Here is a 56019-nt window from a genome sequence, read left to right as displayed (position 1 = left end):
ACCCATCATAAACGCTTCGGCGGCATCACCCCAGCGCCATTGCGCTGTTCCGGCTCGAGCGGCTGCGGCCGATATTCGGGAGCGCTGCGGCGCGCTTGGCGCAGGATTGTGCATCGGCGGCAAATTCAGGATAAAATCATATGTTTACCGGATTTTGCGGCGCTGCTGGTTCTGGCATCGCCCTGGGCATATCAGATCGGAGATCATCATGGCAGAAATCAAACGCACGCGTCGCAATACTCTTGAGCGCCGCTGCCTGGGCAAGGCATTCAAGCGCCTTTTTGTGCGCCAACCCAAGGGCGTGTTCAAGATGCTCGAAAAGGTCAAGCGCGCCTGAGCGGCGACTGATGGCCGGCATTCATGTCAGTTTTGCAAAGATCATGCCGGGTTAACCCGGTAGCGTCTGTATCCTGATGTAATGTTGGCAAAAAACCGCAGCCTTCAAGGGTTGCGGTTTTTTTTTGGCCTATCATCAAGGCGTGAATTATAAGAACTGCGGGTATGGCATAACCAAGGCGAAGTTGTCTATGGCTGGCTGGCGTCATTTATTTTGCATTGTTACGCCCACTTATAATCGGGCGCATACGCTGGAGCGCGTCTATCATTCGCTGCGCGAGCAATCCTTCCAGGATTTCGAATGGGTCATCGTGGATGACGGCTCTACGGACAACACGCGCGCCATGGTCATGGGCTGGCAGCAGGAAGCCAGTTTTCCCATCCACTACATGTGGCAAAACAATCAGCACAAGAAAACGGCGTTCAACCGCGGCGTGAGAAAGGCAAGCGGCGAGCTTGTGGTGGCGCTGGACAGCGACGACAGCCTGGATGCCAATGCATTGTACAGCATGGCCACGGCCTGGGGAGAAATTCCGCCGAATGAGCGCGACCGCTATGTGGCTATTACGGGCCTGTGCGCGCGTCCCGACGGAAGCATTGTGGGCGATATGTTTCCCGCCGATGTATTCGATGCCACGTCGCTGGACATGACATTCAAATACCATGTGCGGGGCGAGAAATTCGGATGCCTGCGCACGGACGTGTTGCGCCGCTTTCCCTTTCCGGAGGAGATCGCGGGATTTGTGCCCGAGAGCCTTGTCTGGCGCGCCATTGCGCGTGCCGGCTATCTGACTCGCTTTGTCAATCAGGTGTTCAGGGTGTATTACGACAGTGCCGATTCCATTTCGCGTCAAGGCCGGGACGGGCAGCAGCATGCGCTCGGGCTTTGGTTGCTGGCGCAGGATACGGTGATGGAGTGCTTGCCGTGGTTTCGGTATCGTCCGCAAGCGTTTCTGATGGCCGGTGCGCGCTACACCCGCTTTTCGCTGCTTATGCGGCACGGGCGGCAGGCCCGGCCGCGTGGACGGCGGCTCAGGGGCATCGGGCCGCGCCTGCTGGTCGGCCTGATGTGGCCGCTGGGCGCTCTGCTGTATATTCGTGATCGCATCCGCACATCGGACTGACCTCAAGCCTCCGGCCAGCGCTACGGTTCAGGCTGCCGGACCATGGCTCCCGGGCACGTCGCGCGCAGGCGCTCCATCGCTGCCTTCGCCCTCATCGCCATCCTCGTCCTCATCTTCGTCGTCTTCCGCCGAGATGATTTCATCGTCTTCCATGGCAAAGGGCAGGACCTCCTGCAGTGTTTCGGCCCAGGCAATTTCATCGCCGGTCTGATCCAGCTTGATGAATCGAAGCCCGTCCAGGTCGGTCAGCTGTATGGCCCACAGATATTCGCAGGCGTAGACATCGCCGTCCAGGATTTCCATGCCGCCCTTGCTGCCCAGCAGCCGCGCGCCTTGGCCCCCGATTTGCACTGTGACCAGGTCGTTTGCGTCCTCGCCCACGTCTAGCGGCACCGCGAATATCACCCATTCGAAGCCTGTTTCCCGCGCGTCCATGACTTCGGCAAGCACGGGCTTGCCCATGTAGGCGCTAAGCGCATCCGCCGTCTGTCCGAGCAGATCGAGCTCATCGGCTGTGAAAACAAGCGGAGCGATAGGTGTATTGGTCATGAGGCCCGTCCGGTGAATCTGGACAAACAGGTATTTTAAGTCACCCATCCCGGCGCCGGAACCCTTTGTTTCAATGCTTTCACCGCCCTTTATTTTTCTGCCCGGCCTACAATCGGGGCTTTGTTTCAACGATTTCTCATTTGTTTTGCCATGGCCCAATACGTATACACCATGAATCGCGTCGGCAAAATCGTGCCGCCCAAGCGGCAGATCCTGCGCGATATATCCCTGTCATTCTTCCCAGGCGCCAAGATCGGTGTGCTGGGCCTGAACGGATCGGGCAAGTCCACACTGCTCAGAATCATGGCGGGTGTCGATAGCGAGATTGAAGGCGAGGCCATCCCGATGGCCGACATCAAGATCGGCTATTTGCCCCAGGAACCCGTGCTCGATCCCGCCCATACCGTGCGTCAGGCGGTGGAGGAGGGCTTGGGCGATGTATTCTCTGCGCGCAAGCGGCTCGATGAGGTCTACGCTGCCTACGCCGAGCCGGACGCCGATTTCGACAAGCTGGCGGCCGAGCAGGCCGAACTCGAGGCTGTCATTGCGGCCGCGGCTTCGAGTGGCGCCGACGATATCGACCATCAAATGGAAATCGCCGCCGACGCGCTGCGCCTGCCTTCTTGGGATGCCATCATCGGCAATCTGTCCGGCGGCGAGAAGCGCCGTGTTGCGTTGTGCCGCCTGCTGCTGTCCAAGCCCGACATGCTGCTGCTGGACGAACCCACCAACCACTTGGACGCGGAAAGTGTCGAATGGCTGGAGCAGTTTCTGCGTAAATTCCCGGGCACGGTGGTGGGCGTCACGCACGATCGGTATTTCCTGGACAATGCCGCCGAATGGATACTGGAGCTGGATCGCGGACACGGCATACCCTGGAAGGGGAACTACAGCTCCTGGCTTGAGCAGAAGGACAATCGCCTGAAGCAAGAGGAGGCGGCCGAATCGGCCCGCCAGCGCACGATCAGAAAGGAGCTGGAATGGGTAAGGCAGAATCCCAAGGGGCGCCAGGCCAAGGCCAAGGCGCGTTTGTCCCGTTTCGAGGAATTGTCGTCGCACGAATACCAGAAGCGCAACGAAACCCAGGAAATCTTTATTCCCGTTGCGGACAGGCTGGGCAACGAGGTGGTGGAGTTCGATGGGGTCAGCAAGGCATACGGCGACAGACTGCTTATCGACAACCTAAGCTTCAAGGTGCCGCCGGGCGCCATTGTGGGCATCATCGGGCCTAATGGAGCGGGCAAATCGACACTCTTTCGCATGATTGCGGGCAAGGAACAACCCGATTCGGGCGCATTGAAGCTGGGCCAGACTGTGAAGCTGGCCTATGTGGATCAGTCGCGCGAGTCGCTGCCCGACGACAAGAGCGTATTCGACGCCATTGCGGACGGCGCGGATCTGATTACCGTCGGCCGCTTCGAGATGTCGTCCCGTGCTTATCTGGGGCGCTTCAATTTCAGGGGCGCGGACCAGAACAAATTGGTCGGTAAGCTTTCCGGCGGCGAGCGCGGCCGTCTGCATCTGGCCAAGACCCTGATCGCGGGTGGCAACCTGCTTCTGCTGGATGAGCCGTCTAACGATCTGGACGTCGAAACCCTGCGTGCGCTGGAGGATGCTTTGCTCGAGTTTGCCGGCAGCGTCATGGTCATCAGCCATGACCGCTGGTTTCTCGACCGCATTGCCACGCATATCCTGGCGTTCGAGGGCGATTCCCAGGTCGTGTTCTTCGACGGCAACTATCAGGAGTACGAGGCCGACAAGAAGCGCCGATTGGGTGAGGAGGGCGCCCAACCACGCCGCATTCGCTACAAGGCGCTGAAATAGTTCCGATTCGGTTATCGTAGGCGCCTGCACGGCCATTGTCGCAAGGAGGCCCCATGCCCACGCTGAGCACTCACGATTCCATGTTGTTGCTGGTGGATATGCAGGCGGCATTGCTGCCGGCTGTCCACGATCACGAGGGCCTGCTGTCCCGTACCGAGAGGCTGTTGCGTGCCGCCCAACTGCTGGGCGTGCCCGTGTTCGCCACTGAGCATTGTGCGGACAAGATAGGCGTCACCTGCCCGCAGCTCGGGAAGCTGGTGGATCATGTCATTCACAAGACACATTTCGATGCCACCCGCGAAGCCCATTTCCTGGCCGAGCTGCCAAGGGGTCGCAGCCGTATATTGCTGTTGGGCGCCGAAGCGCACATATGCGTATTGCAGACGGGCCTGGGCCTGGCGCAGCAGGGCCTTGCGCCAGTGCTGGTCACCGATTGCATCGGCTCGCGGAGGATGGCCGACCATGCCGCGGCTTGCGCCCGCTGGGCGCATCACCGGCTGGAAAGCATCAGTGCGGAAATGGCCATGTATGAGTGGCTGGGTACGCCGGCCCATCCGCAGTTTCGGGATGTGTTGGCGCTGGTCAAGGCGGCGGTCGACGCGGATCCGCCTGCGGCGATCCCCCAGCGGCCAGGGGAACCCGATTGAAACAACTGTTTCCCATGCTCACAAGGTGATGCTGGAAGTATTGGCGTCTGCTGGCCAAATCGGGTAACTTATACATGTAACAGCATTGCATTTGGAGAAAACACATGAAACTGGTCACTCTCGGCAAATTTGGCGCGGCAGGTCTTCTGGCGTTTGCAATGGCCGGCTGCTCTTCCTGGGACAACATGAGCCATCGCCAGAAGAGCACTGTAACGGGCGCCGGTCTCGGCGGCCTGGCTGGCGCCGTGGTAACGGGCGGCGGTGTGCTCGGCACGGTCGGGGGTGCCGCCATCGGTGGCGTCATTGGTGATCAGGTAGGCAAGCACTAGGCCAGGCCAGTGGGCTGGGCGGCGATCCGCGCAAAGACGGGACACGTCCTCTGATAAAAAAAGCTTCCTCGGCGGGGAAGCTTTTTTATTGCCTTCAAGGCCAAATCACGTCCGGGCCGATGTCGTCGAGGCAGCGGCAGCCGGTCAGCGCCATGGCGACTTCGAGTTCGCCGCGCAGCATCTGGATGAGATGGGCGACGGCGGGCGCGCCCGCCGTCGCCAGCGCGTGCAGCACAGGACGGCCTATCAGCACTGCCCGTGCGCCCAGCGCAATGGCTTTCAGGATATCGGTGCCGCGTCTTATGCCGCCGTCCATCAGGATGGGCAGGCTGTTTCCGACGGCCGAGGCGATGGCGGGGAGGGCTTCTATGGTGGCGGGCAAGGTATCCAGGCATCTCCCGCCATGATTGGACACAATGAGGCCATCCAGGCCCAGTCCGGCTGCACGCTTGGCATCGTCAGGGTCCATGATGCCTTTTAGCCACAAGGGGGCGTTGATCTGTTCACGCAGCCAGGCGATGTCATCCCAGGTCGGTGCGGCGTCGAGCATGCCTGTATCGAACAAAGGCTGCCCGCCCAGCGGGGCAGGCTTGGCGTGTGCGGGCGCAAGCCCATCCAGATGGACCGGCCGGATATCGGCGGGCATGCGAAAACCGGCGCGCACTTCCGCGTTGCGCACGCCGTTGACAGGCGCATCCACTGTCAATACCAATGCGCGCGCTCCGGCGTTGAGCGCCCGATGCGCCAGGGCCAGCGTGTCCCGGCGCTGGGCTTGCGCGTACAGCTGAAACCATAGCAGTGGCGGCGTGGCGGTGCGCTGCAGGGCCTCGATGGCCGTGCCTGACTGCATGCTGAGCACCATGGCGGTGCCGGTGGCTGCGGCAGCCATAGCGGTGGCGTGCTCTGCGTCCGGGTGCGCCAGGGCCTGGAAGGCGGTCGGCGCAATGAAGATGGGGTGCGCATGCATATGCCCGTGCAGCGAAAGGCGCGTATGGGCGCCGCCCAATGGACGCAACACCCTGCTGCGCAGGCGGATGGATGCGAAGGCGGCCTGGTTGGCGCGGGCTGTGATGCCATCCGCGCCGGCGCCGTCGAGATAGCTCCATGCGCCGGCGTCCATGTGATCGCGCGCCCAGATTTCATAGTCGGCGGCGCTGGCGATACCCGGCGGGACGGCTGGGGAAGGCGAAGTGGCGGACTTCATGGTGTGCTCACAATTCGGACCACATGCGCAGGAGATTGTGGTACACGCCAGTAAGCTGCGAAAGGATTTGTGCCGACGCTCCGGCACGCGTAAGCCGTTGTATGGCGACATCCTGTTCGAAGAGCAGGGCACGCTGCGTGTCGCTTCTGACCAGGCTCTGTGTCCAGCAAAAGGCGGCGTAGCGCGTCCCGCGGGTGACAGGCGCCACACGATGCAGGCTGGTACCCGGGTATAGCACGGCATGGCCAGCGGGCAGCTTGACCTGTCTTTCGCCGAAAGTATCGTGAATGACCAGTTCTCCGCCTTCGTATTCCGCTGGATCGCTCAGAAACACGGTCGTGGAGATATCCGAACGCACGCGCTGGGGCGAACCCGGTACTTGGAAAATGGCATTGTCGATATGGTCGCCATACTGCCCGCCGCCGCGATACCGGTTGAACCGCGGCGGCAATATGCGCAGTGGAAGCGCGGCGGACATGAACAAGGGGTCTGCGGTCAGCGCGGTGACAATCTGCCGTCCCAGTTCATCAGCCAAAGGATGATCCAGTGGCAGTTGTTCATTGTCCTTTGCCTCCATGGCAAGATGGCCAGCGGTGCTGCGGCCGTCCGTCCATTGGGCCTGTTCCAGGGCGGCCCGGCACGTTCGCACCTGCGACGCGTCGAGCAGCCCGGGTAGTGCAAGCATCATGCCGGATATTCCCCCTGTATGCCATGCAGGGCGGACGCCGTCAGTAGCTCAAGCTGGCGCTGAGGATGAACTGCCGGCCCGGGCCGAAATCCGCATGGTGATTGCCGTTATTATGCGCATAGTAAACCCTGTCGGTCAGGTTAAGCGCATTGAGCTGCAGGCTCAGGGCCTTGCTGACCCTGTAGGCCGCCATGGCGTCGAAGCGCCAGTGCGAGGGTATATAGGTGCCATTCGCGCCGCCGCCTGCCGATCCCGTTGTGCCGGAGCCGCCGTACATCTTGCCCACATAGTAGGCGCCTGCGCCCACGGTGAACTGAGGGAGGACACGATAAGTGCTCCACAGGCTGAAACTGTGCTTGGGCGTGTTGGCCAACGGATCGCCCTCATTGACGCTGTCATAGGCGCCATGCACGAGTTCGCTGTCCATGTAGGCATAGCCGCCGTATACACCCCACTTGGGGGTGATCTGGCCTGCGACACCCAGCTCAAAGCCCCGCACCCGCGTCTCGCCTGCCTGGGCGAACACATCAGGCTCAACCTCGATCTGGGCGTCGCGCCGCTCGTTCTGGAACAGGGCTGCCGTCAGGCTAAGGCGTTCATTCAGTACATTCCATTTTGTGCCCAGTTCCAGTGTCCGGCTCTTTTCAGGCCGCAGCACGCTGGTATCTGCGGACAGGCTGTCCTGGTCGCCGCCGCTCATGCTGGGGGGCGTGGAAGCCGTGGCGTAGCTCAGATAGACGCTGCCATTGGGCGCCGGCTTGTAGACCAGTCCCAACTGGTAGTTGTACATGGTCCATGATCTGTCGGTGGATTGCGGTCCCGAGGCGCCTCGTGAGACGTAGTCCCCCGAAATGGTGTAGTGATCCACCCGCACGCCTGCGTTGAGCTGGAATTGCGGCGACAGGGTGATGCTGTCAAACAGATAGGCTGCCTTGGTGGTGGATGTCGTATCCTGGCTCAGTGGCCCCTTTTCCAGTGATCCGGTCCAGGGATCGCTGGGATTGGGGTTGTACAGCGGCGTGCAGTCGAGCTTGCCGGCAAAGACCGAGGGGCATGCCGACCCGGTTATGGTATTGACTTTATAGCTGGCGTTCTTGTTGGTTTCGCGCGACAGCTCGATGCCTGCCGTGAAGCTGTGCTTCAGGCTGCCGGTCTCCAGCTTCCCGGACAACTCGGTTACGTTGGCAAGCATGGTGCTGCGTTGCCAGCGCGATTTCGTGCCGCGCAGCAGCCAATATTGGTTGGTGGGTGCGTCAAAGGCCACGGAGCCGTCGCCGGGGTTGGTCACCACATAGTCGTTCAATGTCTCGCCGTAGCGTGTTGCATTACGCAGCATGAGATTGTCGGCAAGGTCGTGTTCCAGTTCGATGGTGCCGATGTCGGCCTGGGTCTTGCGATAATCCCGATCCAGAACGCCGTAGAAGGTGTCGCGGTCCACATCCAGTATGCCGGTGTCAGTCTGGTAAGGGAAGTCGCGGTTCGCGTTTTCCCTGATGACAGGCACGCCATAGTCCGACATGCCATCCGTCTGATAGTGATAGTAGCTGACGAACACGCGGGTGTCCGTGCCCTGGCCGAAGGAGAGCGTGGGGGCAATGCCGAAGTTCTTGTAGTCGACTTCGTCGCGCCCAGGGAAGTCGCCGCGCGCGCCCATCACATTCAGGCGAAAGGCCGAGGTATCGCTCATTTTCCAGTTGCCGTCGGCGGTGGCGCGCAAGTAGCGGTCGGTGCCGATGCCCAGGGTCGCGCTGGCGGCATCGCGAAGGTGCGCATGCTTGGTGCTCAGGTTGATGCTGCCTCCGCCTGTGCCCCGTCCGCCCAGCGCCGAGTCGGCGCCGCGCACGATCTCGACGTTTTCCACATCGAACATGTCGCGTGTCTGGCCGCCCGAATCACGAATACCGTCGACGAAAATATTGCTGGCCGATGAGGCGCCGCGTATGAATGGCCGATCGGCCAGCGGCTGGCCACCTTCACCCGCGCCGAATGTGATGCCCGGCGCATTGCGCAGCACGTCCTCCAGGGAGGTTGCGGCGGTATCCTGCATAACGGCCTGTGGGATGATCTGAACGGACTTGGGCGTATCAACGAGCGGTGCCGTGAATTTGGCTTGAGACGCCTCCTGCACCTGATAATCGTGCTCCGCATTGCCTTGAACTCGAACTGGGCTCAGTGTGGCGGGAGAGGGCGGGTTAGCGGCTGTTTGAGCTTGAACGGCGGCAGGCAGAAAGGCGGCAGGCGTTGCCAGCGCCAGCGCCAGGGAAGACCCCAGCAGTGTGCGCGACGGCAGAGAAGAGGAGGACAAGACGAAATTCCCTAAAACATGTTATTAAAATAAGAATTATTCGCATTCTATTTGTAAATACTTACAATAAGCTGAATATAAGGTTTGTAATGGTCATAAATGACGGTGTCCTGGTCGCGATCAAAAAAAACGCCTGGCTGAGCCAGGCGTTTTGACGCAAAGGAAGCGGAGCGGATCAGGCCTTGGCCGTGTCTACCTGCGGCATTTCGATTTTCACCTCAAGGATTTCCAGGGAATCCTGGCGATCAAGGTTGACCTTGATGTCGTCGGGATTGATCTTGACGTAGCGCGAAATCACTTCCACCAGCTCTTTTTGCAGGCGCGGCAGGTAGTCGGGCGTGGTTCCGTCGCCGCGCTCGTTGATGAGAATGAGCTGCAGACGGTCGCGCGCCACCGAGGCGGAGGTTTTCTTCTGGCTGCGGAAAAAAGACAGCAAGGACATACTTATTTCCCCCCGAACAGGCGCTTGAAGAGGCCGGGTTTTTCATAATCGACAAAGCGCAGGGGCTTTTCTTCACCAAGATAGCGTGCCACCACATCCTGATAGGCCATGGCCACCTCGCTGTCGCGCAAGTGGATGGCTGGAATGCCCTGGTTGGACGCCTGGAGGACCGATTCCGACTCTGGAATAACGCCGATGAGCTTGATGCGCAGGATGTCTTCGATATCCTTGAGGGACAGCATTTCGCCCTCGGCTACGCGCTTTGCGTTATAGCGCGTGAGCAGCAGGTGCTCCTTGATGGGTTCGTCACTGTTCTCGGCGCGCCGGGACTTGGCCGACAAAATGCCCAGGATGCGGTCGGAATCGCGTACGGAGGATACCTCGGGGTTGGTAACCACGAGTGCGTCATCGGCGAAGTAGGCCGCCATCAGGGCACCGGTTTCAATCCCCGCGGGCGAATCGCACACGATGTATTCGAAATCCATGCCCGCAAGATCCTCGAGCACCTTGCCCACGCCCTCGCGCGTCAGCGCGTCTTTGTCGCGTGTTTGTGAAGCCGGCAAGATGTAGAGGTTCTCGAGCTGCTTGTCGCGGATGAGCGCCTGGTTGAGGCTGGCCTCGCCCTGAATGACGTTGACGAAATCATAGACCACGCGGCGTTCACAACCCATGATGAGGTCCAGGTTGCGCAGGCCGACGTCAAAGTCGATGACAACAGTTTTGTGGCCCTTCATGGCCAGCCCCGCGGAAAAACTTGCGCTGGTGGTTGTTTTGCCCACCCCGCCTTTGCCGGAAGTCACCACAACAATTCGCGCCATGACGATAAATATCCTTGTTGGTTTTCAAATCACGTAATCGTAATGCAAATCCGCGCCCCTGTATGCGCGGCTTGCACTAATTTAAATTTTGCTGTCAAGAATACAGGATCTGTTACTTGACCAATGCGTCTATCTTGAGTGTATCGTTTTGCAGGCTGACGATGGCAGGCTGGTTTTGCTGGCCCTTTTCAAGCCGTGTTTCAATGACGCGATACACGCCCGCAATCGCCAGGAGCTCGGGATCGAGCTGCGTGGTGAAGATGCGGGCGGCGGTGTCGCCGCGCGCTCCCGCCATGGCCTTGCCCCGCAACGGTCCATAGACATGGATATTGCCGTCGGCGATAACTTCAGCACCCTGGCTGACCACGCCGATGACAATCAGATCCGTATTGCGCGCATAAATACGTTGGCCCGAGCGCAGCGGCCGGTTGATGACCATGGCGGCGGGCGCCATCTCGGGCATGGCCGGCGGTGTGTCGGGTTCCGGGCTCTTGGCCGTCTTGGCTGCCCGCGACCCGCGCGAGCTGGCCGGGGATACTTCGGGCTCTTGCGGCGGTGCGACCACAGGCACTTCCGCCTCTGGGGCCGGGGCAGGCGTGGGACGCTGCACCGGATTGGCCAGGTCCACAGCGGCCAGGCCCGCTTGACGGGCGTGCTCAAGGTTATCGCCCTCAGCCACGACGCCTACCGGATGCAGGCTGTGATTCCGCAGCGATTCGATGAGTGCGGGCCAATCTATGGGGCCGTCCAGCCGGCTGGCATCTATGACAACAGGCTCGTTCTCGAAAAAAGAGCCGGCATCGTGCATGCGCTGGTCCAGCGCGGCCAGCAAGGCACTGTTGTCATTGCTGTTGAGCACCACCCGCACCGCGTACAGGGTGGCACTCTTGAAATCCAGCGCGGGCTGGGTTTTGGATGAGGTGGATGTATCGCTCACTGAAGGTCTGTCCTTATTTGACGTGCGCCCAGGAGTCTTTGAGCGTGATGGCGCGATTGATGATCGGCTTCTCCGGCGTAGAGAGTTCGCGGTCGGCCACGAAATAGCCCAGGCGCTCGAATTGCCAGACGGTTTCCGGCTCGGCGCGGGTGCCCGGCTCCAGCCAGCCTTGTCGTACATGGCAGGAATCGGGATTGAGCGCGTCGAGGAAATCCTTGCCCGCGCCATCGGGATGGGCATCGTTGAACAGGCGGTCGTACAAGCGGACTTCCGCAGGCACCGCATGCGCCGCGCTGACCCAGGTAATATTGCCCTTGACTTTGACCGAATCGGCGCCCGGTGTCCCGCTCTTGGTGTCCGGCAGGTATTCGGCATGAACCTCCGTGACCTGGCCGCTGTCATCCTTGACGAAGCCGGTGCAGCGCACGATGTAGCCGTATTTGAGCCGGACGGTGTTGCCCGGGAACAGGCGGAAATATTTTTTGGGCGGGTCCTCGCGGAAGTCGTCGCGTTCTATCCAGAGCTCGCGCGAAAGCGGAAACTCGCGCGAACCGGCTTCCGGTGCATGTGGGTTACGGGGCGCATGGCACAGCTCGGTTTGCCCCTCGGGGTAGTTCGTGAGTACCAGCTTGAGCGGATCCAGCACCGCAACAGCGCGGGGCGCCACGGGATCCAGATCGTCGCGCAGTGCCTGTTCGAGGATGCTGTAGTCGATGCGGGAGTCGGCCTTGGAAACGCCCAGCCTCTCGCAAAACAGCCGGATGGCGGAGGGCGTATATCCGCGCCGCCGCAGGCCGGCGAGCGTGGGCATGCGCGGATCATCCCAGCCGCTGACGCGGCCTTCGCGCACCAGTTGCAGCAGTTTTCGCTTGCTGGTGACAACATAGCTGAGATTCAGGCGGGCGAACTCATGCTGGTGTGGCAGGGGACGGGCCAGTTGTCCAAGCTCGGCGAGCCGTTCCAGTATCCAGTCGTAGAAGGGCCGCTGATCCTCGAATTCGAGGGTGCAGATGCTGTGGGTGATGCCCTCCAGGGCATCCTCCACTGGATGCGCCCACGCGTACATGGGATAAATGCACCAGGTGGATCCTGTGCGATGGTGCGGTGTATGGCGGATGCGGTACAGCACGGGATCGCGCAGGTTGATATTGGGCGAGCCCATGTCGATGCGTGCGCGCAGGGCCATGCTGCCATCCGGATGCTTGCCATCACGCATCTCGCGCAGCCGCAGCAGGGATTCTTCCGCTGGGCGGCTGCGCCAGGAGGAATTGACACCCTTCTCCGTGAGCGTGCCACGGCTGGCGCGCATTTCCTCGGGACTTTGCTCGTCGACGTAGGCATGGCCGGCCTGGACCAGCGCCTCGGCAAAGCCATACATGAAATCGAAATAGTCGCTGGCGAAGTAGCAATTGTCTTCGCCATTGAAGCGCCAGTCGAAGCCCAACCAGCGAACCATCTCTATGATGGCGCGGACGTATTCGTCCTCTTCTTTCTCCGGGTTGGTGTCGTCAAAGCGCAGATGGCATGCGCCGCCGTAGTCCTGAGCCAGGCCGAAATTCAGGCAAATACTCTTTGCGTGGCCGATGTGCAGATAGCCGTTGGGTTCGGGCGGAAACCGGGTGCGGATGCGGGCCGTATCGGCCGGCGCATCGGCATGGACGTCCGCCGGACCGGGTTTGCCGGCCCAGCGCTTGCCGGCGTAGCGGCCCTGCGCCAGGTCGCTGTCGATAATGGTGCGCAGGAAATTCGAGGCGGGGGGTGGGGTGGGCGCAGATGTCATTCTGGGTGGAAACGCGAAAACAAGCAAAGTAAACATTTTGCCACGTTCGCGAACTTTTGCCCGTCGTATGACTTTACAAACCCGCTTCTGGCTCTAAACTAGCGGCCATGACGCAATCGTCGACCTTGTGGTTATCGCAGATCCAGTTCTTCGCCAGCCTCGCTTTCATGCTGCTGTTCCTTGCTCTCGAGCTGGGTCTGGCTTGGATGCTGGCCTACATGCGCGTCCGTTCGCTGGCCTCGCCGGTTTCGCCCTGGATGGGCGCCTACCGGTTTTGGGTGCGGGTGTTCGCCTTGGCTTCATTCGTTGCGTTCGCCGCGAGCATACCGGTCATGGTGCAACTGGGCAGCCTGTGGCCCGGCCTGCTGGGCAAGATCGGCGATGTGGCCGGCCCGCTCCTGGCCGCTGGCCTGGCCACGGTATATGTGTTCAAGACCTGTTTTCTGGGCGCAATGCTCTTCGGTGAAAGACGGCTGTCGTCCCGTGCACACGCGGCTGTCGTGGTCCTGGTGGCCGTGGGTTCCACCCTGATGGTGCTGTGGCTGGTCGTGCTGGTTTCCTGGATGCACATCCCGGCAGGGGCGCAGTTCACCGAAGGCCGGTATCAGGTCGAAAACTGGCTGCAGGTGGTTTTCAACCCCGCTTTTCCGTGGTACGCGGGGCTCTATCTCCTGGGCAGCCTGCTGTGCGCCGCCTTCCTGGTCATTGCCGTCGTGGCCGTGCAGTCCCTGCGCAGGCCCTCCGAGCCCAGCGAGCGGCTCGCGTTCCGTATGGCCTTGCGTGTCGCCTGTGCCTGCATTGTGCTGCAAGGCCTCTGCGCCGCCGGCGATGGTCTGGTGGCTGCCCGCTATTTGCCTGCCAAGGCCGCGGCGGTGTCCGGGTACTGGCACAGCGGTCACGCCCCCGATATGGTGCTCTTCGGCTGGCCCGACGCCGGCTCGGCCCGGAATCGCGCAGCCTGGTCGCTGCCCGAGGCCGGCAAGCCCTGGCTGGCACGTGACGATGACGGCAGGCCTCGGGGGCTGGACCAATTTTCAGGCATGGCCCCTCCGGTCGCCGCCACATTCTGGTTCTTTCGCGCCGCCGTCCTGACGGGACTGGCGCTGGCGCTGGTCGCGGGCGTCACGCTGGTGCGCATCCATCGGTCGGCCTACGATCCGGGTGTCCTGTCCCGCGCATGGCGGCATGTGCTTGGCGCCACGTCATTTATGAGCTGGATATTGATATTGGCCGGCCTTGCCTACATTCTCCTGGCGGCCTACCCGTATGCGGTCACCGGCACCATCACCGTGGCTGAAATCGCAGGATCCGCCGATTTCTCTCTACTGGCCTCCGTACTGGTTGCCAGCCTGCTTCTGTATGGCCTGTTCATTGCGGGGTTCTTGCGCATGGTGCGCCATATTGCCCGCTATGGGGTCGTACCTGTGGCACGTCATAGGGGGCGGGCATGATCGACGCGTTGGCTCAGGCCCTGGGCTATGGGGCCACCGATCCGGCATTCTGGATGCCGCTGGTGCTCATGGGGCTGCTTTATCTGGTGATTATCGCGGCAGCGGTGCTCGACGGCTTTGATATCGGAGTGGGCTGTCTCGTGCTGTTTGCGCCCCTGCAGCTCAGGGGGCGCATGCTCGAACTGCTAAGCCCTTGGCGCGATGCCAATGAGTTCTGGCTTTTCCTTGGACTGGGCCTTTTTGTGGCCGCTTTTCCGGGGGCGGTGGGTGCCATCATGGGGCAGCTGTATCTGCCTTTGGCGCTGCTGTCCTTGGGCGTGCTGCTGCGCTCGATATCTTTCGAGATGCGTCTGCGCGCCCCCCGGCCCCGGCAAAGCCGCTGGATGGGCGGATTTGCCGCGGGTTCTCTATGCACGGCGCTCGCTCACGGGATGCTGCTGGGGCAAATCGTTATGCCGCTGGAGGATGCGCCAGATTTCATCTGGTTCATGGTTTTCATGGGGATTTGCGTATTTGCCGCATACTGCATGCTGGGTGCAGGCTGGCTTATCATGCGCGAGGGTGGGGCGCTGCGCGCGCGCGCTGTATTCTGGGGCCGCCGCGCCATCCGCTGGATGGCTGCGGGCGCCGTGGGCCTGACCATCATGCTGGCGTTCGCCAACACAGGTGTTTTCCTGAAATGGAGCGATGGCCAGCATCCGCTTGCCGTGCCCATATTATGGGCGAGTCTGCTGATCTGTTTCGTTTCCACCGAAATGTGTCTGCAGCGAATGATCAACAGCAGCTTCCGCAATACGGCGCTTCCTTTTTCGATGACCCTGGCCATCTTCCTGATTGTGCTGGGCGGACTGGGCTACAGTTTCTTTCCCTTTTTGGTGCTCGACAACATTACCATATGGGACGCAGCGGCCTCGGTGCCGTCGCTGACGCTGGTGTTGTACTGTGCCGTCATCGCGCTGCTGGCCGCCCTGGTATTTAATATCCGCGTGTACTGGCGCATGTTCGGCCTATCGAAGCGTCCCGAGCCGCCCGCCTATCCTGGCCACGCGGTCAAGCAGGGAGCCGGGGAACCGAAATCCTGACCATGAGGCCGCCGCTGGCGGCTTCGTCGAGCGCCATCTCGCCATGGTGCGCGCGCACGATGGCGTCCGCCAGCGCAAGGCCCAGGCCCACGGAGCCGGTGCGTGTGCGCGCATCGTCCAGGCGGGAAAAAGGCCGCAAGGCTTCCGCCCGACGTTGGGCGCTGATGCCCTCTCCGTGGTCGGACACTTCGATGACGGCCATGTCTCCATTTGTTCGCAGGCCCACTTCCACAGGCGGGGCTCCGTGGTTGTGGGCATTGGTGATCAGATTGTCGAGCAGGCGCCCCAGCGCGGAACGATCCCCTTGTATCCACACGGGTTGCACGGCGCACGGCAGCATGGAAACCGGACTGCCGACGCTTTCCCAGGCATCGACCTGTTCCTTCAGCCAGGCCCTGAGATCCATGCGGGCAAAATTGTAGGAACCGGGATCAGACCCGCGCACAAAACCGATGAACTGGTCCACCATGCGCTGCATGTCCTGCAGGTCTTTGCGCATGCCTTCTCGGAACGGCGCATCCTCCACCATTTCTATGCGCAGCCACATTCTGGATAGCGGGCCCTTGAGATCGTGGGGAAGCCCGGCCAGCAGGGTGCGCTGCACGGCGCTGGTTTCAGCCAGCGTGTCCTGCATGGCGTTGAAGCGTTCGGCCAGGGCCCGCGTTTCACGCGGCCCCGACGGTGTGACCCGCTCTGGCTGCCCAGCGGCCAGTCGGTCCGCGGCCTGGGCCAGCCGGGTTAGCGGCCGTGTGATATGCCAGGAGAAGGCGGCCGAAAGCAGGAGCAGCAGGCCCATGCCGGTAAGCCAGACCACGATGACCGGCGTGGCCACGGGTGGTGCAATCCGGTCTAGCGGGATGACAAGCCACTCGCGGTTATAGTTGCCTTCGTCCTCATCGATGTCAGGCAGCAGTGAAATATACAGTCGGGGTTCGGGGCCGCGAGAGAGCGCCACGCGGGTGCCGTCGTTCAGCCTGGCATTCAGCGCCTTGACGAAGGCGCGCAGATTGTCGCGTATGTCGTTGGCCTGCGGAGGCGGGCGTTGGGGGCGGTGCCTGGGTCGGTGCTCTTCGACACTGGCATTGGAGGGCAGATTGCGCGACCAGAGCCGCCATTCGTTCTGCGATGCGCGCTGCACGAAATCGGCGCGCTCACGGGACGGAATTTCGGCCAGCGATGCGCGCAGGGTGCGGATCGTGGTCGCCGTGAGTTCCACGGCGACTTCTTCGGTGAACTTCTTGCGGAAGTACGCCACCGACGCAAAAGTGGCCGCCTGCACCAGCAGAATGGTGCCCAGCGTGAGCAGCACCATGCGGGAATGCAGAGACAGGGGCAGCAGGGAACGCCACATGTGGAATCAGGGCGAGAAGCGGTAGCCGACTCCCCACACCGTCTGGATCCAGCGCGGCTGTTTGGGATCGTCCTCGATGGCGCGACGCAGGCGCAGGATGGCGATATCGATGGCGCGGTCGTTGCGCTCTCCTTCATCGTCGTCTCGCGCAAGCGCCAGAAGGCGGTCGCGTGACAGCGGTTTGCCCGGATTGCTGACCAGCGCTTCGAGCAGATTGACCTCGCCGCCCGTGAGCTTGATGATTTCCTCTCCCCGGTAGAGCTGGCGCGTGGCCGGATCGAACACGAATGGTCCAAAAGCCACGGGCTTGTCCTTATTGAGCGCGGAGGCGCCGCGCTTGCGCCGCAATACAGCCTCGATGCGGGCGAGCAGTTCGCGCGGATCGAAGGGCTTGCCCAGGTAGTCGTCGGCGCCTGCTTCAAGGCCGATGACCCTGTCCACGGTTTCGTCGCGCGCGGTCAGTAAAATAACAGGGATGTCTTCCCCTTGCTGGCGCAGTTTGCGGCAGGCCTCAGCACCGTCCCCGTCGGGCATCATGCGGTCGAGTACGATGAGGTCGGGCGAGTAGCGCTGTATGCGCCCAGCCAGGTCGCTGGCGTCGGGCGCCAGCAAGGTGTCGTAGTTGTGACGATTGAGGTAGTCGGCCAATAGTTGCCGCAGGGCCGGATCGTCGTCAACGACCAATACTTTCACTAGCGGATTTTCCATAGGCTTCAAGTGTGCCCTGCGGTTGAAACGCTTGCAAGCGCGTGGAAATGGATTGAAATGGATGCTCGCAGTGCGGTATGGTGGCGGGTCTTCCGGATGGAACATACATGATACGCAAGCGCGTGCAGTCCATGGGCCAGCAATTGGCGGCCTACTCGTGGCTTTCCGATCTGCCGGCCATGCTGTGCTGGGCGGTCGTCGTGGGCGTGCTGGGTGCCCTGGCCACCATCGGCTTCCATGTCGGCATCCACGTGCTGCAGCATCTGGCCACGGGCCGCAGCGGCTCCATCGTGCAGACCATTTCCAGTCTTCCCTGGTATGGGCGCGTGCTGTTTCCCATGGCGGGAGGCATGGCGGCGGGCCTGCTGCTTTGGGCGGCGGCGCGCATACACGCCGGCGCCAACTCCGACTACATGGAGGCGGTTGCCATTGGAGACGGCAGATTGTCGATCAGGCAGGGGCTGCTGCGATCACTGTCCTCCCTGTGCACGGTGGCCTCGGGTGGCTCCATAGGGCGGGAGGGCGCCATGGTGCACCTGGGAGCATTGGCTGCCTCCACCATAGGCCGGCTTACGTATTTCAGTACGTCGCGTCTGCGCTTGCTGGTTGCCTGTGGCGCCTCGGCCGGGGTCGCCGCAGCCTACGGCACGCCGATTGCAGGCGCCTTGTTCGTGGCCGAAATCGTTATCGGCACCATGCGCATGCAGTCTTTCGGCCCGCTCATGGTGTCGGCTGCCACGGCCAATATCGTCATGCGCATGACAGGCAACTATCACACGATCTATGCCATGCCTGAAATGCCCCAGCTGCTGGGCCCGGAGGTGCTCCCGTTTGTGTTTCTGGGGCTGGTGTCCGGCGTGGCCGCCCCTGTGTTCCTGAAGGTGCTCGATTTCACCCGCCGGCAATTCCGGCGCACCGGGCTGGCGCTGCCGCTGCGCCTGGGTGCGGGAGGCGTCCTGGTGGGCGGCCTGCTGGTTGTGCTGCCGCAGGTTGCAGGCAACGGCTATAGCGTGGTCTATGCCTTTCTGCACAGCAACTGGGCTTGGCATGCCGTTCTGGTAATGCTCGTCTGCAAGATACTGGCCACCGCGCTGACTGTGGGATCGGGGGCGGTGGGGGGGGTATTCACACCTTCGCTCTTTGTGGGCGGCGCGTTGGGCACGCTGTTCGGCATAGGCATGGAGGCGCTCCTGCCGGGCTTGCATGCGCCGGTGTACATGTACACGCTGGTTGGCATGGGCAGTTTCCTCGGCGCCGCGACCAGCGCGCCGCTGATGGCCATCATCATGATCTTCGAAATGACGCTCAGTTACCAGATTGTCCTGCCGCTCATGGTGGCTGGCGTCATCGCTTATTTTGTTTCGCGCGCATTGGCTGAGATCGCCATGTACGAGGTCACCGTCGTGCGTGAACGCGACACGGTGCTGCGCCAGCGCCTGCGTAATACGCTCATCGGCGACCTGGTGCGGCCCGCCGACACCGTTGTGGCCGCAAATGCGCCGCTCAGCAGCGCGGTGCAGCTTTTTGTCGAGTACCCGGTCCGCTATCTTTATGTGGTGGACGAAAACAATAATTACCTCGGCGTGATTGCACAGCAAGACCTCACCAGTTTATTGTTGAGCCAGGGCGGCCTGGATGAAAAGCATGCGGGCGATGTGTTGCGTACGGATTTCGTCAAGACCCTGCGGCCCGATATGTCGCTGGACCAGGCCCAGGACTATTTCGTTCAGTTTCGCGGCGAGCGCCTGCCCGTCGTCAGCAGCAAGGAAGATCCGCGCCTGCTGGGCGTTGTGTACAAATCTGCAGTGCTGGAGCGCTATAGCGCGCTCAAGCGGTCCATGGACGCCAGCGCGGAAGCGATGTTCGAGTTCGACCTGCAGCGGCGCAAGCCCTGACCCGGGCGGGCTCTCCCGCCTGGTGGCTGGTTGCGATGTGTCGCCCGCACCGTTCAATTTGTATGCCTCTTGTGTTCATGTCTCCTGCCAACTTCCCGCTGCGATCTTCCTTGTTGCTTGCTGGCATGCTATGTCTGTTTCCGGGGTCTGCGCAGGCCGAGAGCAGGGCGTGGTTCGGCTGGAGCACGGTACAGGTCTATCCGGTTGATCCGCCTCCCGTCATCCGGCAGATTCCCGACCCCAACGCGCAGCCAGCGGGCAGCCCGCCGCCGGCACGCTACATTCCTCAGCGCTATACCTGGCAGCGCCGCGATGCATGGCGGCCTGCGCCAGACCGCGTATCGCCTGCCTCACCGGGCCTGCGCGGCGCGCTCAGCCTCAGGCCGGTCGTGCGCATGCCCGGCCCAATCGACGATGCGACGGGCCTGCCCTGGAGTGTGGGGGCAAGCAGCTGGCTGTTCACAGGGGAGCAGGATTTCGACGTCTCCGTTGGCAGCCAGCAGATTGCCGTGCCTGACTGGGGCCGTGAAGCACGCCTGGGTGGGATCAATATCGCTGGCGCACCGGGACAGGATGCCGACAGCGTGTGGCGGTATTCCGTGGCCTTGGGGGCGCTGGACGAAGCAGTGGATCAGTCGCAGGGCGACCTCTCCTACGGCAAGGGGGCTGGACATGCATTCGTGAGCTATGGCCTGGAGCCCGGATTGACATTGCAGTCGCAAATGGGCGTGGCGCCTGGACTGGTCAATACCGGGGTAGGCGGGGAATATCAGACGGACTGGGGCGCATGGACCGCTGGGGTTGCGCGCGCCAGCGCGGGTCTGTACAAGGGCTGGCGCTTTCAGACCGAGTATCGGGTCAGCGTCCTTGACGATATCGAATTAAGCTGGCTGAACGAGCGCCTTACACCGGGCTATGCCGACCTCAGCACCTACGGCGGCACCCCAGGCGGCGGCGCAACGCGCCAGCAATGGTCGGCCACTGTGCCGACGGGGCGTTGGGGCGATATCAGCGGCACATTCGAGAGCCTGGACCGTTCCGCGGCATCGCCGGTGCGCAGCTTCGGGTTCACGCAGCAATTCTGGTACAGTCCCAACCTGCGTGTTGGCCTGCGCGCCCAGCGCGAGTTCGAAAGCGGGGATTATGATGTAGGCATACGCTTTTCCATACCCGTTTTCTGATTTCCGGCATGACCACACCTTCCCTGGACACGCTCCAGACTGTTTTTGGCTATGAATCCTTCCGCGGCGACCAGCAAGCCATCATCGACCACGTCATAGGCGGCGGCGACGCGCTGGTGCTCATGCCCACCGGAGGTGGCAAGTCGCTCTGCTATCAGATTCCGGCCCTGGTCCGGGCGGGCACAGGCGTGGTCATTTCGCCGCTCATCGCCCTGATGCAGGATCAGGTCGATGCATTGCTGGAGCTCGGCGTGCGGGCCGCATATCTCAACTCCTCGCAGGATTGGCGCGAAGCGCGCGAGGTGGAGCAGGCCTTTCTCAACGGCCAGCTTGACCTGCTGTACGTCGCGCCCGAGCGCCTGTTGACCGATCGCTGCATGGATCTGCTCGAGCGCGGGCGTATCGCCCTGTTCGCCATCGATGAAGCGCACTGTGTATCTCAATGGGGCCACGATTTCCGGCCGGAATACCTGGGCCTGTCGGTGCTGCATGAGCGCTGGCCAGGGGTGCCGCGCCTGGCGCTGACCGCAACGGCCACCACCGTCACCAGGCGTGAAATTGCGCAACGGCTCATGCTGGACGATGCACCGCATTTCGTGGCCAGCTTCGACCGTCCGAACATCCGCTACCGTATTGTCGAGAAGAGCGAGGTGCGCAAGCAACTGCTGGCCTTCATCAAGGCGGAGCACGATGGCGATTGCGGCATCGTGTATTGTCTGTCGCGTGCTCGCGTGGAGGATACCGCGACATTTCTTTGCGAGCATGGCATACCGGCGCTGCCGTATCATGCCGGTCTCAGCGGGCCTGTCAGGGCGGCCAATCAGTCCCGTTTCCTGCGCGAAGACGGCTTGGTCATGGTGGCCACCATTGCTTTTGGCATGGGCGTGAACAAGCCCGATGTGCGGTTTGTCGCCCATATCGATCTGCCCAAGTCGGTCGAGGGCTACTATCAGGAGTCGGGCAGGGCCGGCCGAGACGGCCTGCCCGCCACGGCTTGGCTGGCCTATGGGCTTCAGGATGTCGTACAGCAGCGGCGCATGATCGATCAATCGGAAGGCGATGACAGTTTTCGTCGGCGCTTGGGAGCGCAGCTGGATGCCATGCTGGGGCTGTGCGAAACCGTACACTGCCGGCGCCAGCGGCTACTGGATTATTTCGATCAGCATATCGAGCCTTGTGGCAATTGCGACACCTGTCTTGAGCCTCCCCAGGCATGGGATGGTACGGTGGCGGCCCAGAAAATCCTGTCTGCGGTTTATCGGCTGTGGCGCGAGCGCGGGCAGCGTTTTGGCGCGGGACACCTTATCGACATCCTGCGCGGCAAGCTCACTGAGCGCGTCAAGGAATACGGGCATGACAGCCTGTCGGTGTTCGGCGTTGGCGCGGATCTTTCAGAGTCCGCCTGGCGCGGGGTGCTGCGCCAATTGCTGGCGCAAAGCCTGCTGGCTGTGGATCACGAAGGCTACGGCACCCTGGCGCTTACCGAAGGCAGCCGGGCTGTGCTGAAGGGCGAACAGACGTTGATGCTGCGTCGTGAATCCGAGAAAAAGACGCGGGGCGGCCGGGCATCGGCATCGCGCGGCAAGGCTGCGATCGTGCTGCCACCGGAGGCCCAGGCCCGTTTCGAGGCCTTGCGCAGCTGGCGCGCCGAAGTAGCGCGCAGCCATGGCGTGCCAGCATACGTCATTTTCCATGATGCTACCTTGCGCGAGATTGCGCTGGATCCGCCGCGTACGCTGGATGACCTGGGCCAGATCAGCGGTGTGGGCGTGCGAAAGCGCGAGGCGTATGGAGAAGATCTGCTGCGTTGCGTAGCGCGGTAGCGGTACGCAAGCCCGTGGAGCCCGCGCCTGGCGGCTGAGGCAGGCAATGGCAAGGACGGCCTGCGCTCAGAACAGATCAGGCGTGCCGCCCGCCGACTGGGGCGCGGCCAAGCCGAGATGGCGCCATGTTGTCTGCGTGGCCATGCGGCCACGTGGCGTGCGCTGCAAGTAGCCGTGCTGAATGAGATAAGGCTCGATGACGTCTTCGATGGTATCGCGTTCTTCGCCTATGGCCGCGGCCAGGCTGTCCACCCCCACCGGGCCGCCATCGAACTTGTGGATAATGGCCTCGAGCAGCTTGCGGTCCATGAGGTCCAGGCCCTGCGGATCGACTTCGAGCATGGACAATGCGGCTCCGGCCACGTCGGCATCGATGCGCCCACCCGCCTTGACCTCGGCGTAGTCGCGTACGCGCCGCAACAGGCGATTGGCAATGCGAGGCGTGCCGCGAGCACGGCGGGCGATTTCGATGGCGCCTTCAGGCGTGGTGTCGGCACTGAGCAGCCGCGCACTGCGGGTGACGATGTGCGTGAGATCCTGGGCACTGTAAAATTCCAGCCGCGAAACAATGCCGAAACGATCGCGCAGAGGATTGGTGAGCATGCCCGCACGCGTGGTGGCGCCCACCAGGGTGAAAGGCTGCAGGTCTATCTTGACGCTGCGCGCGGCAGGGCCTTCGCCAATGAGTATGTCGATCTGGAAGTCTTCCAGAGCCGGATACAGGATTTCCTCGACCACAGGCGAAAGGCGGTGGATTTCATCGATGAACAGCACGTCGTTGCGTTCGAGATTGGTAAGCAAGGCAGCCAGATCGCCCGGGCGCTCCAGCACGGGGCCTGACGTCTGGCGCAACTGCACACCCATCTCGTGCGCCACGATATGGGCCAGCGTGGTCTTGCCCAGCCCCGGCGGTCCGAAAAGCAGTACGTGATCAAGCGCCTCGCCGCGCTGGCGTGCCGCCTGAATGAATATCTCGAGCTGCTCCCGTGCGCGCTGCTGGCCTATGTATTCGTCCAGCCGGCGCGGGCGCAGGGCCCGCTCGATGGAATCTTCATTGGGCGAGGCGCTGTGCGGTGTCACGATGCGTTCTGGCGCGGGCGTGCTGGAGAGCGAATCGGAATGTATGGCCATGTCGTCTGTGAGAGATGCTGAGTATATCTACAGTATCGAATGGTACTCTATCGCGGGCACCCTTGCACACGCATCAAATTGCAGCATAATCCTATTTTCGTCATTATCCGGTTCCTGAATACATGTCTGCCGCGCTGCCCACCTACGAAGACGTCCTCGATGCAAGCCGTGTCCTCGATGGCATTGCCCATCGCACGCCGGTTCTTGCCTCCACCACACTCAACGACAGGCTTGGCGCACAGGTGTTCTTCAAGTGCGAGAACCTGCAGCGCATCGGCGCCTTCAAGTTCCGGGGTGGTTACAACGCCATTGCCCGGCTTGGACCTGAGCAGCGCCGGGCCGGCGTGGTGGCCTTTTCATCCGGCAATCACGCGCAGGCCGTAGCGCTTGCCGCCCGCATGTTGGGCGTTGCCGCCACCATCGTCATGCCGAATGATGCGCCGCGCGCCAAGCGGGCTGCTACCGAGGGCTATGGCGCCCGCATCATCGACTATGACCGCAATACCGAAGATCGCGAGGCCATTGCGCTGGACCTGGCGCAAAAGGAGGGGCTCACGCTTATCCCGCCTTTCGATCATCCGCACATCATCGCGGGGCAGGGCACCGCCGTTAAGGAGCTGCTGGAAGACGTGGGCGGCCTCGACGCGCTGTTTGTCCCGCTGGGCGGCGGCGGCCTTTTGTCCGGATCCCTGCTCGCCGCCCGCGCCATCGCGCCCGATTGTGCCGTGTACGGTGTAGAGCCCGAGGCTGGCGACGACGGTCTGCAGTCGCTGCGTAAAGGGGAAATCGTCCGCATCGGGCCGCCGCAATCCATCGCGGACGGCGCCGTCACGCAGTACCTGGGGAAGATCACTTTTCCCATTATCCGCGATCAGGTTCGGGATATTCTCACTGTGTCCGACGCACAACTCGTGGCCGCGATGCAGTTTTTCGCCGAACGCATGAAGATCGTGGTGGAACCCACCGGCTGCCTGGGCGCCGCCGCTGCCATGAACCAGTGCGTGCCTATGAAGGGCATGCGGGTCGGGGTGCTGCTCAGCGGCGGCAACGTGGACCTGGCCCGTTATGGCCAGCATTTGCAGGCTGGCTGACGCCCGCCCGCGGGTGGGCCGCTAGGCGCGCGACAGCGATTTGAGCGCCAGGCGTATGCCTTCGGCCACATCCACGTCCGGAGGCAGTTTTTTCATGGCGGACGTCGACTCCGACGAAGAGTAGCCCAGCGACAGCAGGGCGTTCAGGATATCGTCCCGTCCGTTCGCCTGCACCCCCGGGCTGGCGGGCAGGTCGGCGCCCAACTTGCCCTTGAGCTCCAGCAACAGGCGCTCTGCCGTTTTCTTGCCTATGCCCGGCACGCGCGTCAGGCGTCCGGTCTCCTGTTGTGTAATGGCCAAGGCCAGTTCTTCCACCGTCATGCCCGAAAGCACGGCCAGGGCTGTCCTTGCTCCTATGCCAGTCACCTTGATCAGCGAGCGGAAAGCCATGCGTTCCTTGTTGGAGAGAAAACCGTACAGTGTATGGGCATCCTCGCGCACGGCAAGATGTGTAAAGAGCGTCACGCGCGCGCCGTTCTCCGGCAGATCGTACAGTGTGCTCATGGGGACGTCGATTTCATAGCCGACGCCGCCCACGTCTATGCATACCACGGGCGGTGTTTTCTCGAGCAAGATACCTGTTATGCGTCCTATCATGTGGCACAGTCCTGAAGAAGGTGAAGGAGAATCCGCCGCCGGGCGTCGCTAGCCAAGAACTCTGCCTGCACGCACCCGCGTGCGGCGACTGGGTGCGATGCCGGCGGTTTGGCGCAGACGTTCGGACAAAGGAAACAGATGCGCGTGGCAGATGGCGCAGGCCAGCGCGTCAGCCGAGTCGGGCGCGGGAATGCCGTCCAGCTCCAGCAGATGCTGCACCATTTTCTGTACTTGCTCCTTGGCGGCATGGCCGTTACCTACGACCGACTTCTTGATTTGCAGCGCTGTATATTCATGCACCTCGAGCAGGCTGTCAGCCAGGGCGCATACCGCGGCCCCGCGTGCCTGTCCGAGCAGCAGGGTAGACGTGGGGTTGGCGTTGACGAACACTTTTTCCAGCGCCGATACCGATGGCCGGGTCGACTGGACAACCTCGCGTATGTTGTCGAGGATGACTTTGAGCCGACCCGCCAGCGGCTGATCGGTCGGCACGACGATGGTGCCGCTGCTGATATAGCGCAGCCGGCTGCCCTCGACTTCGATCACACCGAAGCCGGTGCGGCGCAGGCCGGGATCGATGCCGAGTATGCGCACAGCCGGCCGTCAGTGGCGGAAATGACGCATGCCGGTGAAGACCATCGCGATGCCGCGCTCGTCGGCGGCTGCAATGACTTCATCGTCGCGGATACTGCCGCCGGGCTGGATAACGCAGCGCGCACCGGCATCGACGACGACATCCAGGCCGTCACGGAAGGGGAAGAACGCATCGGAAGCCACGGCGGAACCCTCCAGGCTCAGGCCCGCGTTCTCCGCTTTGATGGCAGCGATGCGGGCGGAATCCACACGGCTCATCTGGCCGGCGCCCACCCCCAGCGTCATGCCGTTTCCGGTGAAGATAATGGCATTCGATTTCACATACTTGGCCACGGTCCAGGCAAAGCGCAGATCGCGCATCTGCTGCTCGGTGGGGGCGAGTTTGGTCACGATCTTCAGTCCGCTTTCGTCGACATCGGCGGCATCGGGGCTTTGAACCAGCCAGCCGCCGCCCACGCGCTTGACGTCGAATGCGTTATGCGCGCCGCCCTGCGGAATTTCCAGCACACGGACATTTTTCTTGGCGGCGAAGACGGCCAGGGCTTCGGACGAGTAGCCCGGTGCCAGCAGCACTTCGACGAACTGCGCGCTGATGGCCTGTGCTGTCGCCGCGTCGACGGGACGGTTGAAGGCAATAATGCCACCGAATGCGGACGTGGGATCGGTCTTGAACGCGCTTTGATATGCGGTCAGAGGGCTGTCGGCAACCGCCACGCCGCATGGGTTGGCATGCTTGACAATGACGCAGGCGCTTTCCTGGAAGCTGCGCACGCATTCCCATGCCGCATCCGCATCGGCGATGTTGTTGTAGGACAGCTCTTTGCCCTGCAATTGGCGGTAGCTGCCCAGCAAGCCGGGAGGCAAGGGCTGGTCTATATAAAAGGCCGCTGCCTGGTGCGGATTCTCGCCATAGCGCAGCACCTGCTGCTGGCGGGCCTGTATGGTGAGCACGCCCGGCCACGGCGCACGCTGCGGTGTTTTATCCTGGGCGGGTTCCGTTTCGCTCAGGCTGGTGAGGTAGGCGGCGATGGCGCCGTCGTAGGCGGCAGTGTGGGCATAGGTTTTCGCGGCCAGTTCCAGGCGCAGAGCGTAGGAGGGCGCTCCAGCGGGGCCGTCCATGTCCGCCAGCAGGCGGGAATAATCCGCCGGATCAATCACGACCGTCACGCCGCCCTGCGCCGTGCCGTGATTCTTGGCGGCGGCGCGCAGCATGGCGGGGCCGCCGATATCGATGTTCTCGACGGCGTCGGCGAAGGTACAGTCGTCGCGGGCAATGGTTTCCCGGAAGGGGTACAGGTTCACGACCAGCAGGTCGATGCGGTCTATGCCCTGCTCGCGCAGCGTGTTCATGTGCTGCTCGCTGTCACGGCGCGCCAGGAGGCCGCCATGGATCTTGGGGTGCAGCGTCTTGACGCGACCATCGAGAATTTCCGGCGAGCCGGTGTGATCGGCCACTTCCGTGACCTCAAGGCCGGCTTGGGCCAGCAGGCGCGCGGTGCCGCCGGTGGACAACAGTCTTACGCCGCGTTGGGCCAATGCCTGGGCAAATTCAACGATACCGGTTTTGTCGGAAACCGAAAGCAGGGCAGTCTGGATTTTCATGAATGGAGAAGGTGAAGGTAGTGAAATAGGGATACGGTGCGGATGCCAGGGCTCAGGGCTGCAGATTGTGGGCCTGCAGTTTCTTTCGCAGGGTACTGCGTGTAATGCCAAGCATTTCAGCCGCCTTGGACTGGTTGCCCCGCGACTGCTCAAGCGCGATTTCGAGCACCGGGCGTTCGACGCAATTGACGACCATGGCAAGCATGTCGCGCGGTTCGGAATCGCCCAAGTCAGCCAGATAGCGTTGCAATTGTTCGCGGACGGATTGTTGCAGAAGGTTTGTTTTTCTCATGATGCATGGAGTTGGATATGGCGATGGCCGGCAGCCATGGCCGATGTGACAGGCTGCGCCACCATGGCTGCGCTGCGTGGATGGCGGTCAAACCATTGCTCAATCGCGCGCGTTTGTTCGTGGGTACTGTCCAGTTGCTTGATGTGCGGCAGGAAATCCTGTGCATCGGGCAAATCGGCCAGATACCAGCCTATATGCTTGCGCGCGGAACGTACGCCAGTATATTCGCCGTAAAAGCGGTAGTGGTCTTCAAGGTGGTCGAGCAGGCAGTCGCGCAATTCGCCGTACGTGGGTGGCGGCAGATGAGTGCCGGTTTGCAGGTAATGGCTGATTTCGCGGAATATCCAGGGCCGACCCTGGGCTGCTCTTCCGACCATGATTGCGTCGGCGCCTGTGTAGTCTAGTACATATCGGGCCTTTTCGGGGCTGTCGATATCGCCATTGGCGACCACAGGGATGTCCAGCGCCTGCTTGACATCGCGTATCGTGTCGTATTCTGCCTCGCCCTGGTACATGTCGCAGCGCGTGCGGCCATGCAGAATCAAGGCATCCACGCCGATGTCCTGCGCCAGCAACCCGATGCGCAACGCATTGCGCGTATTGCGGTCCCATCCGGTTCGGGTCTTGAGGGTGACCGGCACGCCCAGCGGATGACACGCGGCGACCACACTACGCAGGATATCGGATACCCGCTTTTCGTCGCGCAGCAGCGCCGAGCCCGACGCGACATTGCAGACCTTCTTGACGGGGCAGCCCATGTTGATGTCGATGATGCGCGCACCTTTGCCGATATTGAAGACAGCAGCCTCGGCCATCATGCCGGGATCGGAGCCGGCAATCTGTACGGCAATGGGGTCGATTTCCCCTTCGTGGTCCAGACGCCGCGATGTCTTGACGCTTTCCCACAGACGGGGATTGCTGGCTGCCATCTCGGACACGGCGTAACCGGCCCCCAGCGTCTTGCATAGCTTGCGATAGGGGCGATCGGTAACGCCCGCCATGGGTGCCACGAAGACGGGATTGGAAAAAGACCAGGAGCCGATGCGCATGGGGGGATTTTAACCCTCTTGCCAACCGGGGTGACGGACGCCCGGAAAAGCGCGCAAGGGCTGCGCGGGCATGGATGCTATCGGCGCAGGCCCTGAAGCAGATGGCGGGCCAGCGGTATGCGCAGCGGCGATGCCAAGTCAAGGCCCAACAGGGCCAGGCCGGCCGCGTGCTCGGCCAGCGGGTTGCCGGTTGCGAACACGCGCGGCAGGAAGTCCGTGACGGCCGCGGTCAGCCAGCGGTCGGGACGGCGCAGTCGCGCAAAGGCCGCAAGCGCGGGGGATGGATCGGTATCTGGTTGGGCCAGCCAGGGCGCCAGGGCCAGGGCGAGCTGCGCAGCGTCGCGCAAGCCCAGGTTCAGGCCCTGGCCCGCGACCGGATGCAGCGTCTGGGCGGCATTCCCTATTGCCACGCTGCGTGCATCCAGCTGCGAAGGCCCGGCATGCAACTGCAGCGGAAATACATGCCGGTCGGCAAGTATTTCCAGGCGGCCTAGCCGTTCGCCGAAGGTACAGCCCAGTTCGGTGTTGAACTGGGCTTGCGAACATGCCTGAAGACGTTCAGCTTCGGGCGGGGTATTGCACCAGACAATGCCGTAGATGCCCTCTCCCGCAGGGTGGGGCAGCAATGCCAGTGGTCCGTGACGCGTGAACCGCTCGTAGGCCCAGCCCGGCCGAGGTCGCGATGCCCGGGCCAGCGTCAGCAGCGCGTGCTGTCCATAACTGCGTGTCAGGCCCCGCGGTCGCGCCCCATCGGAGCGCACGCGCAGGGCCGCACGTATCGTTCCCCCGGCAATGGGCAGCGTGACGCCATGCGGATCGGTGCCTTCGGCCCGCGGGTTCGCGGCTTCCGGTTGCGCGCCTGTGGGCTCGGCTTCGTCGAGCACAGTGACCCCGCTGCGCGCCAGCGCCCGATGCAGGCTGGCCAAAACATCATCATAGGTGGCAACACTGCCCAAGCGCGGTACGCCCAGTTCTTCCTGCTGGATCAGTGTTCGGCCCAGCCTGCCGCGTTGGGAAACATGCACGGTGGTGATGTCTGCGGCCGCAACCGGCCAGGCGCCCAACTGCTCCAGCAGGCTGCGGCTGCCGTGGTTAAGCGCAAGGGTGCGAGGATCTGGCCTGCCTTGCTGAGCCGCGGCGGAGTTCGTCGAAAGTGCGCGCCCCACCACTGCGATGCGCTGCGGTTCAGCGGCCCGGCGCGCGAGCATCAGCGCAAGCGCGCTGCCCACCGGGCCCGCGCCGCTGATGACGATATCGAATGTGTGCGGCTTCACGAACTATTCCTGGCTTGACTACAATGCCTACGATTTTAAGGTGTACGCTTGGTGGTGTCCCGGCGACATTGTCCAGCTCGTCAATTCTGTTTCACAGCGCGTCGCGCAAGGCCATGATGACCACGACATCCCCCTCTTATCACCGCAGCAAAGTGGCCGCTGCCTGGCTGGCATCGCTGTTTGGCGTCATTGGCGCCCACTGGTGGTATCTGGGCAGGCCTCGCGCCTGGGCGATCACGGCATTCGGCGTGCTTATGCTGGCCTTGTCCCGGCTTTACCCGGTGTGGTGGGACAGTCCGCCTTTTCTCATTCTCATCATACCTATCACCGCCGGGTTCATCGAGTCGCTTGTGTTTGCGCTCAAGACGGACGAATGGTTCGATGCGCGCTATAACCCGCGATCGGGCCGCTGCAATCAAACGGGATGGAGCGCGGTATTCGCAGCCATATTCTCCACGCTCGTCGGCGCGGCTGTGCTCACCTTTGGTATTGCCCTCATCGTCCTTCATGTATACAAGGCGCTAGGCTGGCTCGATGGGCTCGTTATCTGAACTGACTGCCGGCGGGCTGTTTCTGTTTGATGGATGCCGCATTTGCATGGCGATACATCCTCGGCCTTGTCCGGGATGGCGCTGCGGGCTACAATAATGCGTGTTCAATTTCAAGGAGCTGTGTGGTGAATTCCGACCCCGGCGATAGTAATAGTCGAACTTGTTTCGGCCTTTTCATCTCCAGGCGCGCGTCCGCGTAGGCTAGCCCACCAGCTGTCCATGCCGCGCCCCTGGCTTCTTCAAGGGCGTGGCAGTTTCCAGAATACCTTCGTATTCAAAACTCCCGTCGTTTACACCGCGAATCACCGTGCCGCTGGCCGGCGATTCCTGCGCCATGCGTCTGGCGCCTAATGTCATGGGAGGCAATATGCGTTTCTTCGATCTCTTCCTTCGCCGCGCGGGTGTGCGCCAGGCACCGGCCCGTGTAGCCAGCCAATTGTCGCGTTTCACGGTGGTATGTCCTCGCAACAGCCTGGCTGACATCCGCCGGCAGATATATCTCGATTTCGAGGCGGCCGGCCTGACAGTATCGGGTTTGCGTGTCGATCATGCCCATCGGCACGACATGGCAACCGCATGTGTCACCGTGTCCTGCCCGCCGGACAAGCGACGCGTTCTCATGATGCAGGCGCGCCAGGTCAAGGACTATCCGGGTGTGCACCAGGTCCGTTGGGGCGACCAGCGCCACCTTGCATTAAACTAGGAGGCGTTGCGCTTTTCGGACCCCTCCATGGATTTTATCGACTGGCTCAAGCCCTGGGAATTCTCCCCAACGCTTTTGCTGCTCTTTGCCGCAGGCATCTGGCTGTTTGCCCGGGGCACGCGCGTCCACCGGGTCAGCCGGGTGCGCCAGGCTTTCTTCTGGTCGGGTACGCTCATTCTCTATCTCATGCTGCACACGCACCTGGATTACTACGCCGAGCGCATGTTCTTCATCCATCGGTTGCAGCATCTGGTCTTGCATCATCTGGGGCCCTTGCTCATCATGGGGGCATATCCGGGCCAAGTCATGCGTGCCGGCTTGCCCATGGCCTGGCGGCTGCGCTTGCGGGATTTTCGCCGTACCGTGGCCGGTCGCGCAATCGAAGCCGTCCTGACCAACAAATTTCTGGTACCGCTGCTGTTCGTGGTGTTGGTGCTGGGCTTTCTTGTGCCGACGGCCCAGTTCTATTCCATGCTCGATTGGCGCCTGTACCGTTTCATGAACTGGTCGGTGGTCATCAGCGGTTTCATGTACTGGAATCTTATACTCGACCGCCGGCCCAGTCCGCCAGCAGCCATGTCGCCCGGAGGGCGGGTTATTTCGCCTGTCATTACCATGGTGCCGCAAATGGTCGTTGGGGCCATCATTACCTTTACCGAGCACGATCTTTATCCTATTTTCGATTTGTGCGGCCGTGCCATTCCTGGCATGTCGGCGCTCACCGACCAGGCCATTGGCGGCCTTACCATGTGGGTGCTGGCTGGCTTCATAGAGGTCTTTGGCCTGCTGTTTGCCTTGTCCACGCTTATGCGCCTGTCCGGCAAGAATCGCCTGCCTTCGAAGCGGGAGCGACAGAATCGCAGGCAGGGCGGCACCATGGCTGCAACCTGACTGCATGGCGGGGTCTCTGACAGGATGATGCTGATTTCCGCGCTACAAAAAAACAGGCATGCCATCCCGCTGCGATGTGCCTGTGCGGGCCTGGCCTTGTCCTTGTCCTGCATGGCCCCGGCGCAAGTGGCGGCGCAGCCGGCTGGCATTCCCAGCATGGGAGCGGCGTCCTCGGCGGAGTTGTCGCCCGCGCTGGAGCGCACGCTGGGCGATGCCATCATGGAACAGGGCCGGCGCGACCCGACCTATATCTCCGATCCCGATGTCAATCAATATCTGACATCGCTGGGACGCAAGCTGGTGGCCAATGCCCCCGGCGGAACCAGCCAGCAGATTACCGTTTTTGGTGTGCGCGACCCGCAGATCAATGCTTTCGCGCTGCCGGGCGGCTACATCGGCGTGCACAGCGGTTTGCTAGTGGCAGCGGGTTCCGAATCCGAATTGGCGGGTGTCGTGGCTCACGAAATCGGCCATGTGCTGCAGCGCCATATAGCGCGAGGCATGACGCAGCAGTCGCAGAGCAATCATGTGCTGATTGCCTCGTTGGCGGCGGCCCTGCTGGCCGCGCTGTCGGGCAGCGGCGATCTGGCCATGGGGGTTGCGGCATTCGGCCAGGCGGCTGCCGTGGATCAGCAGCTGGGTTTTTCGCGCCAGGCCGAACAGGAGGCGGACCGAGTCGGGCTCGCCATGATGAGCAAGGCGGGATTTGATCCGCAAGGCATGGTGCGCATGTTCCAGCGCCTTGGCAACGCGTCGCGCCTCAATGAAGGGCGCGGTGGCAGTGTATACACCAGCACTCACCCCTTGTCCATACAACGCCTCTCGGATATCGAGAATCGCCTTGCCGAGGCGCCTCGGGTTCGGCATCAGGATTCGGACACGTTTTGGTACGTACGGGCCAAGCTGCGGGTAATGCAGGCCGAAGGCGGGCTTGCCCAAGGATCGGCGATAGACGCACTGCGCATGGAAACGCAGGGCCAGTCGGGGGTGCAACAGGCCGCGGCATGGTACGGCCTGGCCTATGCCGCTTGGCGCAAGCGCGACATCGAAGGCGCCGACCAGGCGCTGCGAAAGGCGCAGGCGGGCGGGCGCGAGGCGCCGGAATTGGCCAGCCTGGCTGTGGAGATCGCCTTGGCTCGCGGCAATATCCAGGAGGCGCTTTCCATGGTGAATGCGGCCTGGCGCAAATGGCCTTCAAGCCAGGGACTGGCGCTCAAGCGCGCGGAGGTCATGCAAAAGGCGGGTGGCGACAAGGATATGGTCGATTTCCTGAATACCTTGATCCGCAAGTGGCCGGATATGGCCACGCTGTATAAATTGCGCGCCCAGGCCCAGGAGCGGCTGAACATGCAGGTCGAAGCGCGGCGTAGCATGGCCCAGTATTACGAAATGACGGGCGCCTTGCCCACCGCGGTCGAGCAGCTGCGCCAGGCCCGGGACATGAGCAAAGATTTCTACGTCAAGTCCGAACTGGACGTGCAGATTCGCAACCTGAAGCAACGCCTGGAGGACGATCGCGCGCTGCTTGAGCGCTTCAAGTCATGAGAAGGCGGGAAAGCGCCGTAGCAGGCATTGCCGCCTAGGGCAGCATGTCGAAGAAGCGTGCCAGCCGGTTGGGCAGCCAGCTCAGGTTGCCCGGAAAGCCGCCGGTCACGAAGCCTGCATGCCCCCCTTCGGCGGGCTGGTGCAGCAGCACGCTGGCCGAGCAGTCGCGGGATCCAGGCAGCGAGGCTTCGGGAACAAAAGGATCGTTGCGGGCATTCAGAACCAGTGCGGGAATGGCGATCTCGGAGAGATGTTGCTTGCTTGCCGCGCGCGTCCAGTAATCGAGGGCGTTCTTGTAGCCATGCATTGGCGCGGTGTAGGCATCATCGAATTCACGCAGCGTGCGCGCCTGGGACAGGCGCAGACTGTCGATGTTGCCAGGGAACCGCCTGGCTTTCTCTATGATTTTGACCTTCATGGTGCGCAGGAAGTAGCGTGAATAGAGCGCTCTGCCCAGGAATGTCTCGGACAGATGCCGTCCGCAGGCCGCCAGGTCAAGCGGCACCGATACGGCCGCACAGGCTGTCAGCGCATCGACCTGCTCACCTTGCTCGCCGATATATTTGAGCATGGCATTGCCGCCCATGGACACGCCAACGGCATGCCAGCGTGCGTCGGGCATGCGTTGACGCACGGTTTTCAGCATGAATTCGATGTCTGCAGTGTCGCCCGAATAGTAGGCGCGCGCCATGCGGTTTGGAAAACCCGAGCAACTGCGGAAATGCGCGATGACAACCGTCCAGCCCCGGGCTCGGAAATGCTGCGCAATTGCTTGCGCATAATGACTGCGGCTGCTGCCTTCAAGGCCGTGGAACAGCACCAGTGCCGGTGCGCCTGCCGGCCGTGGCAGGGCCTCCCATTCGCCCGCCTGCAGCCAGCGCCGCGCAGCGGTATGCGTCAATTGCGGATCGGGCGTGGTCATACGGCCATTGGACAGGCGATCGGGAAACAGTCCCGGGGCCGTCCAGTCGAAGTCGAGGAAGTCGCCGTCGGGCGTATCGACCCGCTCGCGCACGAAGGCAATGCGGTGATAGTTTGCGCCCAGCGCGCCGTGAAGCGTCTGTAAATGGCTGCCTGGCAGCCAGACCGGGCAGGGGCAGGGACTGGTATCTATTTGGGCTGTCACGGCCGCGTTCAATGCAAAGTGTCGGGGAAATCCTGCAGGTCGAACAGGCCTGCCTCCCGTGGCGCGTGGGACGCGTGATGCAAAGTCATTTTCCATCCTCCAGGGCCCTTCTGGAAGACGTTGGTTGTATAGCAGTGTGCTGTCTGCTCGCCTTGAGCCGTATGTACCGTTATCTGCTCGAGCAGCACATGCACGGAGGTCATGACCCCCGACATGATCATGGGGCGCAGCGGGACGATGGATACCGGGCCGTTGACGAATATCTGTTGCCAGGCGCTTTGCATGGCGTTGTGCCCTATTGTGCGCATGCCGCCAGGGTGTATGCAGACGACTTCGTCGTCATCGGCCCAGACGTTCATCATCAGGCTCAGATCTGCCTTTCTGAGGGCATCGTAGAAGGCTTGCTCTGCTTCCTGGGGCGTGGCGTACATGGCGGATGGACCTGCGGTTGAGAGATATGGCAATGCGCTGCAATCAGTGCCGTTCGTGGCCCAGGACCTTCTCGCCTTCCTTCAACTGGTAGATGGCGCCGCAATAGGGGCACAGTGTCTTGCCTGTCTGGACGACCTCGATGAATACGCGTGGGTGCATGCTCCATAGTGGCGCCTTGGGCCCGGGGCAATACAGTGGCAGATCGGAGGCATCAAGGTAGATGGTTTCGTCCTTTGGTACGACGTTGTCGGGGGCGCTGCTCATGAGATGTCCTGGTATGCGTTGGGTGTCGGTAAGGCGGCGAAAGCGGCCGGAATACTGCGGGAGGCGGCGTGGACTCAGACCTTGGTCAGCCAATGATGATATTTGGCGTTGCGGCCATTGGCGATGTCGAAGAACGCCTGCTGGATTTTGGCGGTGACAGGCCCCCGGCTGCCAGCGCCAATGACGCGGCCGTCGATTTCGCGGATGGGCGTGACCTCGGCGGCGGTGCCACTGAAGAAGGCTTCGTCGGCGATGTACAAGTCGTCTCGCGTCAGGCGCTTGGTCTGGACCGGTATGCCCAGATCGGCTGCAATGGTATGGATGGTGGACCGCGTAATGCCGGTAAGCGCCGAGGCGATTTCGGGTTCGCACAGCACGCCGTCGCGCACGATAAATATGTTTTCACCCGAACCCTCGGCGACAAAACCCTCGGTATCGAGCAAAATGGCTTCGTCGTAGCCGTGATCAAGCGCTTCGGCGTTGGCGAGTATCGAGTTGGCGTAGGTGCTGGCCACCTTGGCACGCGGCATGGTCACATTGACGTGCTGGCGAGCGTAGGACGACACCTTGACGCGTATGCCCTGTTCCAGGGCTTCCTGGCCGAGATAGGCGCCCCAGGACCAGGCTGCAATGGCCACATGTACCGTGGCACCCTTGGGCGACACGCCCATTTTTTCCGAGCCATAGAAAACCAGCGGACGTATATAGCAGGACTCCAGCTTGTTCTCGCGTACCACATCGACCTGGGCCTGATTGATGGCAGCCTGGTCGTACGGGATTTTCATCTGGTAGATGTGCGCGGAGTTGAACAGCCTGCGGGTGTGATCCTGGAGACGGAAGATGGCCGTGCCGATATCTGTGTTGTAGGCGCGCACACCCTCGAATACAGCGAGGCCGTAATGGAGGGAATGGGTGAGTACATGGGTTGTGGCGTTGCGCCAGGGTACGAGTTTGCCGTCGTACCAGATATACCCATCGAGGTCGGACATGGACATTGCAGTCTCCAGAACATGACGGGGAGATTGTACCAAGCACGGGTGGCTTACAATAGCGGTTTCCCCAGCAACCCCTCACTCGAGCAGCAGCGTAGTGCGTCCTCTCCGATATCCGTCCTGGTGGCCGGACACCGAATGCAGGCATCAGTTCATCAGTGGTTTTGCCGACGCGCGCGCAGCGCTTGTGGCAACCAGCGTGTGGGGCTTCGTCACGGGCATCGCCATGCTCCAGTCGGGGCTTACCGAGACCATGTCCACGCTCATGACGCTGCTGGTGTTCGCGGGTTCAGCCCAGCTCACGTCGTTGCCCCTTATCGCCGCCAATGAGCCGCTCTGGGTTATTTTTCTTGCGGCCACCGTCGTCAATATCCGCTTCGTCATCTTCGGAGCGGCGCTCCAGCCGTATTTTCGGCACATGTCCTGGCTGAAGCGCCTGATCCTGGGCTATCTTTCCACCGATATTTCCTTCGTGGTATTCATGGGCCGCTACGGAGAGGGCAATGACATCGGTACGCGTCGCCAGCTGTGGTACTACCTGGGTATCGTGGTAACGGGATGGTTGTCCTGGAATTTCTTCTCGCTGCTGGGCATTTTCCTGGGCACCTTCGTCCCTGCCTCCTGGTCGCTTGATTTTGCGGCCATACTGGCGTTGCTTGCCATTATCATTCCTCTGGTGCGCACGCGTCCCATGGTGGTCTGCCTGGCCGTATCGGGCGTGATCGCCTGGGTTGGCCAGCCCCTGCCGTTGCGGCTGGGACTGGTGGGCGCAGTCGTCGGCGGGGTGGCGGCCGGCGTCGTGGCTGAGCTGATGCAACAGCGAACGGGGAGGCCAGCATGACCGTCACGCCCGAGCTCGCGCACACGCTTTACGTATTGGGTGCCATCGCGCTGCTGGTCGTCAGCAGCTTTCTGACCCGGGCGACCTACTTTTTGTTCGGAGACCGCCTGCCTCTCTCCGAAGGTATGCGCCGGGCGCTGCGCTATGCCCCCACGGCCGCGCTTGCAGGCATCGTCGTGCCAGAGATACTTCCCTGGGTGGCAGGCCAGGGGCCTGTCTTCGATATTCGCATCGTGGCGGTCATTATTGCCGTCCTGCTGTTTCTGCGCACCCGCAGCGCGGTACTGATCATTGTTGGCGGTATGGTGGCCCTGTGGCTGCTCCAAGCCATTTTCTAGGCAAAACGTCGGCTTTTAACGACACCAGCGCCGCATCAGGGGCAATACCGGCTTGTCTGTCTATCTATATTCTGGCAGTGCACGGCTGGCGGGGGTAAAATTATGCGCAATGACTATCACGAATCCAGACAACAGCGCCGTATCTGTTACTTCCTTTGCCGATTTTGGTTTGCATCCCGGCCTTCTCAAGGCTGTTACAGACACCGGCTACACCACGCCCACCCCCATCCAGGCCCAGGCCATTCCCGTCGTCATGGATGGGCGAGACGTTATGGGCGCCGCACAGACCGGCACGGGCAAGACGGCGGCCTTCACGCTTCCCATTCTGCATCGGCTCATGCCGTTTGCTAATAGCAGCGCATCGCCCGCGCGCCATCCGGTGCGCGCGCTTATCCTCACACCTACCCGCGAACTGGCCGACCAGGTGTCGGAAAGCGTGGCCGCGTACAGCAAAGACGTGCCGCTGCGCTCCACGGTGGTCTTTGGCGGCGTGGATATCGGGCCGCAGCGCGACGCGCTGCGCCGTGGCTGCGAGGTCCTCATCGCCACGCCTGGGCGCCTGCTGGATCACGTCGAGCAAAAAAACGTCAATTTGGGCCAGGTGGGCATTCTGGTGCTGGACGAAGCCGATCGCATGCTCGACATGGGCTTTCTTCCCGATCTCGACCGCATCGTGCGCCTGCTGCCGGCCAAGCGCCAGGGACTGCTTTTTTCCGCCACGTTCAGCAACGAAATCCGGAAACTCGGACGCAGCTATCTGAGCAGTCCGGCTGAAATTGAAGTCGCCGCCCGCAACGCCACCGCCGATACCGTCACACAGATCGCCTATCCGCTGCAGGGTACACAAAAACGCGAAGCCGTGGTGCATCTGGTCAAGTCGCGCGGCTTCAATCAGGTCATTGTCTTCTCCAACACCAAGATCGGTACCAGCCGTCTTGCGCGTGAACTGGTGCGCGACGGTGTCAAGGCCGAATCCATCCACGGCGACAAGAGCCAGGCTGACCGCATGAAGGCGCTGGATGCCTTCAAGGCCGGCGACCTCGAAGTGCTGGTTGCCACGGACGTCGCGGCGCGTGGCCTGGACGTGGCCGGCGTGCCCTGCGTCATCAATTACGACCTGCCCCACAATGCGGAAGACTACGTCCACCGTATAGGCCGTACGGGCCGCGCCGGCAACAAGGGCGAGGCCATCGCTTTTTTCTCGCCCGACGAAGAGCGTTACCTGCTCGACATCGAGAAGCTCATCAAGTCGCGTGTGCCGCGTGGCAGCCTCGCGTTGCCGCCATCCAGCAGGCGAGGCGCTACCGGCCGGCCCGACCGGCGCGGCCATGGTGCCTACGCCACGCCCGCCAAACCGGTGGACGAGTTCTTCTACAAGCCCTACGTTCCGTCTTCGTCATCCAGCGCGGCAAGGCCTGCACCCAAGCCCGCCGCTGCTCCCCGCAAGTCGGTGGGGGTGCTGCTGGGCGGCGGGCGCTAGCCGGTCTTGCATTGCGCTTCATGCATATGGGCGGTATGCCGGCGGGCGTACCGCCCGTTTCTTGTTACCACAGGAATGCCAACCGTAAAATCTCTTTTCCTATAAACTTTATTTGCGCCCGAGGCCATGCGGCACAGGTACAATCGGGCGTTTACCAAATACATAAAGCAGGATAGTCAAGTTATGAGTGCAATCGTAGATATTATCGGACGCGAAATTCTGGACTCACGCGGCAACCCCACCGTCGAGTGTGACGTCCTGCTTGAATCGGGTGCCATGGGCCGCGCCTCCGTACCGTCGGGCGCATCCACCGGATCGCGCGAGGCAATCGAACTGCGCGACGGTGATGCTGCGCGTTACCAGGGCAAGGGCGTACTGCGCGCGGTCGAGAACCTTAATACGGAAATTTCCGAAGCGCTCATGGGCCTGGACGCACAGGAACAAACCTTTGTCGACCGCACGCTCATAGACCTCGATGGCACGGACAGCAAGAGCCGCCTCGGAGCGAATGCCATGCTTGCAGCCAGCATGGCTGTGGCGCGCGCCGCCGCAGACGACTCGGGGCTCTCCCTGTATCGCTATTTTGGCGGCAGCGGGCCGCTGCAGATGCCTGTGCCCATGATGAACGTCATCAATGGTGGCGCACATGCCAACAACACGCTTGATCTGCAGGAGTTCATGATTCTTCCGCTGGGCGCGGGCAGTTTTCGGGAAGCCTTGCGCATGGGTGCCGAGGTGTTCCATGCGCTCAAGAAAATCATCAATGGCCAGGGCATGTCCACCGCGGTGGGTGACGAGGGCGGCTTTGCGCCCAATGTCGCCAATCATGAAGCGGCCATTCAGCTCATTCTGCAAGCAATTGCCGATGCGGGGTACGAAGCGGGCTCCCAGATTGCATTGGGCCTCGACTGCGCGAGCTCCGAGTTCTACCGCGAAGGCAAGTACCACCTGGCTGGCGAGGGCGGCATTTCTCTTTCCTCTCAGGATTTTGCCAATTTGCTGGCGAACTGGTGCGATAAGTATCCCATCATCAGCATCGAAGATGGCATGGCCGAGAACGACTGGGAAGGCTGGAAGCTGCTGACCCAGCAGCTGGGCGACAAGGTGCAATTGGTTGGCGACGACTTGTTCGTCACCAATACCGCCATTCTGCGGGAAGGCATACAGCAAGGTGTTGCCAACTCCATCCTGATCAAGATCAACCAGATCGGCACGCTTACGGAAACCTTCGCCGCCATCGAGATGGCCAAGCGGGCCGGTTATACGGCCGTGATCTCTCACCGCTCCGGCGAAACCGAGGATTCCACCATAGCGGACATCGCTGTAGCAACCAACGCCATGCAGATCAAGACGGGCTCTCTGTCGCGTTCTGATCGCATGGCCAAATACAACCAGCTCTTGCGCATCGAGGAGGAGCTGGCCGAGGTTGCGTCCTATCCGGGGCGCGACGCATTCTATAACCTGCGATAAAACGCACAGCCCGGCCATGACCGGGCTGTTTCGTACCTTTCATGCGTTTGCTTTTCATTGTCCTGCTGCTTGCAACCATCCTCACCCAGTACCCGCTCTGGCTGGGAAAGGGCGGTTGGCTGCGTGTGCATGAACTCGAACACAAGGTGGCGGCGCAGAAGGAAACCAATGCGGCTTTGCTGGCGCGCAATAATGCCATGCAGGCCGAAGTACAGGATCTCAAGTCGGGCACGGCCGCCATTGAGGAGCGTGCCCGCGCGGAGCTTGGCATGATCAAGGACGGTGAAATCTATGTCCAGATCCTGTCCCCCCACGAAGAGCAGCCTCACGTTAAAACGCCCAAGATTCCTGACCGCGTAGGCAATTGACGCGTCATGCGCCTGGTATGCGGCAGCTTGGGCCTGCTTGAGGGCCTGTCTCGGCGTCTTGGACCCGGCTTGCTGGAGCCACCCATTGCCGCAGCGGGCCGTCGGCGATTCCTCTTCTCGTTTTTTCAAGCAGCATTTTGCTTTCCGTCGACGCAGCTCCCTGGGCCTCAGAAAAGGCGCTGGCTGCGGCAGCCTGTCCGCTTGCAGCATCATGCCAAGCGGCGGCCGCGCTTGCGTGGGCTGAACTCGCCATCGCCTGTGTCCCGCCGACCGTCTGTTTCCTGCCGGTGTCTGTGTGTGGGAACCGAAGCGGGCGGGCGTGCCGCTGTGACGGCAGGCCGCCGACATGGGGTTGCAATGACGTGCCCGCGCTGCCGGAATGGGCAACCACCTTCCCGGCACGTGGCAAGGGCCATGCCACCGGATGTGTGTGCATCACCAGGCTGATTTCCCGTACGATGGGCACATAGCCGTGAGCCAAGGCATGCGGGGCGTAGCCGCCATTCTTTTTGCCCAGGGGGCGCAGAATGTGTGCCGCCCATGGGGTAAGGGGAGCATGGCTATAGTTGAGACGCAGGGTCAGCGTGTTGGCCTGCAACGTGGTTTGTCCGGACGCCGGGCTTCGTCCTTCCGGCCAGCCTTGCGCCAGGCGCAGGTCGTGTTGCCGGGCGAGGTAATTGTTGTTGATGGCGGGGTGCGCTTCCGCGCCAGCGACGCGCAGGCCGCGCTCGGCGAAATCCTGGAATACGGCCGGTGTGGGGGAGAGTATTTCTATTTGCCATGCAGGTGCGGCCATGATGCGCTGGCGGCGGGCCAATGCCGCTTCAAGGTTGGTTCGTGCATGCGATGCGTGCGCATGCGTTGCATACAGCGGCAGCAGTGCATGCTCGAAGGCGCGTTCGATCACGGCCGGATTGCCATGGTTTACGATGGCGGCACGCGCGGCCTCGTGCAAGGCCATACTGAGCATGTGCCGCATTGAGTGCCAGTGCAAGGTCTCGATGCCAGCCCAGCCTAAGACCAGAAGCGCGGAGCCGGCCAGCAGGAACTCGGCCGTACCAGCGCCTTGCTGTGACATGCGGCCGCGTCGCGCGGTATCGGGTATGTGCCGCGCGGCGCAATGCGGCAAGCCGCCTTGGCGGATATGAGCTAGTGGCAATACGGAAAGCGTGACCATGCAGCCAGTCTGGCCTTATTGGGCGCCCGATGCCAGTGCATTTCCTCGGCTGGATCAAACAGCGCGGCGCATGCGGTGGCGCTCAGTGCAGGGACGAGTCGGATGCGTGGGGCCCGGGTTTTTCCACAAAAAGTCCCGCGCAATCGACCGCGTCAAAATGATAGGGCTTACCGCAGAAGTTGCACACAATCTCCACATTGCCCTCCTGGGCCAGGATTTCCTGTATCTCCTGCTGCCCCAATGTGCGCAGCATACCGGCCACTCTCTCCCGGGTGCAGGGACAGTACCAACGGACCGCCTGCGGTTCGAAGGGTTCAAGGGCTTCCTGCCAGAACAGGCGATGGATGACCTCGTCGCTGTCGAGAGCAAGGAGCTCATCGTGTTTAAGTGTGGCGGCGAGCTGTTTCAACCTGTTCCAGGTTTCGGCGCCGGCGGTCTGCTGCGCATGGCCGCCATGATCGGGCAGACGCTGCAGCAGCAGTCCCGCACTATGCTGGGCATCGGCAGCCAGCCAAAGACGTGTGTCCAATTGCTCGGAATTGCGCATATAGTCTTCAAGCACAAGGGCTACCGTATCGCCCTGAAGCGGGATGATGCCCTGATAAGGCGCCATGCCTGCTTTTTTGCCCGGATCAAGGACTACGCTAAAGCGCCCCTGGCCGTCGGCGTTCAGCAGCGTCTGTAATGTTCCGTGTTCGGGTACGGTCTTGCCTTCGCGCAGCGTGGCGGTGGCGCGTATGGTCAGCGCGGATGTGCATTCAACCACGATCAACGCGACCGGCCCTCCGCCTTGCAACTGCAGAACGAGTGTGCCGTCGAATTTTATGTTGGAGGCAAGCAGCACGGCTGCGGACGCGAGTTCGCCCAATAGCGACTGCACACAGCTCGGAAAATGCTGGTGGGCCAAGCCGGTTTGCCATGCTTCGGTCAGGCGTACCGCCTGGATGCGTGTGCTGTGATCCTGCACAAGGTATTTCTTGAAGAGGTCGCTCATTCATGGATTTTAGCCCATGGGAGCGCACCGCTTTTGCCACTTCCCACAGCGGCGGGCGCTGCGGGTGGCGTCTCACCCCGTGACGCCTGCCTGTTGTAATTCACGCGCCCGCAGGACGTGCCGGCGCAGTGTGCCGGCAGGTGTGGTGGGTAGGCTGTCGACGAACTCGATTTCGCGTGGCGTCTGGTAGGACGCCAATTGATGCCTGACATATGCTTGCAGTTCAGCTTGCAGGGCGCCGTCATTTTCGTGATGGGCGTTAGGGGCCAGCACAACATAGGCCTTTACGGATGCACCATGATTCGGATCGGGCTTGGCGACGACCGCCGCGCCCGCCACGGCCGCATGGGTAAGCAGGCAATCCTCTATGGCTGCCGGTCCCACGCGATGGCCGGAAACCCGGAATACATCATCGCGGCGGCCGGCATGCCAGTAGTAGCCATCCGTGTCGAGGGATGCCAGGTCTCCGGTAAGGTACCAGTCGCCGCTAAAAGCCGATTGCGTATCCTCCGGCCGGTTCCAATAAGCCAGAAAGAGTGATGGATCGGCATGGCCGTGGCTGTCGCGCCGATGCACGGCGATTTCACCGACGACACCGGCTCGGCATGGGCGTCCGCGATTATCGAGCAGGGCAATCTGATGGCCAGGTATGACCCGACCCATGCTGCCCGGGCGCGCAGGCCATCTGCCCGCACTGTTGCCGATGACGCATCCTGTTTCGGCCAGCCCATAAACCTCATTCGGTGTCACGCCCAGCGCCTTGGCGCACCAGTCGAAATTGCTGACGCTCAACGATTCGCCGCCCACGGCCAAGGCCCGGAGTGTAAGCATATGATCCTGCCTGGGGGCGGGGAACTGTGCGGCCAACTCGCGCAGCATGGCGGGTGACACAAAGGCGTTGGTGATGCGGTACCGCGCCAGGATTTCAAGAACGCGCGCCGGCGGGTAGCCGCCCTGCGCGCCAACAACGGCATGGCCGAAATAAAGCGCTGGCAATATGCCATTCAGCAGGCCTGCATTGCTGGCCCATTCCAGGGGGGTCCAGAAAATATCACCCTTCAGGGGAAACCAGTTCTGGGATGCAACGAAGCCGGGCAGGCTGCCCAGCAAGGCCGAATGCGGCAAAAGCACACCTTTCGGTGCGCCGGTTGCGCCAGAGGTGTACAGCAACAGCGCGGCGCTGTCTGACCGTGTGGCAACGTCCCTGAACGTGCTGGGTTGCCGCGCCAGTAGTGTGCGCCAGGACATCACGGCCTCGTGCGCAAAATCGAGCGCCACGATCTGGGACAGGGCAGGGCAGCGGGCTTGGGCCGCAAGCACGCTGGCGCCGCTTTCGGTATCGACGATGGCTACGCGCGCACCTGCATCCTGCAGACGGGAGGCAATGCTGTCGACCGGCAGGCCCGAAGCCAAAGGCGTGGCGACGGCACCCACGCTGAAGGCTGCCATGCAGGCGGCGATGGCCTCCGGGCGCTGGTCCATGGCGATAGCCACGCGGTCGCCGGGCTGCACGCCCATTTTGATCAATCCGTTGGCCAGTTGACGCGTGGTCTCGGCCAGGCGCGTGTAAGTCCAGATACTTCGAATACCCGCGGCATCTTCATGGTATATGGCGATGCGCCTGCCCTCCACGGAATTCTCGGCCCAGCGGTGCACACACGCCTGCGCGATATTGAACTGGGAGGGAATCAACCACTGGAATGTCTGGTAAAGCTCCGGATATTGATCGTTCATTATGGTCTGGGTTCGACTTGGCCTGATGGGCGCGAGCTTCTGTACCCCGAAGCATGAACGACAAGCGGAAACTGTGCAATCCCTGGGTCCCAGAAATGGGGACACACTAGGGTTTATACGGATGCGTGCTGCTGCTTGGGCGCATCGACCAGGCGGGTGCCCAGCAAGCGGTCGTGAACGAACTGGCCGTCGGGGTCGAACCAGGCCCAGATGAAGCCCGCGAAAGGCGCGAAGACAATGAACATGTCAGTCGAGCTATAGCCAGTCGCCTGTGCCGCGGCCATCACGATCTGGGCTGCAATGAGCGGGAGCGGCCAGGCGAGCAGGTAGCGCAGGATGAGCACATGCAGGGGGGGGATACCGCCGTGGCGGTCAATAAGCCTGATATGCCATGTTTTCATGGGCAGCGTCTGGCCCTTGAGGCGCCAGCAGATGACGAAATAAAGGCCAATGGCAAAGAAGAGCACACCTTGGCGCACATGACGCAGCATGAGCGCATTGCGGCTGTCGGTGAGCACGTCGAAAACCAGGCCGGCCAGGAAGACGACGCCAAAGAGCAGGACGCCTTCGTACATCATGCAGGCCAACCGCCGGCGCCGGCTGACAAGAGAAGGTGCTGCGGGAGAGATATGGGGCATCGCGATGGCGGGTTGGGTGGACGCAACGCGCTATTATGCTGCAATTTTCTGGAAGCCGTTGCGGCTTTGCCTTCACGCTGCCTAGTGATGGACGGAAAAAATAAAAGACCGCCCTTGCCGGAGCGGTCTTGCGGCGCAGCGAACAACTGCGCGAAATGCTTACCCCCTGTCGAAGGAGGGCAAGCGAATCAGCCTGCGTGCTCGACAGTGCGGGGAGCAATGGCGGCGGGAGCAGCCTTGTGCGCCGAACCGGAGATCTTCGCGAAGAGGTTCTTCAGGGCAACCATGGGCTTGAAGCGAAACTGCTCTTCAATGGCTTGCTGCATGAGTTGGCGTTCGAGTTCGTCGGTAAGACGGATGTCTGCGGGGATGTGTGTCATGGCTTTGCCTTCTTGCACAATATTGAACGTTTCGTTCATTAATAAGGGTTAACCCGAATTATAGGGTAAACCCCGAATGAAGGCAAGTTTTTGTTGCGCCGCCGCATCACCGCGCGGCGCGAACCGGGGTACGCGCATGTACTGGATGAGGTGCGACCGCGGTTCAGCGTTGCCGGTAGCCGGCCTGCACCATATCGAAGCTGAAGAGACGGCAGTCCAGGGCGCCGTTGTGCAGCGGCCATCGCCGCAGAGGCTTGAGCCGCAGCAGCTTGGGCAGATCCAGATCGCTGGAGATGACGTTGATCCGCCAGCCACTGTAATGCTGCTTCAGATTGGAAGACCAGTCCGCCCAAAGAGAGGTGTCTTCGGGTAAGCGCTCTCCATAGGGGGGATTGCTCACCACCCAGCCAGGAAGTTCTGTGTCGGGGACGACGCTGCGCGCATCGCCGGTTTCGAAGCGGATGGTGTCGGGCGTGAGCCACGCCCGCTCCAGATTGGCCTTGGCCGCATCGACGGCGCGCGGGTCCAGGTCGTAGCCCATGAGCGGTGTTTCAAGCCGTGTGGCTATATGGCTGCGCGCCTCATCCTTTAGGTCTCGCCAGTGGCGCGCATCGTGATTGCGCAGGCGTTCGAAGCCGAATGGACGCCAGATTCCCGCAGGAACGCCAAGGGCGATCCACGCCGCTTCGATAAGAATGGTGCCGCTGCCGCAGAAGGGATCCATCAGGGGGCGGGCGGGGTCCCAGCCTGAAAGGGCCAACAGGCCGGCGGCCAGGTTTTCGCGCAGAGGCGCCTCTCCTTTGTCAAGACGCCAGCCGCGCTTGAATAACGACTCGCCGGATGAATCCAGATACAGCGTAGCGGTGGATTCATCCAGAAAAAGATGGACTCGTGCGTCAGGACGGACGGTATCGATATCCGGCCGCGCTCCTTCGCGTTCCCGCAGCCGGTCGCAGATGCCATCCTTGGTCCGCAAATTGCAGTATTGCAGGCTTTGCATCGGGCTGCGAATGGCGGAGGTGTCCACGCGTAAGGTGTGTTCGGGTCCGAACCATTGTTCCCAGGGCGTATCCAGGGCCAGCGCAAAGATGTCGTCCTCAGTGCGAATCGGCCCATGGGCGACTTGTACCAGTATTCTCGTTGCCAGGCGCGAATACAGATTGGCGCGCAATACGCCCGTCCAGTTGGTGTGGAAACGGCACCCAGCGCGAGATGTCTCCGCATCCTCGAAACCCAGAGCCTGCAGCTCGGCGGCAAGCGCGTCTTCCAGACCGTGTGGGCAGGAGGCGAATAGCACGTGGATTTCGCTGCGGCGCGTGGCGGTGCCCCGACGCCGCTGGCGGTCGGTGTCGCGTCGACTTATCTTGATGGCGTGCCCGCCTCGCTCGACCTCGCGCGTCACGATCTCGTCGTTCTGCCTCGGCGCGGCAGCACCTGCACGGCCAGATGGTTCCGCGCGGCGGCGTTGCCTGGCGCCTTCGGCATGGGATGGGCCGCCAGGCGCCTGCCTGGAGGGTGCTTCGGTGGAACGCGCCTGCCTGGCGCTGGCCTTGGCGGCGCGCGGATGCGCACGGGCCGCCTGTTCATTGGCTTCGGTATGCGTTCGCCCGGCGCGGCGCTTGCCTTGATCCGTTGTGCCGGGGCGGGCAGGGGTTGCGGGTGTGCTGTCCTTGTCCCATTCGCGCCGGGCCACCTGGCGCGCGCGCGCGCCGGCACGCTTGCGTTTCTCGCCGTCCGCCGTGCGGTTTGCCTGTGGCTTGTTCTTGAGGGTCAGCGTCTTGCTGGTTTCGCCGCCCTGTTTTTCATGTTTTTCGCTCATGGTCGCACGACGACAAGAATAAGAACAGCCAGCAGCAGGATGACCGGAATTTCATTGAACCAGCGGTAGTAACGTGAGCCGTGGCGCTGGATGCCTCGCTCGAATGCCTTGAGCAGGCGCCCGCAGTACAAATGATAGGCAACCAGCAGGATCACGACGCCCAGCTTGGCATGCATCCAGCCTTGGCCCCGACCCAGCCCGTAACCCATGAACAGCCATAGGCCCAGTGCTATGGCCAGCACGGCCAGGGGCGTCATGAATCGGTACAGGCGCTGCGCCATGCCCAATAGGCGTTGCAGTGCCTGCGGATGTGTTTCTTCGGCCAGATTGACGAAAATTCGCGGCAGGTAGAAAAGCCCGGCGAACCAGGACGTAACGAAGAGAATATGAAAAGCCTTGACCCAAAGCATGGTGCGTCAGCCGCGCAGCTGCCCGTTTCCGGACAGCACCCACTTGAGCGTCGTGAGACCTTCCAGGCCGACGGGGCCGCGCGCGTGAAGTCGATTGGTGGATATGCCAATCTCGGCACCGAGACCGTATTCGAAACCGTCCGCAAAACAGGTGGGCAGGTTGACGTAGACAGAACTCGAATCGACCTCGCGCTGGAACCGGGTGGCGGCGGCCAGATCTTCGGTAATAATGGATTCGGTATGCTCCGAGCTGTAGCGCGCAATATGGTCCATGGCCTGGTCCAGGCTGTCTACGACCCGTACGGCAAGGATGGGCGCGAGGAATTCGGTTTCCCAGTCTTCCTCGGTCGCGGGGGTTGCCTGGGGTATCCGTGCGCAGGTACGTTCGCAGCCGCGCAGGGACACGTCTTTTGCCAGCAGCGTTGCGGCGATGCGGGGAAGAAATGTTTCCGCCACATCGGCATGGACAAGCAGCGTTTCCACGGCGCCGCATATGCCGTAGCGGTAGGTTTTTGCGTTGTCCACCACATCATGCGCCGTATCGAGGTCGGCTGCACGGTCGACATAGATATGGCAGTTGCCGTCCAAGTGCTTGATGAGCGGCACGCGCGCCTCGGCGGATAGCCGTGCGATGAGTCCTTTGCCGCCGCGTGGGACGATGACGTCGATATAGTCGGTCATGGTGACCATTTCGCCAACGGCTGCGCGATCGGTGGTGCCGACCACTTGTACCGCATGCGCGGGTAAGCCAGCGCAGGCCAGCCCCTGGCCGATGATATCGCCAAGCGCGAGGTTGGAATGAAAGGCTTCGCTGCCGCCTCGCAGGATGGTGGCGTTGCCTGATTTGAGACAGAGCGCGGCTGCGTCTATCGTGACATTGGGGCGTGATTCGTAAATGATGCCGATGACGCCCAGGGGAACCCGCATTTGCGCGACGCGCATGCCGTTGGGCCGCAGCGTGCTTGCCGTGGTGCTGCCGACGGGGTCGGGCATGTCGGCGATTTGCAGCAAGCCCGCCGCCATGGTGTCCAACGCCTTGTCGGAGAGCCGGAGCCGGTCAAGCAGCGCCGGTTCAAGACCATTGCGCTGTGCGGCGGACAGATCTCGGGTGTTTTCGGCTTTCAGGTTTTCGCGCTGCTCGCCAAGAAGGCGGGCCATTGCGCGCAGCGCCTGGGCCTTGGCCTGGCCAGAGGCATTGCGCATGCGGCGAGCTGCGTCGCGGGCCTGCCGCCCTAGCGTCTGCATGCTGGCCGTCTGGGAGGCGGGCAAGCCGCTGCCTTTGTGGGCGGTTTGCGTGTCGCGAATGGCTTGGCTGGCGGTGGGCGTGTTCATGGTGATTGGGGATGTGGCAGTCCAATATGGCATTATCTCAGCATTTGGCCGCGTGTGCCGGACGGGCTCGGCTGCGGTCACGCGCGCTGGCGCGGTCGGGCCGCCGCCACACGCAATGTCAGGCGGCGGATCTCTTCCCATGGGTCGGCGAGTCGTCCAGGGGTCTTGAGGCCTTTGATAAGCCGGTCGATATCGTGTGCCTGCTGCACCGCGCCAGCCCAGAGACGTGCGGGTACGCGTCCCAGGGCCTGGCGCAGCAGTTGTTCGCGTGCGCCAAATACGCGTTGACGCCGCATTTCGCCGCCCAGATCGCGGCCAGCCTGCTGCGCCGCCGACAGGCGCGCCAAGACGCGCACCTCGTCGCCTACCGCCCACAGGACGAGCGGCAGCGCCTCACCCTCGGCACGCAGGCCGTCCAGAATCGTCAGCGCCCTGGCCGCGTTTCCCGAGAGCATGGCGTCGCGCAGCCCAAACACGTCATAGCGCGCGACATTGAGCACGGCGCGCTCCACGTCCTGAGCGCTGAGGCTGCCTTCGGGATAGAGCAGGCCCAGCTTTTGGACTTCCTGGAATGCGGCCAGGAGATTGCCTTCGACTTTGTCGGCCATCCATTCGAGCGTTTCGCGATCGAGTTGCTGCCCCTGGCGAGCCAGGCGCTGGGCAATCCATCGCGGCAGGGCGCCGCGGTCTATGGTGGGTACTTCGACACTGACGCCGGCGGCAAACAGCGCTTGCGACCATTTCGCGCTGCGGGTGGCCTTGTCAAGACGAGGGAGGTTAATTATGACCATGGTGTCGGTCAGGCCGCCATCCTGAGCTAGTGCGGCGAGCCGCGTGAGCGTATCTGCCCCGGTCTTGCCCGGCTTGCCCGAGGGTACGGCCAGATCGACCAGTCGACGGTCGCCGAAAAGCGAAACGTTCTGAATTGCGCCTGTGACGCTGGACCAGTCACCCCGCGCATCCAGGCTCAGGCTGACGCGCTCGGCGTAGCCGCCACGCGCTGCGGCGGCACGCAGCGCATCGCTGGCTTCAATGGCCAGCAGGGGCTCGTCGCCGGAGATGATATACAGCGGCTCCAACCGCGGCGATGCGCCGGCAAGTTGTCCGATGAGACTGTCGGCATCGACGCGGCGCGCCATACCGGTTTATTCCAGTCCCATGCCGGGCATGAGGCCAGGCTGGGACCATGGCGTGGGCGTTTCGGGTTCCTGCGCGGGGGCGCCGGAAGGCGGCTCCTCGGCCATGGGTAGGTTTGCGGGGTTGGCAAATGCTTCGACCACATCAGGGGCGGACAGATGCCGCACAATGCGGTCGATGAGCGACTTGCGCATGTCCTTGAACACGGTTGTTATTTCGCTTTGCTTGGCCTGCACCACAGTGGCGTCGTAGGGTATTTCTCTCGTAACGAAAAGCGTCGTGGGCGGCAGGGCTAGCCGGCCTTTGGCGTCGGTAAGCTGGAAGGTGAACTGGAGGTTGAGTTCGTATTCCTCGACGCGGCCTTGCGGATCGAGCGATAGCTCGCGCAGGAACTGTTTATTGCTTAGCTGAGTGAGCACGGCCTGCGCTTCGCTGCTGCTGCCGACGAAGCGCGTGTTGGGTGAGCTGGCCGTGATGGCGCGCCTGAGGTTCGCGCCGAATTCGCTGTTTTCCGAGATGTTGGTATACAGCGTGTCAAAAGGTAGCGGGGCAACGCCCTTGAGCCGGAATCCGCAACTGGCCAGCATGATGCACAGCGCTGCGCACAGCAGGATGCGCAGCCAAGCCGGAGCGAATATCGAGGGTCTTTGAAGGGCGTATAAGTACATGGAGGGATTTTATCCGACAACGTTGACGAGTTTGCCCGGCACGACAATGATTCGTTTCGGGGTACGCCCTTCAAGAAAGCGTGCTACAGACTCATGCGCGGCCGCGGCCTGTTCGATCTGCCCGCGCGCGGCATCGCTGGCGACCCTGAGCGCGCCGCGCAGCTTGCCATTCACCTGGAGCACGAGCTCTATCTCGTCGGTCATCAGCGCCTGCTCATCCACCGCGGGCCAGGCGGCGTCGAGCATGTCGCCATGCACGGCCTCATAGCCAAGATTCAGCCAGAGCTGCCACGTGATGTGCGGCACAATGGGATACAGAATACGCAGCAATATGGAAGTGGTTTCCGCCAGGGCCCGCTGGTCGGCGGGGTTGCTTGCATCGAGATCGGCCGATTCAAGCGCATTCAGCATCTTCATGCTGGTCGATACGACTGTGTTGTATTGGATGCGCTGATAATCGTAATCGGCCACCTTGAGCAGGGTATGGACCTCGAGGCGCAGCGTGCGGGCAGCTTCCGAGGCTTGGGCCCAGTTTGCGTCGCTGCGCACGCCCGCCGAGATAGCGGCCTGCCGGGCATGGCAAAAAGCCCACAGCCGACGCAGGTAGCGATTGGCGCCCTCCACCCCCGACGCCGACCATTCCAGGGTTTGTTCGGGCGGGCTTGCAAACATGACGAACAGGCGCGCGGTGTCCGCCCCCATGGCATCGATGAGCGATTGCGGATCAACGCCGTTGTTCTTGGACTTGGACATCGTGCCGATGCCGCCATAGTTCACCTGCGATCCGTCGGATAGCAGCTTGGCGCCCACGATGGCGCCTTTCGCGTCGACGATGTTCTCGACCTCTTCGGGCCAGAAATACTCGATGCCTCCCTGGGCATTCTTGCGGAAATAGATATGGTTCAGCACCATGCCCTGGCACAGCAGGCGGGTGAAGGGTTCGTCGAACTTGACCAGGCCAAGGTCGCGCATCACGCGCGTCCAGAACCGGGCGTAAAGCAGGTGCAGTACCGCATGCTCGATGCCGCCGATGTACTGGTCCATCGGCATCCAGTAGTCGTTGCGTTCGTCGACCATGGCGTTGCCATTGCCTGGCGAGGTGTAGCGCATGAAATACCACGACGAGTCGACGAAGGTATCCATGGTATCGGTTTCACGGCGGGCGGCCTTGCCGCACTTCGGGCAGGCGCACGCCAGGAAGCCCTCGTTCTTGGCGAGCGGGTTGCCTGTGCCGTCGGGTATGAGATCGTCGGGCAGGACTACGGGGAGATCCTGTTCAGGCACTGGCACCGGGCCGCAATCGGGACAATGGATGATAGGGATGGGTGTGCCCCAGTAGCGCTGGCGGGAGATGCCCCAGTCGCGCAGGCGGTAAGTGGTCTGTTTTTCTCCCAGGCCGATGGCGGCAAGGTCGGCGGCAACCGCGTCCACTGCCTGTCGGGTGCTCAGGCCATCGTATTTGCCTGAGTTGATAGTGCGGCCTTGCTGCTTGTCGCCGTACCAGTCTTGCCATTGTTCGGTGGAGTAGGCTTTGCCTTCGATGCCTATGACATCGACGATAGGCAGGCCGTATTTGCGCGCAAAGGCGAAGTCGCGCTCGTCGTGGCCAGGTACGCCCATGACAGCGCCGTCGCCGTAGGTCATAAGCACGTAGTTGCCCACCCACACATCGACAGGCATGCCGGTCAGCGGATGCGTGACGCTCAGGCCGGTGGGCATGCCTTCTTTTTCACGTGTGGCAAGCTCGGCCTCTGTAGTGCCACCCTGTTTGCAGGCTTCGATGAAGGCGGCCAGCGCGGGATTGGACTGCGCGGCGTGCGTGGCTAAGGGATGCTCGGGTGCGACGGCACAGAAGGTGACGCCCATGATGGTATCGGCGCGTGTTGTGAACACATACATGCGGCCATCCTGGATGAGGGCGCCGCTACTGTCATGGATATCGTGAGTGAACGCGAAGCGCACGCCTTCGCTCTTGCCTATCCAGTTTTCCTGCATGAGGCGCACACGCTCCGGCCAGCCCGGCAAGCCGTTCTGAACTTGTTGGAGAAGCTCTTCGGCATAGTCGGTGATGCGCAGGTAATATCCTGGAATCTCGCGCTTTTCGACGGTCGCGCCTGAGCGCCAGCCGCGACCGTCGATGACCTGCTCATTGGCGAGAACGGTGTTGTCGACAGGGTCCCAGTTGACAACTTGCGTCTTTCGGTAGGCGATACCTTTTTCCAGCATCTTGAGAAAGAGCCATTGATTCCATTTGTAGTACTCGGGGTCGCAGGCGCACATTTCCCTCGACCAGTCGATGGCGAGACCCATGGATTTCATCTGCTTCTTCATGTAAGCGATGTTGTCGTACGTCCACTTCGCCGGCGGCACCTGCGATTTGATGGCGGCGTTCTCGGCCGGCATGCCGAAGGCGTCCCAGCCCATGGGCATGAGGACGTTGTAGCCGCGCATGCGTAATTGGCGCGCCATCATGTCATTGATGGTGTAGTTTCGCACGTGGCCCATATGGAGCTTGCCGCTGGGGTAGGGAAGCATTGAACACGCGTAGAACTTGGGCTTGGGCGAGCCGTCGGGATTCTTGGCGTTTTCAGTGACGCGGTAGGCGTCGCGGGCATCCCAGTTTTGATGAGCGGCTTGTTCGACGTCGGAGGGGCTGTAGCGTTCCTGCATGGGGCGATCGTGAGGGTGTGGATTGTGTAAACCAGCCATTATAGGCTGGCAGGAAGCAAAGAGGGTGGTGACGACTGCCTGTTGCGCATGGAATAGGCCTGTGCCTGGCGCCTGGTCGGCAGAGGCAGACTGAGCGGTAGGCAAAAATAAACCCCGCATGCAGCGGGGTTGGGAAAACCGGGCAGCGCTCGGAATTACTTGAGCTTGGTTTCCTTGTAGTCGACATGCTTGCGCGCGACGGGATCAAACTTCTTGATCAGCATCTTCTCGGGCATGTTGCGCTTGTTTTTGGTGGTGGTATAGAAATGGCCGGTGCCGGCTGTGGATTCGAGTTTGATTTTCTCGCGAATGCCTTTTGCCATGTTGAGCTCCTAGTCTTGGGTTACGGCTGGCGTCAGGCCAGTTCGCCGCGGGCGCGCATGTCGGCCAGGACGGCGTCTATGCCGTTCTTGTCGATGGTGCGCAGCGCCTTCGTGGATACGCGCAGACGCACCCAGCGGTTTTCGCTTTCGACCCAGAAGCGGCGCGATTGCAGGTTGGGAAGGAAGCGGCGCTTGGTTTTGTTGTTAGCGTGCGAGACATTGTTGCCCACCATCGGGCCCTTGCCGGTAACTTGGCATACGCGTGCCATGGTCATACCCCTTGATAATTTGCGTGATTGCAGGGCTTGTCGAAACACGCAAACCCGCTAATAGCTGTAAAGCCAAGCATTCTACTATGAAAATCCCCTTAGGATCAAGCAGCGCGCAGGGCAATGCGGCCGAACAGCCACGACAGTGTGGCGCACACGGCGAGGATGGCTGTCAGGGGTAGGGCCGTGTGGGCCTGCCAGGCGCTGACGGCCAGGCCGGCGGCTGCGCCGCAGAGCATCTGGAGAGCGCCCATCATGGCGGATGCAACCCCGAGCCTGTGTCCTTGCTTTGCCAGGGCCAGCGCCGCTGCATTGGGGTTGACGAAGCCCTGGCTGGCCATGAATCCGATGAGGCAGATCATAAGCAAAGTGAGGTTGATGGCGCCGGCCAGAGACAGGACGACGCCGGCCAGGGTCATGAGCACGAGCGTGATCTGCGCCGTGCGCAGCAGGGTTTCGGGGCTGTGGCGGCTGAGCATGCGCGCGCTGACCTGGGATGCGAAGATGAGCGCGGCCGCATTGGCGCCGAAGACAAAACCGAAGTAGCGGGGATCCACGCCCATGACGTCGATGAAGACGCGCGGGGAGCCGGATATATAGGCGAACATGCCGGCGGAACCCATGCCGCCGGCCAGGGTGTAGCACAGAAACTGCTTGTGCCGGGCCAAGGCAAGGTAGTTGTCTTTGATGGTCTTGATACGCAGCGGAACGACACGCTCCGGCGTGAGGGTTTCGCGCATGGTGAAGATGACGGCAAAGAGCATGGCGCCCGAGCCGGCGGCCATGATGGCGAAGATGCCGCGCCAGCTGCCGAAGGCGAGAACCTGGCCGCCCAGCAGGGGGGCGAGTATGGGCGTAACGCCCATGACCAGCAACAGGATGGACAAGGCCTTGGAGGCATCGCGGGTATCGAAATTATCACGGATGACCGCCCGTGGTATGACAATGCCCGCGGCGCCTCCGAAAGCCTGAACAATGCGCCAGAATGACAGCTGCTCGATGCTGGCGCTCAGGCAGCAGCCGATGGCGGCGGCCGTATAGATGGCAAGGCCCAGCAGCAGCGGCGGCTTGCGGCCAAAGCGATCGGCCAGGGGGCCATAGAATATCTGGGCGCAGGCCAGTCCGAGCAGATAACTGGCCAGGGTGCGCTCGACATCGCCCTGTGTCGTGCCCAGGCCTTCGACAATTGCTGGAAAGGCCGGCAGATACATGTCGATGGCCAGTGGCCCCAACGCGGTGAGCAGGCCCATCAGGATCAGCCAGCGGGGTATGGTGGTGAGCGAGCTTGCAGGCGGCGGCATGTACGGGAGAGTGTGAGGCGTGC

General features: G+C 62.1%; 56 protein-coding genes. 20 read left to right on the top strand and 36 right to left on the bottom strand.

Annotated features, from left to right (window positions below; genetic code table 11):
* The first annotated feature begins 208 nt into the window (after nt 1–208).
* On the top strand, nt 209–337 hold the full coding sequence (locus ERD78_RS20090; RefSeq protein WP_257216460.1) for a hypothetical protein: 129 nt from the start codon (nt 209–211) through the stop codon (nt 335–337).
* A gap of 190 nt (nt 338–527) precedes the next feature.
* Nucleotides 528–1460, top strand: coding sequence for a glycosyltransferase family 2 protein (locus ERD78_RS02205; protein WP_129967611.1), 933 nt, complete (start codon nt 528–530; stop codon nt 1458–1460).
* A gap of 27 nt (nt 1461–1487) precedes the next feature.
* Here the strand turns inward: ERD78_RS02205 and ERD78_RS02200 are convergent, their stop codons facing one another.
* Nucleotides 1488–2009 (bottom strand): hypothetical protein, encoded by a 522-nt coding sequence (locus tag ERD78_RS02200; RefSeq protein ID WP_129967609.1) that lies wholly within the window; start codon nt 2007–2009, stop codon nt 1488–1490.
* A gap of 150 nt (nt 2010–2159) precedes the next feature.
* Here ERD78_RS02200 and ettA point away from each other — a divergent pair, with 150 nt between their 5' ends.
* The 3 genes from ettA (at nt 2160) to ERD78_RS02185 (ending at nt 4809) form a co-directional block, all read left to right on the top strand.
* The gene (ettA, locus tag ERD78_RS02195; RefSeq protein WP_129967607.1) at nt 2160–3833 is read left to right on the top strand and encodes an energy-dependent translational throttle protein EttA; all 1674 of its coding nucleotides are present in this window, start codon (nt 2160–2162) and stop codon (nt 3831–3833) included.
* A 53-nt stretch (nt 3834–3886) separates the two neighbouring features.
* Entirely contained in the window at nt 3887–4480 is a 594-nt protein-coding gene (locus ERD78_RS02190; protein WP_129967605.1) for an isochorismatase family protein, read from the top strand.
* 104 nt (nt 4481–4584) lie between these two features.
* Nucleotides 4585–4809: a glycine zipper 2TM domain-containing protein gene (locus tag ERD78_RS02185; RefSeq protein WP_129967603.1), complete on the top strand. Its 225-nt coding sequence runs from the start codon at nt 4585–4587 to the stop codon at nt 4807–4809.
* A gap of 94 nt (nt 4810–4903) precedes the next feature.
* Here the strand turns inward: ERD78_RS02185 and ERD78_RS02180 are convergent, their stop codons facing one another.
* The 7 genes from ERD78_RS02180 to ERD78_RS02150 all read right to left on the bottom strand — a co-directional run bounded on the left by ERD78_RS02180 (nt 4904) and on the right by ERD78_RS02150 (nt 12983).
* Complete coding sequence (locus ERD78_RS02180; protein ID WP_129967601.1) at nt 4904–6013, bottom strand: alpha-hydroxy acid oxidase; 1110 nt, start codon at nt 6011–6013, stop codon at nt 4904–4906.
* Between the two features lie 7 nt (nt 6014–6020).
* Nucleotides 6021–6701, bottom strand: a complete 681-nt coding sequence (locus ERD78_RS02175; RefSeq protein ID WP_129967599.1) for a Fe2+-dependent dioxygenase — start codon at nt 6699–6701, stop codon at nt 6021–6023.
* A gap of 40 nt (nt 6702–6741) precedes the next feature.
* Nucleotides 6742–9006 (bottom strand): TonB-dependent receptor, encoded by a 2265-nt coding sequence (locus ERD78_RS02170; RefSeq protein WP_129967597.1) that lies wholly within the window; start codon nt 9004–9006, stop codon nt 6742–6744.
* 175 nt (nt 9007–9181) lie between these two features.
* The gene (gene minE, locus ERD78_RS02165) at nt 9182–9448 is read right to left on the bottom strand and encodes a cell division topological specificity factor MinE (RefSeq protein WP_129967595.1); all 267 of its coding nucleotides are present in this window, start codon (nt 9446–9448) and stop codon (nt 9182–9184) included.
* Between the two features lie 2 nt (nt 9449–9450).
* On the bottom strand, nt 9451–10266 hold the full coding sequence (minD, locus tag ERD78_RS02160) for a septum site-determining protein MinD (RefSeq protein WP_129967593.1): 816 nt from the start codon (nt 10264–10266) through the stop codon (nt 9451–9453).
* 112 nt (nt 10267–10378) lie between these two features.
* Nucleotides 10379–11203, bottom strand: coding sequence for a septum site-determining protein MinC (minC, locus tag ERD78_RS02155; protein WP_129967591.1), 825 nt, complete (start codon nt 11201–11203; stop codon nt 10379–10381).
* Between the two features lie 13 nt (nt 11204–11216).
* Complete coding sequence (locus ERD78_RS02150; protein WP_129967589.1) at nt 11217–12983, bottom strand: glutamine--tRNA ligase/YqeY domain fusion protein; 1767 nt, start codon at nt 12981–12983, stop codon at nt 11217–11219.
* Between the two features lie 107 nt (nt 12984–13090).
* Between ERD78_RS02150 and ERD78_RS02145 the strand changes: the two genes are divergently transcribed.
* Together ERD78_RS02145 and ERD78_RS02140 are read left to right on the top strand one after the other, a co-directional pair.
* A complete protein-coding gene (locus ERD78_RS02145; RefSeq protein WP_129967588.1) occupies nt 13091–14434 on the top strand; it encodes a cytochrome ubiquinol oxidase subunit I in 1344 nt (447 codons plus the stop codon).
* Nucleotides 14431–15516, top strand: a complete 1086-nt coding sequence (locus ERD78_RS02140) for a cytochrome d ubiquinol oxidase subunit II (protein WP_129967586.1) — start codon at nt 14431–14433, stop codon at nt 15514–15516. The genes ERD78_RS02145 and ERD78_RS02140 overlap by 4 nt, the downstream gene beginning before the upstream one ends.
* Here ERD78_RS02140 and ERD78_RS02135 read toward each other — a convergent pair.
* Nucleotides 15485–16867, bottom strand: a complete 1383-nt coding sequence (locus tag ERD78_RS02135; RefSeq protein ID WP_245152296.1) for a sensor histidine kinase — start codon at nt 16865–16867, stop codon at nt 15485–15487. The genes ERD78_RS02140 and ERD78_RS02135 overlap by 32 nt on opposite strands.
* A gap of 6 nt (nt 16868–16873) precedes the next feature.
* Nucleotides 16874–17575: a response regulator gene (locus ERD78_RS02130; protein ID WP_129967585.1), complete on the bottom strand. Its 702-nt coding sequence runs from the start codon at nt 17573–17575 to the stop codon at nt 16874–16876.
* 107 nt (nt 17576–17682) lie between these two features.
* Between ERD78_RS02130 and ERD78_RS02125 the strand changes: the two genes are divergently transcribed.
* The 3 genes from ERD78_RS02125 (at nt 17683) to recQ (ending at nt 22474) form a co-directional block, all read left to right on the top strand.
* Nucleotides 17683–19470 carry a ClcB-like voltage-gated chloride channel protein gene (locus tag ERD78_RS02125; RefSeq protein WP_129967583.1) on the top strand — a complete coding sequence of 596 codons (1788 nt, stop codon included), beginning with the start codon at nt 17683–17685 and terminating at the stop codon, nt 19468–19470.
* A gap of 77 nt (nt 19471–19547) precedes the next feature.
* Nucleotides 19548–20651, top strand: coding sequence for a fimbria/pilus outer membrane usher protein (locus ERD78_RS02120; RefSeq protein ID WP_129967581.1), 1104 nt, complete (start codon nt 19548–19550; stop codon nt 20649–20651).
* 8 nt (nt 20652–20659) lie between these two features.
* Nucleotides 20660–22474 carry a DNA helicase RecQ gene (gene recQ / locus ERD78_RS02115; RefSeq protein WP_129967579.1) on the top strand — a complete coding sequence of 605 codons (1815 nt, stop codon included), beginning with the start codon at nt 20660–20662 and terminating at the stop codon, nt 22472–22474.
* Between the two features lie 66 nt (nt 22475–22540).
* Here recQ and ruvB read toward each other — a convergent pair whose 3' ends face one another.
* On the bottom strand, nt 22541–23605 hold the full coding sequence (gene ruvB, locus ERD78_RS02110; RefSeq protein ID WP_129967577.1) for a Holliday junction branch migration DNA helicase RuvB: 1065 nt from the start codon (nt 23603–23605) through the stop codon (nt 22541–22543).
* A 122-nt stretch (nt 23606–23727) separates the two neighbouring features.
* On the opposite strand from ruvB, the gene ERD78_RS02105 reads away from it, so the two are divergent.
* The gene (locus ERD78_RS02105; RefSeq protein ID WP_129967575.1) at nt 23728–24696 is read left to right on the top strand and encodes a threo-3-hydroxy-L-aspartate ammonia-lyase; all 969 of its coding nucleotides are present in this window, start codon (nt 23728–23730) and stop codon (nt 24694–24696) included.
* Nucleotides 24697–24717: 21 nt separating this feature from the next.
* Here the strand turns inward: ERD78_RS02105 and ruvA are convergent, their stop codons facing one another.
* The 6 genes from ruvA to ERD78_RS02075 all read right to left on the bottom strand — a co-directional run bounded on the left by ruvA (nt 24718) and on the right by ERD78_RS02075 (nt 30104).
* Nucleotides 24718–25293, bottom strand: a complete 576-nt coding sequence (ruvA, locus tag ERD78_RS02100; RefSeq protein ID WP_129967573.1) for a Holliday junction branch migration protein RuvA — start codon at nt 25291–25293, stop codon at nt 24718–24720.
* A 48-nt stretch (nt 25294–25341) separates the two neighbouring features.
* Complete coding sequence (gene ruvC, locus ERD78_RS02095; RefSeq protein WP_129967571.1) at nt 25342–25887, bottom strand: crossover junction endodeoxyribonuclease RuvC; 546 nt, start codon at nt 25885–25887, stop codon at nt 25342–25344.
* Between the two features lie 9 nt (nt 25888–25896).
* Nucleotides 25897–27489 carry a bifunctional phosphoribosylaminoimidazolecarboxamide formyltransferase/IMP cyclohydrolase gene (gene purH, locus ERD78_RS02090; RefSeq protein WP_129967569.1) on the bottom strand — a complete coding sequence of 531 codons (1593 nt, stop codon included), beginning with the start codon at nt 27487–27489 and terminating at the stop codon, nt 25897–25899.
* A gap of 52 nt (nt 27490–27541) precedes the next feature.
* On the bottom strand, nt 27542–27781 hold the full coding sequence (locus ERD78_RS02085; RefSeq protein WP_129967567.1) for a helix-turn-helix domain-containing protein: 240 nt from the start codon (nt 27779–27781) through the stop codon (nt 27542–27544).
* Nucleotides 27778–28830 carry a tRNA dihydrouridine synthase DusB gene (gene dusB / locus ERD78_RS02080; protein WP_129967565.1) on the bottom strand — a complete coding sequence of 351 codons (1053 nt, stop codon included), beginning with the start codon at nt 28828–28830 and terminating at the stop codon, nt 27778–27780. Before dusB ends, ERD78_RS02085 begins: the two co-directional genes overlap by 4 nt.
* 77 nt (nt 28831–28907) lie before the next feature.
* On the bottom strand, nt 28908–30104 hold the full coding sequence (locus ERD78_RS02075) for an FAD-dependent monooxygenase (protein WP_129967564.1): 1197 nt from the start codon (nt 30102–30104) through the stop codon (nt 28908–28910).
* Between the two features lie 68 nt (nt 30105–30172).
* On the opposite strand from ERD78_RS02075, the gene ERD78_RS02070 reads away from it, so the two are divergent.
* Nucleotides 30173–30655: a TM2 domain-containing protein gene (locus ERD78_RS02070; protein WP_371734554.1), complete on the top strand. Its 483-nt coding sequence runs from the start codon at nt 30173–30175 to the stop codon at nt 30653–30655.
* 201 nt (nt 30656–30856) lie between these two features.
* Here the strand turns inward: ERD78_RS02070 and ERD78_RS20085 are convergent, their stop codons facing one another.
* Entirely contained in the window at nt 30857–30991 is a 135-nt protein-coding gene (locus tag ERD78_RS20085; RefSeq protein ID WP_257216459.1) for a hypothetical protein, read from the bottom strand.
* A gap of 31 nt (nt 30992–31022) precedes the next feature.
* Here ERD78_RS20085 and ERD78_RS02065 point away from each other — a divergent pair, with 31 nt between their 5' ends.
* Genes ERD78_RS02065 through ERD78_RS02055 form a run of 3 tightly spaced genes read left to right on the top strand, consistent with a single transcriptional unit; the run spans nt 31023 to nt 33794 of the window.
* Nucleotides 31023–31358 (top strand): hypothetical protein, encoded by a 336-nt coding sequence (locus tag ERD78_RS02065; protein ID WP_129968291.1) that lies wholly within the window; start codon nt 31023–31025, stop codon nt 31356–31358.
* Between the two features lie 27 nt (nt 31359–31385).
* Complete coding sequence (locus ERD78_RS02060; RefSeq protein ID WP_129967562.1) at nt 31386–32249, top strand: cytochrome c oxidase assembly protein; 864 nt, start codon at nt 31386–31388, stop codon at nt 32247–32249.
* A gap of 24 nt (nt 32250–32273) precedes the next feature.
* The gene (locus ERD78_RS02055; RefSeq protein WP_306669758.1) at nt 32274–33794 is read left to right on the top strand and encodes a M48 family metalloprotease; all 1521 of its coding nucleotides are present in this window, start codon (nt 32274–32276) and stop codon (nt 33792–33794) included.
* Between the two features lie 34 nt (nt 33795–33828).
* Here ERD78_RS02055 and ERD78_RS02050 read toward each other — a convergent pair whose 3' ends face one another.
* The 4 genes from ERD78_RS02050 to ERD78_RS02035 all read right to left on the bottom strand — a co-directional run bounded on the left by ERD78_RS02050 (nt 33829) and on the right by ERD78_RS02035 (nt 36611).
* A complete protein-coding gene (locus ERD78_RS02050) occupies nt 33829–34920 on the bottom strand; it encodes a YheT family hydrolase (protein WP_245152295.1) in 1092 nt (363 codons plus the stop codon).
* Between the two features lie 8 nt (nt 34921–34928).
* Entirely contained in the window at nt 34929–35351 is a 423-nt protein-coding gene (locus ERD78_RS02045; RefSeq protein WP_129967558.1) for a YybH family protein, read from the bottom strand.
* A gap of 43 nt (nt 35352–35394) precedes the next feature.
* The gene (locus tag ERD78_RS02040; protein ID WP_129967557.1) at nt 35395–35616 is read right to left on the bottom strand and encodes a zinc-finger domain-containing protein; all 222 of its coding nucleotides are present in this window, start codon (nt 35614–35616) and stop codon (nt 35395–35397) included.
* 74 nt (nt 35617–35690) lie between these two features.
* Complete coding sequence (locus ERD78_RS02035) at nt 35691–36611, bottom strand: branched-chain amino acid transaminase (RefSeq protein ID WP_129967555.1); 921 nt, start codon at nt 36609–36611, stop codon at nt 35691–35693.
* Between the two features lie 151 nt (nt 36612–36762).
* Between ERD78_RS02035 and ERD78_RS02030 the strand changes: the two genes are divergently transcribed.
* The 5 genes from ERD78_RS02030 (at nt 36763) to ftsB (ending at nt 41105) form a co-directional block, all read left to right on the top strand.
* Nucleotides 36763–37449 (top strand): AzlC family ABC transporter permease, encoded by a 687-nt coding sequence (locus ERD78_RS02030; protein ID WP_245152345.1) that lies wholly within the window; start codon nt 36763–36765, stop codon nt 37447–37449.
* A complete protein-coding gene (locus tag ERD78_RS02025; RefSeq protein ID WP_129967553.1) occupies nt 37446–37787 on the top strand; it encodes an AzlD domain-containing protein in 342 nt (113 codons plus the stop codon). The genes ERD78_RS02030 and ERD78_RS02025 overlap by 4 nt, the downstream gene beginning before the upstream one ends.
* 109 nt (nt 37788–37896) lie before the next feature.
* Entirely contained in the window at nt 37897–39267 is a 1371-nt protein-coding gene (locus ERD78_RS02020; protein ID WP_129967552.1) for a DEAD/DEAH box helicase, read from the top strand.
* 183 nt (nt 39268–39450) lie between these two features.
* A complete protein-coding gene (gene eno, locus ERD78_RS02015) occupies nt 39451–40737 on the top strand; it encodes a phosphopyruvate hydratase (RefSeq protein WP_129967550.1) in 1287 nt (428 codons plus the stop codon).
* Nucleotides 40738–40778: 41 nt separating this feature from the next.
* Nucleotides 40779–41105, top strand: a complete 327-nt coding sequence (ftsB, locus tag ERD78_RS02010) for a cell division protein FtsB (protein WP_129967548.1) — start codon at nt 40779–40781, stop codon at nt 41103–41105.
* Nucleotides 41106–41109: 4 nt separating this feature from the next.
* Here ftsB and ERD78_RS02005 read toward each other — a convergent pair whose 3' ends face one another.
* From ERD78_RS02005 to ERD78_RS01940, 14 genes are all read right to left on the bottom strand, one after another.
* Nucleotides 41110–42282, bottom strand: coding sequence for a TadE/TadG family type IV pilus assembly protein (locus tag ERD78_RS02005; protein ID WP_129967546.1), 1173 nt, complete (start codon nt 42280–42282; stop codon nt 41110–41112).
* An 82-nt stretch (nt 42283–42364) separates the two neighbouring features.
* Complete coding sequence (gene hslO / locus ERD78_RS02000) at nt 42365–43276, bottom strand: Hsp33 family molecular chaperone HslO (RefSeq protein ID WP_129967545.1); 912 nt, start codon at nt 43274–43276, stop codon at nt 42365–42367.
* A gap of 72 nt (nt 43277–43348) precedes the next feature.
* Entirely contained in the window at nt 43349–45010 is a 1662-nt protein-coding gene (locus ERD78_RS01995) for an acetate--CoA ligase (RefSeq protein WP_129967543.1), read from the bottom strand.
* 113 nt (nt 45011–45123) lie between these two features.
* Nucleotides 45124–45648 carry an RDD family protein gene (locus ERD78_RS01990; protein WP_129967541.1) on the bottom strand — a complete coding sequence of 175 codons (525 nt, stop codon included), beginning with the start codon at nt 45646–45648 and terminating at the stop codon, nt 45124–45126.
* Between the two features lie 188 nt (nt 45649–45836).
* Nucleotides 45837–46028 (bottom strand): hypothetical protein, encoded by a 192-nt coding sequence (locus tag ERD78_RS01985; RefSeq protein ID WP_129967539.1) that lies wholly within the window; start codon nt 46026–46028, stop codon nt 45837–45839.
* 163 nt (nt 46029–46191) lie between these two features.
* Nucleotides 46192–47847, bottom strand: a complete 1656-nt coding sequence (locus ERD78_RS01980; protein WP_129967537.1) for a THUMP domain-containing class I SAM-dependent RNA methyltransferase — start codon at nt 47845–47847, stop codon at nt 46192–46194.
* The gene (locus ERD78_RS01975; RefSeq protein ID WP_129967535.1) at nt 47844–48257 is read right to left on the bottom strand and encodes a CopD family protein; all 414 of its coding nucleotides are present in this window, start codon (nt 48255–48257) and stop codon (nt 47844–47846) included. The genes ERD78_RS01980 and ERD78_RS01975 overlap by 4 nt, the downstream gene beginning before the upstream one ends.
* 6 nt (nt 48258–48263) lie before the next feature.
* Nucleotides 48264–49589, bottom strand: coding sequence for a glutamate-5-semialdehyde dehydrogenase (locus ERD78_RS01970; RefSeq protein ID WP_129967533.1), 1326 nt, complete (start codon nt 49587–49589; stop codon nt 48264–48266).
* Between the two features lie 77 nt (nt 49590–49666).
* A complete protein-coding gene (gene holA, locus ERD78_RS01965; RefSeq protein WP_129967531.1) occupies nt 49667–50728 on the bottom strand; it encodes a DNA polymerase III subunit delta in 1062 nt (353 codons plus the stop codon).
* A gap of 6 nt (nt 50729–50734) precedes the next feature.
* Complete coding sequence (locus ERD78_RS01960; protein WP_129967529.1) at nt 50735–51394, bottom strand: LPS-assembly lipoprotein LptE; 660 nt, start codon at nt 51392–51394, stop codon at nt 50735–50737.
* Nucleotides 51395–51403: 9 nt separating this feature from the next.
* Nucleotides 51404–54064, bottom strand: coding sequence for a leucine--tRNA ligase (leuS, locus tag ERD78_RS01955; protein ID WP_129967527.1), 2661 nt, complete (start codon nt 54062–54064; stop codon nt 51404–51406).
* Nucleotides 54065–54258: 194 nt separating this feature from the next.
* The gene (gene rpmG, locus ERD78_RS01950) at nt 54259–54426 is read right to left on the bottom strand and encodes a 50S ribosomal protein L33 (protein WP_003810296.1); all 168 of its coding nucleotides are present in this window, start codon (nt 54424–54426) and stop codon (nt 54259–54261) included.
* Between the two features lie 32 nt (nt 54427–54458).
* On the bottom strand, nt 54459–54695 hold the full coding sequence (gene rpmB, locus ERD78_RS01945) for a 50S ribosomal protein L28 (protein WP_129967525.1): 237 nt from the start codon (nt 54693–54695) through the stop codon (nt 54459–54461).
* 104 nt (nt 54696–54799) lie between these two features.
* Nucleotides 54800–55996: a Bcr/CflA family multidrug efflux MFS transporter gene (locus ERD78_RS01940; RefSeq protein ID WP_371734553.1), complete on the bottom strand. Its 1197-nt coding sequence runs from the start codon at nt 55994–55996 to the stop codon at nt 54800–54802.
* Nucleotides 55997–56019 lie beyond the last annotated feature (23 nt).

The sequence above is a fragment of the Allopusillimonas soli genome (genome assembly GCF_004153445.1).
In the GTDB taxonomy this organism is placed as follows: domain Bacteria; phylum Pseudomonadota; class Gammaproteobacteria; order Burkholderiales; family Burkholderiaceae_B; genus Allopusillimonas; species Allopusillimonas soli.
This window is presented reverse-complemented; position numbering and strand designations above follow the sequence as displayed.

Excerpts from the sequence above, each read along its gene's own strand:
- ERD78_RS02005 (WP_129967546.1), bottom strand. The coding sequence starts at position 42,282 with ATGGTCACGCTTTCCGTATTGCCACTAGCTCATATCCGCCAAGGCGGC.
- ERD78_RS02025 (WP_129967553.1), top strand. The coding sequence starts at position 37,446 with ATGACCGTCACGCCCGAGCTCGCGCACACGCTTTACGTATTGGGTGCC.
- leuS (WP_129967527.1), bottom strand. The coding sequence starts at position 54,064 with ATGCAGGAACGCTACAGCCCCTCCGACGTCGAACAAGCCGCTCATCAA.
- ERD78_RS02085 (WP_129967567.1), bottom strand. The coding sequence starts at position 27,781 with ATGAGAAAAACAAACCTTCTGCAACAATCCGTCCGCGAACAATTGCAA.
- eno (WP_129967550.1), top strand. The coding sequence starts at position 39,451 with ATGAGTGCAATCGTAGATATTATCGGACGCGAAATTCTGGACTCACGC.
- ERD78_RS02035 (WP_129967555.1), bottom strand. The coding sequence starts at position 36,611 with ATGTCCATGTCCGACCTCGATGGGTATATCTGGTACGACGGCAAACTC.
- ERD78_RS02185 (WP_129967603.1), top strand. The coding sequence starts at position 4,585 with ATGAAACTGGTCACTCTCGGCAAATTTGGCGCGGCAGGTCTTCTGGCG.
- recQ (WP_129967579.1), top strand. The coding sequence starts at position 20,660 with ATGACCACACCTTCCCTGGACACGCTCCAGACTGTTTTTGGCTATGAA.
- ERD78_RS02045 (WP_129967558.1), bottom strand. The coding sequence starts at position 35,351 with ATGTACGCCACGCCCCAGGAAGCAGAGCAAGCCTTCTACGATGCCCTC.
- ettA (WP_129967607.1), top strand. The coding sequence starts at position 2,160 with ATGGCCCAATACGTATACACCATGAATCGCGTCGGCAAAATCGTGCCG.
- ERD78_RS02180 (WP_129967601.1), bottom strand. The coding sequence starts at position 6,013 with ATGAAGTCCGCCACTTCGCCTTCCCCAGCCGTCCCGCCGGGTATCGCC.
- ftsB (WP_129967548.1), top strand. The coding sequence starts at position 40,779 with ATGCGTTTGCTTTTCATTGTCCTGCTGCTTGCAACCATCCTCACCCAG.
- ERD78_RS01970 (WP_129967533.1), bottom strand. The coding sequence starts at position 49,589 with ATGAACACGCCCACCGCCAGCCAAGCCATTCGCGACACGCAAACCGCC.
- rpmB (WP_129967525.1), bottom strand. The coding sequence starts at position 54,695 with ATGGCACGCGTATGCCAAGTTACCGGCAAGGGCCCGATGGTGGGCAAC.
- ERD78_RS02020 (WP_129967552.1), top strand. The coding sequence starts at position 37,897 with ATGACTATCACGAATCCAGACAACAGCGCCGTATCTGTTACTTCCTTT.
- ERD78_RS01940 (WP_371734553.1), bottom strand. The coding sequence starts at position 55,996 with ATGCCGCCGCCTGCAAGCTCGCTCACCACCATACCCCGCTGGCTGATC.
- ERD78_RS02205 (WP_129967611.1), top strand. The coding sequence starts at position 528 with ATGGCTGGCTGGCGTCATTTATTTTGCATTGTTACGCCCACTTATAAT.
- ERD78_RS02125 (WP_129967583.1), top strand. The coding sequence starts at position 17,683 with ATGATACGCAAGCGCGTGCAGTCCATGGGCCAGCAATTGGCGGCCTAC.
- ERD78_RS02135 (WP_245152296.1), bottom strand. The coding sequence starts at position 16,867 with ATGTGGCGTTCCCTGCTGCCCCTGTCTCTGCATTCCCGCATGGTGCTG.
- ERD78_RS02145 (WP_129967588.1), top strand. The coding sequence starts at position 13,091 with ATGACGCAATCGTCGACCTTGTGGTTATCGCAGATCCAGTTCTTCGCC.
- ERD78_RS02105 (WP_129967575.1), top strand. The coding sequence starts at position 23,728 with ATGTCTGCCGCGCTGCCCACCTACGAAGACGTCCTCGATGCAAGCCGT.
- purH (WP_129967569.1), bottom strand. The coding sequence starts at position 27,489 with ATGAAAATCCAGACTGCCCTGCTTTCGGTTTCCGACAAAACCGGTATC.
- ERD78_RS02175 (WP_129967599.1), bottom strand. The coding sequence starts at position 6,701 with ATGATGCTTGCACTACCCGGGCTGCTCGACGCGTCGCAGGTGCGAACG.
- ruvB (WP_129967577.1), bottom strand. The coding sequence starts at position 23,605 with ATGGCCATACATTCCGATTCGCTCTCCAGCACGCCCGCGCCAGAACGC.
- rpmG (WP_003810296.1), bottom strand. The coding sequence starts at position 54,426 with ATGGCAAAAGGCATTCGCGAGAAAATCAAACTCGAATCCACAGCCGGC.
- ERD78_RS02055 (WP_306669758.1), top strand. The coding sequence starts at position 32,274 with ATGATGCTGATTTCCGCGCTACAAAAAAACAGGCATGCCATCCCGCTG.
- minE (WP_129967595.1), bottom strand. The coding sequence starts at position 9,448 with ATGTCCTTGCTGTCTTTTTTCCGCAGCCAGAAGAAAACCTCCGCCTCG.
- ERD78_RS02040 (WP_129967557.1), bottom strand. The coding sequence starts at position 35,616 with ATGAGCAGCGCCCCCGACAACGTCGTACCAAAGGACGAAACCATCTAC.
- ERD78_RS02065 (WP_129968291.1), top strand. The coding sequence starts at position 31,023 with ATGCGTTTCTTCGATCTCTTCCTTCGCCGCGCGGGTGTGCGCCAGGCA.
- ERD78_RS01975 (WP_129967535.1), bottom strand. The coding sequence starts at position 48,257 with ATGCTTTGGGTCAAGGCTTTTCATATTCTCTTCGTTACGTCCTGGTTC.
- ERD78_RS02140 (WP_129967586.1), top strand. The coding sequence starts at position 14,431 with ATGATCGACGCGTTGGCTCAGGCCCTGGGCTATGGGGCCACCGATCCG.
- ERD78_RS01995 (WP_129967543.1), bottom strand. The coding sequence starts at position 45,010 with ATGAACGATCAATATCCGGAGCTTTACCAGACATTCCAGTGGTTGATT.
- ERD78_RS01980 (WP_129967537.1), bottom strand. The coding sequence starts at position 47,847 with ATGAGCGAAAAACATGAAAAACAGGGCGGCGAAACCAGCAAGACGCTG.
- dusB (WP_129967565.1), bottom strand. The coding sequence starts at position 28,830 with ATGCGCATCGGCTCCTGGTCTTTTTCCAATCCCGTCTTCGTGGCACCC.
- ERD78_RS02060 (WP_129967562.1), top strand. The coding sequence starts at position 31,386 with ATGGATTTTATCGACTGGCTCAAGCCCTGGGAATTCTCCCCAACGCTT.
- ruvA (WP_129967573.1), bottom strand. The coding sequence starts at position 25,293 with ATGATAGGACGCATAACAGGTATCTTGCTCGAGAAAACACCGCCCGTG.
- ERD78_RS02190 (WP_129967605.1), top strand. The coding sequence starts at position 3,887 with ATGCCCACGCTGAGCACTCACGATTCCATGTTGTTGCTGGTGGATATG.
- ERD78_RS02120 (WP_129967581.1), top strand. The coding sequence starts at position 19,548 with ATGTCTCCTGCCAACTTCCCGCTGCGATCTTCCTTGTTGCTTGCTGGC.
- ERD78_RS20085 (WP_257216459.1), bottom strand. The coding sequence starts at position 30,991 with ATGGCGCAGGAATCGCCGGCCAGCGGCACGGTGATTCGCGGTGTAAAC.
- ERD78_RS01990 (WP_129967541.1), bottom strand. The coding sequence starts at position 45,648 with ATGCCCCATATCTCTCCCGCAGCACCTTCTCTTGTCAGCCGGCGCCGG.
- ERD78_RS01985 (WP_129967539.1), bottom strand. The coding sequence starts at position 46,028 with ATGACACACATCCCCGCAGACATCCGTCTTACCGACGAACTCGAACGC.
- holA (WP_129967531.1), bottom strand. The coding sequence starts at position 50,728 with ATGGCGCGCCGCGTCGATGCCGACAGTCTCATCGGACAACTTGCCGGC.
- ERD78_RS01960 (WP_129967529.1), bottom strand. The coding sequence starts at position 51,394 with ATGTACTTATACGCCCTTCAAAGACCCTCGATATTCGCTCCGGCTTGG.
- hslO (WP_129967545.1), bottom strand. The coding sequence starts at position 43,276 with ATGAGCGACCTCTTCAAGAAATACCTTGTGCAGGATCACAGCACACGC.
- ERD78_RS20090 (WP_257216460.1), top strand. The coding sequence starts at position 209 with ATGGCAGAAATCAAACGCACGCGTCGCAATACTCTTGAGCGCCGCTGC.
- minD (WP_129967593.1), bottom strand. The coding sequence starts at position 10,266 with ATGGCGCGAATTGTTGTGGTGACTTCCGGCAAAGGCGGGGTGGGCAAA.
- ERD78_RS02200 (WP_129967609.1), bottom strand. The coding sequence starts at position 2,009 with ATGACCAATACACCTATCGCTCCGCTTGTTTTCACAGCCGATGAGCTC.
- ERD78_RS02150 (WP_129967589.1), bottom strand. The coding sequence starts at position 12,983 with ATGACATCTGCGCCCACCCCACCCCCCGCCTCGAATTTCCTGCGCACC.
- ERD78_RS02130 (WP_129967585.1), bottom strand. The coding sequence starts at position 17,575 with ATGGAAAATCCGCTAGTGAAAGTATTGGTCGTTGACGACGATCCGGCC.